The following is a 57,671-nucleotide window of genomic DNA, read 5'->3' as shown; positions in this document are numbered from 1 at the left end:
CTGATCGCAAACTGTTATCTATCGCTTACACGAATATGTCTTGCAATTTACGTTGGTAAAACATAATATTTATGAGGGTAATAAAAAATATTATAGGGTAAATCTGTCGAAAATTGACGAACCGGAGATTAAGAGGAGATGGGCACTGTGATCAGTCAACTGTCATGGAAAATTGGCGGCCAGCAAGGGGAAGGCGTGGAAAGTACCGACCGTATTTTCTCTACCGCGCTGAACCGTCTGGGCTACTACCTGTACGGGTACCGACACTTTTCCTCGCGGATTAAAGGCGGACACACGAATAACAAAATCCGCATCAGCACGAAGCCGATTCGCGCGATTTCCGATGACCTGGACATTCTAGTCGCTTTTGACCAGGAGAGCATCGATCTAAACGCTGGAGAGCTTCGTCCGGGCGGAGTCGTCGTCGCCGACGCGAAATTCTCGCCGACGATCCCAGAAGGCGTGCAAGCTCGGTTATTCGCTGTTCCGATTACGGCAATTGCAGAAGAACTTGGCACTTCCCTCATGAAAAATATGGTGGCTTCCGGAGCTTCCTGGGGTCTGCTTGGACTGCCTATGGAAGTCTTCAATAAAGCGGTAGAAGAAGAGTTCGGCCGCAAAGGCGCGGCGATCGTGGAGAAGAACGTGGAAGCGGTACGCCGCGGTGCGGAATTCGTCCTGGAGCAAGCCGGCGGTCCGCTCGACGAATTTAAGCTCGAGGACGCGGACGGCAAACAGAAGCTGTTCATGATCGGCAACGAAGCGATGGCGCTCGGTTGCGTTGCAGCGGGCTGCAGACTGATGTCTGCTTATCCGATCACTCCGGCCTCCGAGATCATGGAATACTTAATTAAGAAGCTTCCTAAGTTCGGCGGTACGGTCGTTCAAACGGAAGATGAAATAGCCGCGGTAACGATGGCAATAGGCGCGAACTACGCGGGCGTGCGCACGATGACGGCTTCCGCGGGTCCTGGACTCGCATTAATGATGGAAGCGATCGGTCTTTCCGGCATGACGGAAACTCCGCTACTTATCGTCGATACGCAGCGCGGCGGTCCGTCGACGGGCTTGCCGACCAAACAAGAGCAATCCGACATCAACGCGCTTATCTACGGTACGCACGGAGAGATTCCTAAGCTGGTCGTCGCTCCGAGCACGATCGAAGAGTGCTTCTACGATATTATCGAAGGATTTAACATCGCGGAACAATATCAAATTCCGGTTATCATTGCGACGGATCTGCAATTGTCTCTCGGCAAACAGACGTCCGAAGCGCTCGATTACGACAAAATCGTGATCAACCGCGGGAAGCTGGTAACCGAAGAATTGCCTCCTAGCGAAGATAATCGCTTGTTCAAGCGTTATGAATTTACGGAAGACGGCGTATCGCCGCGCGTTCTTCCGGGCGCTAAGCACGGCATCCATCACGTAACGGGCGTAGAGCACGATCAGGAAGGAAGACCTTCCGAGAACGCGTTGAACCGTGAAAAAATGATGGACAAACGCTTAGGCAAGATCAGTCATCTTCGCGTGACGGACGCGGTGAAAGCCGACGCTTCCCATGAGACGCCGGATCTGCTCATCATCGCAATGGGTTCGACGGGCGGAACGATTGAAGAAGCTCGCGGCCGCTTGACGGCGGATGGAATCACGACGAATCAGATTATGGTTCGCCAAATGCATCCGTTCCCGAACGAGCTGCTGTTGCCTCATCTGGAAGCGGCTAAGCAGGTCGTCGTGCTGGAGAATAACGCGACGGGTCAATTGTCCAACCTAATCAAGCAGAACATCGGTTATCACCACAAAATCCGCAACCTGCTTAAATACGACGGAACGCCGTTCCTGCCTTCGGAAATTCATAAAGCTTGTAAGGAGCTGGTCTGAGATGGCAACATTTAAAGAGTTTCGTAATAATGTGAAGCCGAACTGGTGTCCTGGTTGCGGGGATTTCTCCGTGCAAGCTGCGATCCAACGCGCGGCAGCTAACGTAGGTTTAGAGCCCGAGCAATTAGCGGTCATCTCGGGAATCGGCTGTTCGGGCCGGATTTCCGGTTACATTAACGCTTACGGCTTACACGGGATTCACGGGCGTTCGCTTCCGATCGCGCAAGGCGTTAAGCTTGCGAATCGCGAACTTACCGTTATCGCGTCGGGCGGAGACGGAGACGGCTTCGCGATTGGGATGGGCCATACGGTTCATGCGATTCGCCGGAACTTGGATATTACGTATATCGTTATGGACAACCAAATTTACGGACTGACCAAAGGACAAACGTCCCCGCGAAGCGCGGAAGGGTTCAAAACCAAATCGACGCCGGAAGGCTCGATCGAGACGACTTTGTCGCCGCTTGAGATCGCGTTGTCCGCAGGCGCGACTTTCGTCGCGCAATCGTTCTCCAGCGATCTGAAGCAATTGACTTCTTTAATCGAGCAAGGCTTGAATCACAAAGGGTTTTCGCTAATTAACGTGTTCAGCCCTTGCGTGACTTTCAATAAGATCAATACGTACGACTGGTTCAAGGAAAATATCGTAAACTTGGAGCAATTCCCGGAATACGATCCATCCAACCGGATCGCGGCCATGACGAAGATTATGGAAACGAACGGAATGTTGACGGGCTTGATCTACCAGAATAAGGAACGTAAGTCGTACGAGCAACTGGCAGTCGGTTTCAAAGACGAAGCGCTCGCGAAGCAGGATATGAAATTGTCCCGTGAAGACTTTGACAAACTGTTGACAGAGTTCAAATAAGCATCTTATAGAAGAGGCGCACGGGTTTGTCCCGTGCGCCTCTTGCGTTATACTGGAGGTAGGAAATCAAAGGAAAGGTTGGGTTGTCTATGTCTTCATCCGAAAAGAAGAAAGTACCGGTAGGCGTATCGGCTCGTCACATTCATTTGGCGCAGGAGCATGTCGAGATTCTGTTCGGCGCCGGAGCGACTTTAACGGAATTTAAGCCGCTCTCTCAACCCGGCCAATTCGCCGCCAATGAAACCGTAGCCGTATATGGACCGAAAGGTTCTTTTCCTAAAGTTCGTATTTTGGGTCCTGCCCGTAAAGCAACGCAATTAGAAGTGTCCCGCACGGATGCCTTCTCGCTAGGCTTGCAAGCGCCGTTGCGCGAATCCGGCAGCATAGAAGGTACGCCGGGAATCCGCATCGTCGGTCCCGCGGGCGAAGTTACCGTTGAGAAAGGCGTTATCGTTGCCGCGCGCCACATTCATTTTCATACCTCGGATGCCGAGCGTTGGGGGATAGCGGACAAGCAGTTGCTTAAAGTACGCGTAGGCGGCGACCGTGGCGTCGTGTTCGAGCAGGTAATAGCACGCGTCTCGGAACAATTCGCGCTAGACATGCACATCGACACCGACGAAGGCAACGCGGCCGGCGTAAGCACCGGCGACTTCGGGGAAATCGTGGAGTAGGTCGCAGTATTGGATCAGGAGACCAGCTTAGGCGTATGGCGAGAGGGGGGCGAGGCTTCAAACGGGGTACGGAGAAAAAGGGGTGGTACGGAGAGTTTACGTCCGCCTTTAAAATCGAGTTGTTACCGCATAGTACGTTCAGAGACAACTCTATTTTAACTAGCGGCGGGAGTGCCACCGCTCTTTTCGCAGTACGATCCCGTTTGAAGCCACTCCCCCCAATAGCAAATGCCTGCTGGTTCATGATATAATACGAAGGATTGACTAGTAGCGGGAATCTCGTAGGAGAGGAACCGGTTTACTTAGGGGGATAGAGGAAATGGCCAAAGAAACGAAGGATTTTAGCAAATATTTCGATTTCTCAGGTGCCAAAGTCATTTCCGAGGACCAAAGCGGCAAAACGATCCGTCTGAACGGACGGGATATCCATATCGTCTCCGAGCCGGACTACCGGCAGGAGAAGCAACGGGGCAAAGAAGAAATTCAAGTCCACTATGAGAATGCCGTTCCGGACGAGCTGAAGCACCTTGGCGTTGGGAAAAAGTATTTAATACAGACTTACGGTTGCCAGATGAACGAGCACGATACCGAGGTTATGCGGGGTTTGTTCGAAGAAATGGGTTACGAGCAGACGGACGTCCGCGTTGAAGCGGATGTTATTCTGCTGAATACGTGCGCCGTGCGAGAGAATGCGGAAGATAAAGTATTCGGAGAGCTCGGCCATCTGAAAGTGCTGAAGCAGCAACGTCCGGAGCTAATTCTCGGCGTATGCGGGTGCATGTCCCAGGAAGCTTCCGTCGTTACCCGGATCATGCAGAAGCATGCTCACGTGGATATGATCTTCGGTACGCACAACATCCATCGTCTGCCTATGCTGCTGCAGGAAGCCCATTTCGGCAAAGAAATGGTCATCGACGTGTGGTCCAAAGAAGGCGACATTATCGAAAACCTTCCGAAGAAGCGCACCGAAGGGCTGCGAGCTTGGGTGAATATCATGTACGGCTGCGATAAATTTTGCACGTATTGCATCGTTCCGTATACGAGAGGCAAGGAACGAAGCCGGTTACCGGAAGACGTGATCGCGGAAGTGCGCGATCTCGCTCGCCAAGGCTTCAAGGAGATAACGTTGCTCGGACAGAACGTGAACGCTTACGGGAAAGATTTCACGGATCGATCCTACCGCTTCGGGGATTTGATGGACGATATTCGCAAGGTGGACATTCCTCGCGTCCGATTTACGACTTCCCATCCGAGAGATTTCGACGATCATCTGATCGAGGTCATGGCCAAGGGCGGAAATCTTGTGGAGCATATTCACTTGCCCGTTCAATCGGGCAGCACGGAAATTCTGAAACGGATGAGCCGCAAGTATTCCCGGGAGCGTTATCTGGAGCTCGCGCAGCGAATTCGCAAGGAAATTCCGAATGCGGTACTTACGACGGACGTTATCGTCGGATTTCCCGGCGAGACGGAAGAGCAATTCGAGGATACGATGAGCTTGATGCGGGAAGCGGGAATCACATCCGCCTATACGTATATTTATTCTCCGCGGGAAGGTACGCCTGCGTTCGATATGGCCGATGACGTTCCGCTTGAAGTGAAGCAGAAGAGACTGGCCCGATTAAACGAATTAATCGGACATTTGTCGCTCGAGCATCACCAAGGGTTAGTCGGACAAGTGATCGAGGTGCTCGTCGAAGGGGAAAGCAAAAATAAGGCCAACGTATTGTCCGGTCGCAGCCGCTCGAACAAACTCATTCATTTCGAAGGCGACAAGGAATGGATCGGGAAGTTCCTGCAAGTAAAAGTAACGGCGGCGCAATCGTGGTACGTTAAAGCCGAAGCCGTCAGCGAGCCGGTAGCGGCTGTGAGCTACGCGGGATAAAAGCGAAATCGTAGATGAACCCATCGGGAGGAAATATATCATGTCAGCACATGCACACGATCACGACCATGATCACCAGCACGGAGAGGGATGCTCGGACGGCTGTTCGATCCCATCGTTCGATAACCGGGAATTGATCGTTCGCGAGGATATTCTGGCAAGAGCGAAAGAATTGGCGCATCTGATCACGACAACCGAAGAGGTGGACATGTACCAACGTTCGGAGAAGTTGATCCAATCTCATGAGCGGGTTCAAGGGTTGATTACGACGATCAAGAAGAAGCAGAAGGAGCTTGTCGCGTTCCAGAACACGTTCAAGAATCCGGCGATGGTCGAGAAAATCGAAGCGGAAATTAACGAGATTCAAGACGAGCTCGATAATATCCCGATCGTTCAACAGTTCCAACAAAGCCAAGTGGACGTGAACTATTTGTTGCAATCCATCGTATCGGTCATTCGTGATTCGGTTGCCGAGAAAATCGACGTTGAAGCGGCGAAACCGGCTGAAGATCCGGAAGAGTGCGATTAAGCAATCCGTATCGTTAATAGATTAGGCGTCCAAATAAGACGAAGGACCACGCGGGTAGCGTGGTCCTTCGTCTATGTGCCGCTCTCGATTGGCGAATCTATCGATTCGCAGGCGTTGAGGGACTTAGACTTAAAGTGAAATTCCGTTGATCGAATTGGAGCTGATGGAGATGGTTCGCTTCCAGCTTCCATTTATTCAACCAAAAGGTGGACATCCGCAGCCGATCGTCGGAAAAATTCGAAGGCACGTGCAGCCGTAAACGGGTTACGTTCCTGCCGTATCTCACCTTAATGATCGTTCCTTGCCGTTCTGGAATTCCTAACCGGGATAAGAGTTCAAAACCGACGGAGAGAATACCGGAGCCAGAGGCCGATGAAGTTAACAAAGCGCTCGTCTCGCTAAGCGGCGCGGGTTTGATGGTCAGTGATTGATCGCTGGGATTGTAGGTTAGCAAATATCGTCGCAATGCGGTAAGTTGAAATTGGCGAGCTAAAGCGTAATTCATCTCGATGAAGTCGGCAAAGCACTCCCGTCCTTCCAGAAATTGAAGCTGAACGGATTGCTTGATCGAGCCTCTCTTGAGAGTAATCGGCGTATTCCGAGGAATGGCAAGCAGCTCCGATGCAGAATCGGAGCAATTAAGCGTAAGCACGATAGTATGGACGGGAAGCTTGGCAATGAACAAATCTAGTCGACCGCTTGCCATAGAATAGAAACACACTCCTTCAAAGCAGAAGAAACTCAAGAATCCTTCTACCTTATGCGAGGAGCGAGAAGCTGGTTTGTACCATCGTCCTGACTATTGAAAAAGGACTCCCCAGCTAGTAGGGAGCCCTAAGCATTATTTTCTTCTTGAAGGACGAATGGCTGGCAACACGGGCCTTAGAGCGAGGATGACAAGCGTTGCGGCTACGGCTTTAATGGCGTCGCCCGGGAGATAAGGGTACATTCCCGCCCTAAGCGCTCCTGCGAACGTATCGTATTTTTCGTTATCAACGACGTGCGCAAGCCAAGGCACGCCGGATACGTATAAGAGTAAAGATCCGAGCACAAAGATGGCTAACAGTAATCCGATTTGCCGTGGGCGATCAAGCTTCTTCCGGTTGGAGAACAAGCGATCCGTAACCCAACCGATCAGGAAAGCGGACACGGGGAACATCCAGATAAAGCCGCCCGTAGGACCGGTTATCTGAGCGATCCCGCCCGAGCCGTTCATTAGAGGAAGCCCGATGGCCGTCAAGGCAACGACGATGAAGATGCTCCAGAAGCCGTACGCGGCTCCGAGAAGCCCTCCGGCAAGCATGACCGCAAAGGCTTGCAAAGAGATCGGTACGGGGGTAAATCCAAGATTGATTTTGATGAAACTTCCAGCAATGAAGAGTGCGCCGAATAGAGCAGTGTAAACCATGCCTTTAATCCATTGATTGTTTTGTCTTGCGGATTGCGTAGTCGCGGAAGTCGCGGATGATGCAGATTTGGTCATTGTCAAAAGCCTCCCTAAATGTTAACCTTGTTTCGTGAGGTTGGTTAACAATTGAGATTGTAGCACGAGTAAGAGAGATTGAAAAGAGGGATTTTGGGCGATGGAGAGGCGAGAGGCGGAAAAGCCCATCGTGCTGGGGAATGTTACGGTATACGGAATAGACGACTTAGAGGGAACGACTTCTAGGTTAAATCTATCGCGTTTGACATTGGCGGCGGGCGAATGGTTAACCGTTGTCGGCGTTAACGGGAGCGGGAAATCGACGCTGGCACGGTTACTAGCCGGAATCGAGCCGGAGCGAATGATAGGCACTCTTGAACGCGGGTTTGCCGGAGAAAATAGTTGTCCGATCGTGCTGCAGCAGCCGAAGGCGCAACTGTTCGGCGAAACTCCGAGGGAGGAAGTCATGTTCGCATTAGAATGGCGCGGTATTTCGGCTGAACATATCCTTGAGAAGGTAGATCAAGCTTTACATAGAGTCGGATTAACCGCTCTTGCGGATGAGCCGTGGGATCGACTGTCGGGAGGTCAGCAGCAGCTTGCGGCGGTGTCGGCGGCAACGGAGTGCGACGCGCCTCTTCTCGTGCTGGACGAAGCGACTTCGATGCTCGACGAACAAAATCGGGATACCGTCTTGCGGACGGCGCGGGAATTCCATGCGAGAGGTTCGGCGGTCGTGTGGGTGACGCAGCGTCTGGATGAGCTGGAGCCGGATTCCCGGGTCGTTGCCGTTGGGGAGGGCAGTATTATTTTCGATGGAACAGGTCGGGAATTCATGTATGGCTCGGCGGGTGACGAACAAGGAGAAGACGGGCCGATATCCCCTTGCCTCAGGGCAGGGCTGCGCTTGCCGTATTTGGCGGAGTTCGCGATCGAGCTTAGGCGTCAAGGGAAAATAGCGGATCCGTTGCCGATGACGGACCGGGAGTGGCGAAAGGTGTGGGAGAGCGGTGGAATCGGGGAAACGACAAAATGAACGACAAACGCAACGAGATAAACCGTCCTCCCATCCGCTTCGGATCGATGGCCTTCCTTGGCGCCTAGGAGAAGAGACCGAAGAGGCTTACCGCACTGCAGGTTTGACGTTAGAGCCGGGCACGATTACGCTGCTGATGGGTCCGAACGGAGCGGGTAAATCGACGCTCTTGGAGAAGCTTGCCGGGATTCGCCCACCGGAAGAAATTCGTGCGACATACGGCAATGACGCGTTATGGAAACAGAAGCGGTCGGGCGGAATCAAATTAAACGAAAGAGCTCTCTTGCATTATAGTTATGCCTGTCAGTCTCCGGAGGAAGGATTGTTCGCGAGAAGCGTAAGCGAAGAGATCGACTATTCTTTAAGACCCTATCGCGTAACGGAAGAGGAACGGGAGAGGCGTAAAGCAGCGGCGCTGGAGTCGGTAGATTGGGACTCGGAATGGCTGGAACGGGATCCTTATCGGATGAGCGGAGGAGAACGACGCCGGGCGGCGCTTGCCGCGGTATTCGCTACGCCGGCTGCTTGGCTTCTCTTGGATGAGCCGACAGCGGGATTAGACGGAGCGGGTCATGAAACGGTGGCACGGGAGCTGCGAGCTTTAACATCGGCGGGCAAAGGCATTCTACTTGTCTCGCATGATTCCGATTGGGCGCTCCCCTTGGCGGACCAGGTTCTGTTACTCAGTGCCGAGGGGACGGTGAGGCTGTGCGGCGCGGATCAGCTCATTCAACATCCCGAATGGCTCGAGGAGACCGGGATGAAGGTGCCGGGCTGGCTTCGGATGGTTCAACTTGTTGGACGCAGCGGCGTTCCGACCACTCGATTGTGGAATCCGAAGGCTGCGGCTGCCGCTTGGCACCCTGCCGAAGGTTCGGAGGGGGACCGCGAGGCGAAACTCGGAACGATCCCGAAGGCCGAGAAGCGGAGGCATTCGGGGAATGGAAGAGTTAAATATCGCTTGTCAGGCTTTGATCCCCGTTCGGTATGGCTCGCGTACATTCTCGTTTCCGTAGGTCTGTTCCAGTCGAAGGACTGGTTCGGGGCGCTGCTTGGAGCGGTTGTCGTCACAGCGTTATTAACGGCAGGCAGAGTATCTCTCCGGAGATGGCGCGGCTTGATCGTAAACTATTCGCTGTTCTCGGTGATTACTTCGGCGATCTTCGCTTGGGGGGCGAGCAGCGAAAGCTTCATCGAGTGGGGGGCTTTCTCGGATACGATCTTTACGTTCGCGAGGACGATGTTGATCATGCTGCTCGGATTAACGATTCCACTAGTCATGTCGCCTCTTTCGTTAAGAAGATCGTTAGAGCAAATGACATCGATAAACGGAAAAACGCCGGCGTGGGCGCAAAGAGGAATATTAACGGTCGCGCTCATCATGAGATTCGTGCCGGTGCTGCTGGAGTTGTGGGAAAGGTTCATGAAAATTTTCCGCGCGCGGGGGAAATCCATCTCGCGGAATCCGGTGGCTATGGGCAGAAGATTGCGCGACGTATCCATTCCGTTCCTGTTGGCATTGTTTCGGCTCGGAGATGAAGTCGCTCTTGCGCTGGAAAGCAGGGGAGTGGGGGGGCGAACGACTCCTACCAGAGCGTTGCGGCTGAAGTGGCGACTCCGGGATTACGGGTTAGCGGCCGGAGCGTTAGCGCTAGCGATAGGCTTGTGGGGTTTCTCCAACCGCTAGCTGCTCCTCTCATGGGGGTAATTAGCGATATTTTAATTTTGAGAACCACCTTCGTTCCACGACCGGACTCCGATGTTATCTTAAGACCGTAGCTAGCGTCTTGGGAATAAAATCGGAGTCTTTCGTGTACGTTGGATGCGGATCGTTCCTTTTTAATTCATGATATAATCTGGTAACGGAGTAACAATTAGCCGAAAAAGGGGGGCGAGCTTGGTGATATCAAAAGGACAAAAAGTAGAGCTAACAAAAGGTAGAACCTTAAAAGTGATCTCGATTGAATTAAACTGGAAAACGACGGACCCGGAGATCGATATCAACGCTTCCGCATTCCTCTTAGGCGTTAACGGAATTTGCGCACGGGATGAGGACTTTATTTTCTACGGTCAACAGGAGAGCCGGAAAAGAGCCGTCGTTCATTCTCAACAGTCGGGCAGCGTTCGGGAGGAGATTCGGATTACCGTATCCGATATTCCGAACGATATTGAGAGGATTGCCATCACATTAACGATTCACGACGGCGAGATCATCTCGAAGTCTTTTGGTCAAGTCTCTCATGCGGTGTGTACGATTGCCGATCATGGCAGCGGCGAAGAGATAGGCCGATTCAATTTCGGGGAAGGGCTCCATCAGGAGACTGCGATCGTGGTCGGCGAATTGTATTTACATAAAGGCGAGTGGAAATTTAATGCCGTTGGAAGCGGATTTATCGGCGGCCTGCCAAAATTGGTGACGAACTTCGGTCTCGAACTCGACGATGATGAGGCAGCCGCCACCGCGGAAATCGTTGAAGAATCGGTCGAAGGACCTGTCTCGATACCGGTCGAGAAACCAAGTGTGAAACCAGACTCGGAATCACTGGTAGCTAAGCCTGCGGAGACTCTGTCCCAAACACCAGTGGAGAAAATTCCCTCCGTGCAGTTGAGCAAGGTGAATTTAGAGAAAAAAGGAAGCGTGAATATTAAGAAGTCGGGGAAAGTGACGGCGAGACTGGAATGGGAATCCTCGAAGGATTTAGATCTCTATTGTTTCTACGTGACTAAGAACAATGAATTAGGGAAAATCTACTATCGTAATCTGGGATCGCCTCAAAAATCTCCGTTCATTCAGCTAGACGGGGATTCTAAAGGCAAGGGACAGGAAACGATTACGATCCATCGTACTGAAGAACTGAAGTATGTTTTATTTGCGGCTTACAGCGCTATTAGCAATGGGATCGGGAGTTTCTATTCCATGAAGGCGCGCGCGGTAGTCGATAATCATCAGGGTCAGCAAGTCGTGTCGTCCTTATACGAGAAAAATAACTACGCGTATTGGGTGGCCATTGCGCATATCGATTTCACCTCTGCATCGGAAATGAAGGTCAGCCATGTTGAGCAATATTCCAAGCGATTCACCGAGAAAAGCCCTCTTCTCTACGCAGACGGATCTTTCAAAATGAATGTTGGCAAGGCAGAGTTTAAGGGGTTCAGTTGATTCGAAGTACGGGTATTCAGATGAAATAGAAGAGACCGTCAGGGGAGCCTGATGGTCTCTTTACGATAAACAAGTTAAGTTTCAAGTCTTTTGTTCGATAAGACGATGGCAATAGCGATCAGACCGAGGGAGGACCCGAAGAGAAAGCCGGCTTTTAGGCCGCCGAACGCGTTTAATCCTCCAGCGATGTAGGGTCCGAGGAACATGCCCAGCGAGTAAACCGATTGATACAATCCCATCGCCGTCGCCCGTTCTTCCGGCACGAAATGCCGAATGGCCAAGCTGAGCAGAAGCGGGAAGTACATCGCTTGGGCAATGCCGTTCAGCGCTTGAGTCGCTGCCAGCCAGCCGAGGTTGGGGCTGAACGGAATCGCCGCGGTGAAGATTGCGGCCAGCAAGAAGCCGACGATGACGACCCGGCGCGTGCCGAAGCGGGGAGCGAGATATCGCCCCGTCCATAGCGAGACGAGCGCGTGCGGGACCATGAAGGCGACGACGATGCCGGTGAGCTGGGCTTCGCTGGCGCCAAGCTCGACCGCTTGAAGCGGCGTGAATCCGAACATCGTGATGAACAGGATTCCGTGCGCTAGGACGGAGAGGACGGATACCGTCCAGAGCAAGGGTGAGCGAAGAACGCGGGAGACGATGGCCCGATCGACTCGTCGTATGTGTTTCTGCTCCGGAGGAGTGGTCGCTTGGTCTGTCGTCGGTTTCGGCCGCTGATCCGGCTCGAACACAAAAAAAGCGACGAGCGTTCCGAGCGCGGCAACGAATATGCCGCAAGTAAAAGCGTAGTTCCAGCCGCCGACCGAAGCCAGCCAGCCGCTCGCGCTCATGCCGATCAATTGGCCGGACACGGTGAGGAAACTCAGCGTTCCCATCGCTTGATGAGTTTGGTTCGTTGGGTAATAAGAGGCATACAATACCGAAAATGGCACCCAGGCCGCGGCGCATATCCCCGCCATTAAACGCCCGGCAAGCGGTCCGCCCCACGTTCCAGGCAGCATGAAGAAGACGCAGCTGATCAGTCCCGCCAGCATTCCCGCGATGAGGAACGGCTTGCGTTTGGACATGACGTCCGAATACATGCCTAGAGGCAACCGGGTAATGACCTGAGTGAGGCCGTAGCTGCCAAGTATAAATCCGATCCAGCCCATCGAGAGTCCGCGGTCCTGCAGATAAGGGCTCAGGATTGGTACGTAAATATATAACGTCGTCCAATACAAGATCGTCGCCGCGGCGAAGATCAAGTGCCGTGTTCGGACGGACGGTTCGGTTTGTCGCCGCGCATGGGCATGTCGCAACTCGGGTGTCGGATGGTGCATCGTCGTAGAAGTCCTCCTGGATAAGCCGTTATTTTCACGTTGTGTGAGTAGTCAGGTGATGAGAAGTTTCTACTATACTGTAACGGATCGGGAGGGGATTGGGAAGATAGATCGTGGGAGCAGGCAGGGCGGGGGTTTATTTTATTTTCCAGAAGTTAGAATGTTTTGGTAAAATGGGAGGGTGCGAAGGGGAGCGGGAAGGCACGGCTTAATCGGGAATGAGGAAGTGGACCGAATTGAAAAAGCGAATGCGAAAAGGGTTAATTGGATGGATGATCGTTTCATTAATATTGTCGTCATGCAATTCTCAATCTAAATCTGAACCGACGAAACTTGAATCCTCTCACTCTGACTTGTCTTACGGCGAAGCGACGAATCAAGGTTATGTCGTTGCGGGGCCGGCGGGATTAGCGAATGTGGCTAAATTAGAGGCGTTCTTCGAGGACTATAGGAGTAAGAGAAAAAGTAGCGTTATGATCGTTCGATATACCGATGAGGGGGACCCCATCTACGTGGATTTGGACTTCGACGGGGAAAACATCGAGTACACTTACGATAATTCCTGGGATGGATTCGGCGGACAAGATAAAGGAGTAAGGAAAACCAGTTGCAAAGAAATGGGGCAGAGAATCGGACCTCGAGGAGACATGACGGGCACGGAATATTACCTGAGCTCTTGCGAAGATAATATTGGATATAGCGATGTGGAGAAAAAAGAGTATTTTATATTGTTTGTGAGCAGCGATGCGGAAACATGAATTGATGGCAAATGCTTGAAGGCGGGATGAGGTTAATAAATTGAATGTAACAACTTCGACCTTAACATTCGGTATTGTTCCATTTGTAATTGGGGTTCTTGCGGTTATTGGCCAAAGCAAATTTTATAAGCAATCTGTGGAAAAATTGAAGGAGGAAAATAAGAAGTTTAAGGCAATGTATGAGAGTGAAAATAGGAATGAATGATGGAGGAGAAAATAGTGAAGAGGGGAAATAGTGCGGGAGAAAATTAGTTCTAGGACAAAAGAAAAACCGCCCATTGTATTGAGCGGTCAATCCCGAACTATTGTTCATGCTAACTTATGGTCAAATGTCCGTCGAATGTATGGGTTCACGCGGCTTGATCGGTTGCTTCCCGATTTTCCTGATTTATCTCGCTAGCAGGTTCGTCGTCCGCGATTTTATAGTATTTTTCGTAGATGATAACCGGGACGATCAAACATAAACCCACGAATACTAAGCAGAAGGCGAAGAACCCAGAAATGCTTGATATGTCGATAATCAGCTGATTGCCTTCCGAGGCCAATTTGGCAACACTTTCGCCGGTAGGGGGCAGGTTAGACATCATTTCGATCTTCATTGATGTTTCCTCCAATTTGGGTTGATTTGTTGGGAATCGGAGTCGCCGGATAGAGATAGAATCGCAATAGATTTATGACCTGCAACTCCGCTATTATTCGGTTGCTTTCAACAACAGTGAATGATGTTCTTTCTGATTTCTATATTAAAACGGTAGACGGAGATTGGATGTGATGGAAATCACAAAGTATTAAAATCATATGATTAACAGAACTTGGAGAAGGTTAAAAGTAACAAAGGTTATGCCGGATGATCACTAGACTGTATTATCGTTGGATGATGCTTTCGTGTAGATTGGATAGCCCCGAAGGAGTGAAAATGTACGAATAGTACAGCTTTAAGCTTTCGACTTAGTGAAGGACGATAATACGTAGTAAACTAAAAGAGCTCACGTAATCGCGTGGGCTCTTTTAGTTGAATCGGTAATAGCTCGGTTACTTCGGTTTTCGGACTATTTCGTTCAACGCAAATGAACAACCCCGCTTGCCATGTGGCTGGGCGGGGTTAGATATGATAAAAACTTATAACTTAAATCCTTCAAGTTTACTCATGTTAGCTTTTGAGTTTCCCATTCTAGATGCAGGTTCACCATTTTTCTTTGCTTCATGTTCAAGGTTGCGAAGCCGACTTGAAATATCCATCAAATACTCGACCATCATACCTAATGCATACAATACGATAGCTGTTACAATTCCACTTACCCACCACGAAATTGCTAAGCCCCACCTGAATCCCGATTCGTAATATCTACCCACCAATTCACGCATTACCTCGTCAGCTTGATTCGCTTGAATAATGCCCATAATTATGGCTGCTAGGGCAGTGACGTACGCCAAACCTTTTAAGAGTTTATCCACAAAATCACCGGAAACGATCCTCATCGGTTGAGGGATTTGCTAGAGTTACCAGACGACAATATTATACATGAGAAGCTCTTATTTTGGCGATATGTGGAAGAAAAGATTGGCAGAATGATAAATTCTAAAATGGACTTATTGGAAATTTCTATGAGCAACCGTTTGTAATTATCCGACAAATTTAGCCAAAAATAAACCTATAATCTGGTATAATATTCCTGTGCCTGCGTTTAAAAAATCGGGAGCCGCCCCTCGGTCTGAAGCGGGGCGAGGCATTTCAGCAGCAAAGAAGCAGAGCCAGTCGGACATATCCGCACCACCTAGCCGCATCGCGACCAGTCACTTCGTGACCTTAAGGTGGTGGGAAGTCGTGAACACGGAAACGTTATAGGAAATCAACGCAAAGCCAATAGATCATACAGGGAGTAGTTTCTGTGAAGACAAAATTAATAATAATTGATGGCATACCTGGGTCGGGCAAGTCAACGACCGGAAGCTTTATAAGTGAAAGATTGAATGAGTCAAAGATCCCTAATAGATTTTATCACGAACTAGAAGACAACCATCCATTGAGAATTTACGACAAGCAGTTTAATTCTTTTACTATTCTAGAAGAAGCAGAATGGTTCGCTGCAAAGGTCGAGCAACTCTTTAGTGATTTTATTAATGATAAATTAGATCGAGAAGAAATCACAATTATGGAGAGCTATGTATTTCAAGACACAATTGGATTTGCTTTTAACATGCAAATGGAAGAACAAAGATTGTTGGATCTGACAAAGAAAATACAATCTATTTTAAGTCGGCTTGATCCCGTTCTAATCTATTTTTACCAAGTGAATGTAGAACAAAATTGGAGATGGATTTGTGAGATTCGTGGACCTGAATTCACTCAAGGTGTATGTGGAATTCATACAGATAACGATTTTGTAGAAGCCGGGAAGTTCTGGACTATAAATCAGGATTTTGTATTCAAAATCGTTCAGGAATGGGATATTTCAAAGCTAATAATAAGAAATGAGAATTACAAATGGGATGAATATAAAGACAGAATAATTGATTTTCTGGGGTGAACTCGAAGAAGGCGCTGACATCCTATAACACCATATTCACGCATCGGGGCATTCGCCCCTCGGTCCGGCAGAAGTTGGAGAGGATTCGATGGAAGTGAACTCAAACACAGGGAAGCAGAAGCAGCCGGACACATCCAACTCCCTAACCGCATCGCGGCCGCCCCGTTGGGGCTTAAGGGAGTTGGACGTCGTGAATACAAGAACGTTAGATGAAATGGCTGAAAGTTCTTAAAATACATTAATAATGAGCGTATCAATAATACTTTCATCAAATTCCAATTACATTATTTAGAAGGTAAATGGAATTTTATGTCGAAATTATTTCTATCTTGCAATATGGAGGGTTATATTTTTATGATTAAGGGACAGTTTCTTGTTCAACTTAAACAAGATCTTTTGATTAGTATTCCGAATGCCGTAAAGCGTATTAAACTTGATGAGGGAGATAAAGTTTGTTATATCGCACTATATGGTTCTGATGACGAACCCGTCATTGGATTGATACAATTAGGGGTAGAATCCTACCGAAAGCAGATGATTGAAGAAGAAGGTACTGATGACAAGTGGCTTTTATGGAATTTTGGAGAAATGCCAGTTAATTATCAAATCGGTCTAGAGTCGGAAGATCCAAATTTCCCAGAAAAGCAGAATACACTTATTGAAATATTTGGTGGACAAGAAGAATATGAAGAGTGGTGGGAAGTATCACAAAATCTTCGATTCGAAATAGCATATGAATTAAATAACTATGACTGGAGTGGAATAATACCTACTTCAGATGATTTTGTAATTTATTCGTCCTGGGAAGCTATTGATGTAATCAATGGTGATTTGACTCGCAGTATACCAAAAAATAAATACGAATTACTTGAATCAATGGGACTAATATAACTACAAAGTTTATTTGATAAAACCGCAAATTGCGGTTTTAATTTTTTCATTAATGTGTAGTCAGTGAAGTCAGCCACATCATCTAACAGCATATTCGCGCTGCGGGCCATTTGGCCCTTGATCTGCCCGGAGAGATTTCGAGGAAGCCGAGTCAGTCAGATACATCCATTCCCCTAAGATAAGAGCTATCTAAGGGAAATGGACGTCGTGAATACACGAACGTTATGCGCAATTACTGCAGAGCTTAAAGATCAATATGAAAGAAGTGATTCTTATCTGCAATTATTTTTTTGAAATTGCTGATATTTGTAAAAAAATATGTTTAGATCTACGACCAAGCTCTATTATTGATTCTAACAAATTCGAAAATTTGTATTCATTATTTTCAAGATATAAGAATGATCTGTTATCAAATAAATTAGTAAGAGCAGATTTTGTTTGGATTCTTTTTTATACATCAAATTCAATGATTGTTCAATGTAACTACTCAAAACATAATAGGCAATTACTTGAGGAATGGGAAAAGTATAATCAGGCATTATTGAGTTTACAAGAAGAATATAATCCAGAAGAAGTTGATGATAAATGGATTGAATCAAATATTATTTATGAAGACGGACGAGCAATTACAAGTGATTTCTTTACTTTTTTAAGGTATCAATATAGCCTACTAAATCAATCTGAACTGATGACAAATCCTAACAAATTTACTGAAATAGGTTCATTATTTAAGTCAGAAGATAATAATTTAAGAGACTATTGGAAATTATCTAGAAAAGTACAAAATCGTCTTATTTCAAATAAATAGTTAAGTATTTCAAGTAGGCAGTAACAGCGTATAACACAATATTCGCGCTGCGGGCCATTCGGCCCTTGATCTGCCAGGAGAGTTTTCGAGGAAGTGAATTCAGGCAGATACATCCATTCCCCTAAGATGAGCGAAAAATTTAATCAAATCCAGGTGCATAAAATGAAAATCATTATTTGAGGCTGAACACTACAGGATCGGTATGTTTATAAGCTGTCCCTTATGTAGCATAGAAACCGAAGTGACTGTTCATAAGTACAGTCAAAACTCGGGATATGAAATAACATTTAATGATTTAAAGAGAGCATTGAAAATGAAAAAGAAAGATTAGAAATATTACCACTGATTGAAAGGTGGTATAGCAATAAATTAGTATTAGAAGTTAACCAATATGTCTTTTTAAGTAAAAAAGAAAAGGAAAGCATTGAAGAAATACATTTAAGAATAAAGACGAATAAAGAAAATCAATACACTATCTATCAAAAACTAATGAATATATGGAGATGAATGTAGATTCATAGAAGGAGGATCCTTCGTCTAACACCATATTCACGCATCGAGCCATTCGGCTCTCGGTCCGGTAGAAGTTAGAAGTGGATTCTAAGATGCAATTGGCAGTAGCAGAGAAGCGGAATCAGCCGGACACATCCGCACTGTCTAACTGCGCAAGCGCAGCCGGTTCCTGCGGAACCTTAAGCCAGTGGGACGTCGTGAATACGGAAACGTTATCCGAAACCTCCGAGTGACTATTCTGATTGTAGATGCTTGAGGAAAAGATCGGTTACAATCAGCTCATCAAGCACTTGTATTCTTGGTATGTGATACTCATTAATGAAATAAACTTACAATACTTGATTAAGAAATCTACAATCCAATTTTGGAGGGGAGGAACTACGCGAATGGAAACGTTGGGAAGAGGGTGTCTCTGGCTTATTCTTGGTTCCATAGGATTGTTGGGTCTCGCCTTTATCACAGAAAGTACGATCAACATTCCATGGTTCATCTTTATCCCAATTGTGATACTTGTCTTCTGGATGGCATCGAAGAAAAGTAAAAAATGAATAGATGGAATCATAGGTTTGTAAATTAGCTAATTGATTGAAGCGTGTATTACTCGTGACACGATTTCTACAAATCGGACAGAGACAGAATCGTAAACCGTGTATATGTAAATAAGTGATGATAAACGCTCTGATATGGATTACAATTCCATTTAAGGGCTATTTTTATTTAAATGAAAACTCAAAACTCACGAAGATCAAAAACTCGAAGAGATCAAGATAATCATGATGATTTAGGGAGTCATGAAGAGTTCAAAGAATTATATTAAGAACTCATATGTAAGCAAATTCAGGAAGACAGAGGCATCGGATAACATTATATTCACGCATCGGCAGTCAAGCTGCCTCGGTCCGGACTGAAGTAAGAAGTGGAATCGATGTTGTAATTTCAGCAGCAGTAAAGCAGAATCAGCCGGACACATCCGCACCGACTAACCGCATCGCGGCCGGCGACTTCGTCGCCTTAAGTCGGTGTGACGTCGTGAACACACAAACGTTAGCTGAAACCACCCAAGTGCGAATAAACTATATAAGATAAGGTGATCTATGAATAAATTTATTCAAGCTCGCACAGAAGAGATCAAATACCACGAATCTTTTTACCTAGAGAGTACGCTCTTTGAACCTGGAACTTGGTTAGCTAGGCCAGTCAAGATCGTATTGAAAATGCTAGACTTACTGAATAACCCAAATATACGAATACTTGATCTTGGTTGTGGAGTAGGTAGAAATAGCATTCCAATAGCTCAGATAGTAAAGAATCTTAATGGAATGATTACTTGTGTTGATTTGATCCCAACTGCAATAGATTTATTGATTGAAAATTCTAGGAAGTATAATGTTCAAGATCAGATCATTGCGGAAGTTGCTGATGCAGAAGAGTACTTAATAACCCCTAGAGAATTTGATTACATAGTCGCTTGTTCTTGTTTAGAACATGTATCTTCAGTGGAAGCATTAAAGATGGTAGTAAATCGGATGATTACAGGAACAAAAGACAACGGAATAAATGCAATATTAATGAGTACTGAAGTAAAGGAAATAGATATTGAAACTCAAGAAACTGCTGACGGGTTAATAGAACTTAATTTAGAAACAGACAGAACAATATTACTACTAGAGAATCTATATCATGGTTGGGAGATCCTTTATAAGAGCTATCTACCTCAATCTATGAAAGAAAAGAAATATGATAAGGAAATAGAATTCAAAAGCAATTGGATCACGTTTGTAGCTCGAAGAAGGGGTGGCATCAGCTAACACCATATTCACGCATCGGGCCATTCGGCCCTCGGTCCGACAGAAGTTGAAGAGGATTCGATCGGAGTGAACTCAGAACAGGGAAGTGGGAACAGCCGGACACATCCAACTCCCTAACCGCATCCCGGCCGCCCTTCTGGCTTAAGGTAGTTGGACATCGTGAATACAAGAACGTTATCCGAAATTCCTGAGACCATAAAAAGACAAGGATGAGATTCTTTTATGTTGAACTATACGAATACAACCAAAGAATTATCAGAAAGCGGTATTGATACCGCTATTATTTCTGTAGGTGCAACCGAACAATTTGGTCCATATTTGCCCATGCACTTGGATACTGTAATAGCTGAACTCTATGCCGAAGAATATGGCAAGCATTAAATGCTTATGTATTACCCACTTTACCGTTTAATACCTCTGAGGAACATGCGAATTTTAAAGGGACAGTAACAATTAGCCCGAACCAAATAACATTATTATTAGAAGAGATTGTGACTGGACTAATACGACAAGGATTTAAAAAGTTTGTTTTATGTTCAGGACATGGTGGTTCCTATTGGGAAGGATCTTTTATCAAACATATTAACTATAAATATCCAGAAATTATATTGATTCATCCAAATCATAATGGAGATGCTTGGCAGACAGCTATTCAAGCCTCAGGACTGGAAGGGCTAAATGAAATGCACGGCGGGTTATTGTCTGTATGTACAGCAATGTGGTTATGTCCAGATAAAGTGAAGTTACTTTCAATGGGTTCTCAAATTCCTACAGAAAACAGAAAATATGCTGATTTTATGGGCTGGGATAAGCTTACAACAGATGGATGTTGGGGAGTTTTGATCCAGATGGTTATTCGCCGGTAGAATTAGCGCGTAAAGGACAGATTTTTTGGAATACATTCATAACGAAGAAAGCTGAAGGAATTAAAGAAATATTAGAAGATGCATATAAGAGAAAGGTTTCATTTCGGGGTAACTCATAGAGGTCAGGAACTTCGGATAACACCATATTCACGCATCGGGGCATTCGCCCCTCGGTCCGGCAGAAGTTGAAGTGGACTCGATAGGCGTGAACTCAGATACAGGAAGCGGAAGCAGCCGGACACAATAGGCGGAGTTCACTGCATTCCACTCCTTGATAATGGTAACTTGATGATGGTCTGGGATCGAGAAGAGAAAGTACTCACAACAATTGGTGGGAGATTAGAACAGAACGAAACAATAGAAGATGGATTAGATAGAGAAGTGATGGAAGAAGCAGGAATTGAATTAACTGAAATTAGAGTGCCCTTCGCTAGCTGGTTTTGGAAGGAATCTAACGGATACACTATTTATTTCTTAACACTTGTAAAAAGGATTTGTGAAATACCAAAAGGATATGAAAAGACTGGATATGTAATAATGAATTTTGAAACCGCTTTAGATATGATAAAGAATATTGAAGGCAGAGAAGAAAGAATAGAAATTATCAGAAGAGCAGGGATATTGTCGGGCAATCTCAAGGATGAGGGCAACAGCAGATAACACCATATTCACGCTGCGGGCCATGCGGCCCTTGATCTGCCAGGAGTGATTTCGATGAGGTAATTCAGGCAGATACATCCATTCCCCTAAGATAGGAGCTATCTAAGGGGAATGGACGTCGCGAATACATGAACGTTATCGGAAATCCAAGCAATTAGGAGGAAGCAATTCATGGTAGAGAATGTATTTATTCTAGGTGCTGGTGCATCTTTTGAATCTGGAGCACCATTAATGAATAATTTCCTTGATATATCCGAGGAATTGTTAATGACAAATGTACTAAATGAAAAAAGAGAAGCATTTCAAGAAGTTTTCTCTATCATATCTGATTTGCAGATTATTCATTCAAAATCTTATTTAAAATTGGACAATATTGAAACGCTTTTCGGAGCTATTGAAATGGCTCGAATTATCAATAGACTTGGCACGAGGACGGGCAATGAAATTGAAGTTGCTAGAGAATCACTTATCAAATTGATTGTTAAAACCCTTGAAAAAACAATAAAGTTACCAGCATCGGATAAGCATATAAGACCGACAAAATCATATCTAGAATTTGCTAATCTAATAAACGATCTACAAGCTTCAAATTCAAATAACAGTACTTCTTCAATAATTTCATTTAATTATGATGTTGCTTTGGATTTTGCTTTACATTACACGAGTCAGAGTCCAGATTATTGCTTGTCTCACTCTAATGACAGAAGTCGACTCCATTATTTAAAATTGCATGGATCAATTAATTGGGGTAGATGCAAACATTGTAAAGAAGTACTTCCTTATAACTTTAATGATTATTTTAGAAAGTACAATTGGAGTCGGTTATTAGGTGAAGTAAAGAATGTATTACTTACTCCAAGTGAACATTTACACGACTTAAGTCATTGTAACGAATCTGTAGAAAATATTCCTGTAATTGTCCCTCCAACTTGGAACAAAACAGATTATCAAGGCACTCTTACAAATGTCTGGACCCAAGCGGCAGAGGACTTAAGTACTGCTAGAAATATATTTGTAATTGGTTACTCTCTTCCAGAATCCGATGCCTTTTTTAGATATTTATTTGCATTAGGAACAGCTGGCAAGTCGAGAATAAAACGATTTATGGTATTTGATCCGAATAACACAGGGGAAATTAAAGGACGTTATGAAACCTTAATTGGCAGAGGAATATATGATAGGTTTGAATACCGTGAAATGAAATTTTCAGAAGCAACCCCATTTATTAGAAATATTCTAAATGTAAAGGAAAATAAATATTGAGTTTATCAATGAAGGCTGGGACATCCGATAACAATATGTTCACGCATCGGCGGACAAGCCGCCTTGATCCCGGGAGATAAGTCGAAGAAGCAATCGCCGGGACACATCCATTCACCCAACCGCATCGCGGCCGGCCGAGATCGTGCTAGTCGCAGGACTCTTGCAGCTTAAGGTGAATGGACGTCGTGAACACGGAAACGTTATAAGAAATTGGTGCAAGATCGATTTCTACGAGTAACTCGAGATGAAGTATAAAAACACTAAAATCTGGAGCATCCTTATATATTGGCGTATAATAAGAATGATAATTCAAAGGGGGTACAAGTCATGAGTGTCCCAAATGATGAGCTTGAGCAAATTTTAGATCATTTGAATGATAAGAATAAAGTTGTAGCGAAGAGCTTTTTGTCCTGGTTACTGGAAAAACAAATAGATGAAGAAGATGACTATTTAACACCTGAAGATATCCAGGCTATTGAACAAGGACAACTTGATCTTCAAAGCGGCAGGACTAAATCATTGGAGGACTTACAACGTGAGCTCGAAATATAGGGTAATCTTTTCGGGTGAAGCAGAGAAGTCACTAAAGAATCTAGAGAAAGATACTATTAGAAGAATTTTTAATGCACTTCAACAATTGAGTGAGAAGCCATACGAAAACCCACATACTAAGAAGATGAAAGGTAAGGAAGGCAATTATTATAGACTTCGTGTGGGGAGTTACCGAGTTATCTATGAAATCAAAAACAATGAATTAATCATATATGTAGTACGCCTAGGTCCAAGAGGAGACATATATAAATGACAACTAGAGTAAGTCCCTGACATTATAGTTAGGGACATTTTTTATAGTTGTGGAGTATTTCAGAGAAGACGCCAACATCTTATAACACCATATTCACGCTTTGGGCCATTCGGCCCTCGGTCCGGCAGGAGTTAGATGTGGATTCAGAGATGTAATGTCCCTAACCGCGTCGCGGCCGCCCTTCGGGCTTAAGGGAGTTGGACGTCGTGAATACAAGAACAACTATGTGAGCCATGCATGCAGTCAATAGAAGATGAAATAGATATAACAGAAATAGTGTACTAATCGAGAGATTTTAATAGCTTATTCAAGATGGCAGATACTTCTGATAACACCGTATTCACGCATCGGGCCATTCGGCCCTCGGTCCACAGAGGCATTTCGAGGAAGATTATTCAACGGACACACCCGCACCACCCAACCGCGTCGCGGCCAGTCGCTTCGCTCCTTTAGGGTGGTGGGACGTCGTGAATACAAGAACGTTATCTGAAAGAGCGAAGCTTATTTGAAATTCATCAAACCAAAACCCTTATGATATAATGTAGCTGAGGTGATGCTAACATGTTAAAAGATGATGTAAAACAAATGATTGATAAACTTCCTGAGAACTGTTCAATTGAAGACATCCAGTATACATTGTATGTCAGATCCAAAATTGAAAAAGGACAGAAGGACATTGATGAAGGCAATTTACTATCCCATGACGAGGTTAAAGCGAGGATGGATAAATGGCTGAACAAACAATAATATGGACCGTAACGGCGTATAAAGATTTACAAAACATTGTAGAATATATTTCTCAGGATTCCATGTATTATGCCTTAGCATTTTATGATGATGTAATGGATAAAGCACAGACACTAAATGATTTCCCGCATCGAGGACGTGTAGTTCCAGAAATGGACGATCCTGAGGTGCGGGAAATTTTTATACATCGGTATTGATTGATTTATCAAATACATAATGATCGGATAATCATAAAGACCATAATACATGGAGCAAGAAATTGTCTTAATGAATAAAGGCGAATTGTGGGTTTAACAGGAGCTCCTTCAGATAACACCATATTCACGCTTAGGGCCACTCGGCCCTCGGTCCGCCCGAGGCATTTTCATGGGAGCATAATCAGCTGGACACATCCGCACCATCTAACCCCATCGCGACCGGTCACTTCGTGACCTTAAGGTGGTGGGAAGTCGTGAACACGGAAACGTTATAGGAAATCAACGCAAAGCCAATAGATCATACAGGGAGTAGTTTCTGTGAAGACAAAATTAATAATAATTGATGGCATACCTGGGTCGGGCAAGTCAACGACCGGAAGCTTTATAAGTGAAAGATTGAATGAGTCAAAGATCCCTAATAGATTTTATCACGAACTAGAAGACAACCATCCATTGAGAATTTACGACTAGCAGTTTAATTCTTTTACTATTCTAGAAGAAGCAGAATGGAGTTAGAGTGAATAGTAGACACAGATTATACTAGATTCAATAACTGAGCGGAGGACACTGTGTCTATGAAACAGATCAAGCATGATGAAGCGTACAAAAAGCAAACAGTTAAATATATAAAGGAGTGGGAAGTCGGTAGCAGAGATCGGTCGGGAACTTAAGATTAATGCAAATACTTTGTATGGCTGGGAGAAAAGGTATGGCGGTGAGCCAGAAATCGTTGCTATACAAGCGCTAGTCCCAGAAGATCAGAGAATAAAAGAGATGCAAAAATATATTCGTGATCTCCAAGAGGAGAATGAAATCCTAAAAAAGGCGATGCACTTCTTCGCGAAAGACCGTCGGTAAAATATACGTTCATCCACGAACACCGCTCCGAGTACCGACTGGAGAAGATGTGCCGCATAATGGAAGTATCTCGTAGCGGCTATTACAAATGGTTAGGACGCCCTGAGAGTGAACGTGAGCGTCAGCACAAGGAATGGACGGACCAAGTCAAGGAAGTGTACGACCAGAATAGGCAGCTATACGGAAGCCCTAAAATTACCGAACGATTGCATCAACAAGGTGTCAACATCTCTCGTCGTACCTTCACCCGTATCATGAAGGAGAATGGAATCCGTTCCAAGACCGTAAAGAAATACAAGGCAACAACCAACTCCAAGCATTCCCTACCGGTTCAAGAAAACGTAATGAACAGGGAGTTTGCTGCAAGTAAACCGAATGCGAAGTGGGTGACTGATATCACGTATGTCTCCACCGATGAGGGTTGGCTTTATTTGGCGAGCGTAATGGACTTGTACTCGCGTAAGATTGTCGGTTGGCACATGAGTGAACGGATGACGTAAGAGCTTGTGCTACAGGCTCTAAGGCAAGCCCATGGCCGTCAACAGCCAGGCGCAGGATTGCTGCATCACTCGGATCGCGGAAGCCAGTACGCATCCCATGATTACCAGAAGCAACTCAAGATTTATGAGATGACTGGTAGCATGAGTCGCAAGGGAAACTGTTACGACAACGCTTGCATCGAGTCGTTTCACAGCGTATTGAAGAAGGAACTAATTTACCTCAATAAATACCAAACACGCGAAGAAGCGAAAAAGAGTATCTTTGAATACATCGAAGTTTTTTTACAACAATCAACGTATCCATTCTACGATAGGGTACCACACGCCTTCTGATTACGAACGTATGTACCCTGGTCAAGCTGTATAGGAAGAAAATCTGTGTCTACTATCTTGACAGAGGTCCAAATTAAAGAGTCCAACATATTTCGACGATTTTGGAGGAACAGCATATTTTTATAGTGGATTAATAGTAAATTTCATTAATGACAAATATGGGGTGAAAATATTAAACGAAATTATCAGAAAACCTGAAGAATTTGAACAGATATTGAATGAATCTATCGAGGAATTTTATAACGAATGGATTACAACTTTGAAGTGAAATGTGAGTTTTTCAGAGAAGGCGCTGACATCCTATAACACCATATTCACGCTTCGGGACGGCTTTTCCGCCCCCTGGTCTGGACCGATGAAGAAGAGCCGAGGGTAATTCAGCCGGACACACCTGAACCACCTAACCGCATCGCGGCCAGTCGCTTTGCTCCTTTAAGGTGGTGAGGCGTCGTGAATACACGAACGTTATAAGAAACTGGCGCAAATATTAAATTCATGGAGTGCTCAATATGTGTAATAAATGCGAAGATATCTCAACAACAATTGAAATTAATCATCCATACGAATATTTTAATATTGTTTCGCAAATAAAAACGTTTATTCAAGATAGTGTACTTATCTTAGTAGATTCAAATTGTGATCTTGAACAGATACAAAAAGGAAAATCACTCCCAGATGATGTTCTAGTTCACAAGTTTGAATGTACAAACTGTTTAAGATTGTTTGAACTCAGCGTTGAAACATATCATGGAAGTGGTGGGACATGGAAGCCTATAATTTCTAAGTAAAAGGATTGATACATGTGAGTTGGAGCACCTATTTATTTAAGGAAATAGAAAATGATGAAGAGGTAATCTATTACTTCTCTCCTAATAAGAATGACTTGAAAGAAAACATGGGAAAAATAAGACTAGATAAAACAGCCGAGATGATTTCAGAATTAAAACCTTATTCAGGTGATAATGGGCCCTATGGATTTTATATAAAGCAAGCCGGATACTGCCTTGCGAAATGTTTCAAAAATGGTGAGTACCCTGAAACTGTTTCAAGATACATATGATAATGGAATCTGCAGGTATCTCGAGAAGGCGCCAACATCTTATAACACCATATTCACGCATCGGGACGACTCCGTCGTCCCTCGGTCCGGCAGGAGTCTGATGTATTTCGAAGAGGCACTTCAGTATTCGGAGAAGCAGAAACAGCCGGACACATCCGCACCACCTAACCGCATCGCGGCCTCCCCTGGTGGGGCTTAAGGTGGTGGGACGTCGTGAATACAAGAACGTTAGACGAAATTCCTGAGAGCATTACAGAATTCAATCAAACACATTATTTTTCGACTCTTTCTCCGTTTGAGAAGGAGTTTTTTTTCTATATACAGAATTTGTAAAACGTAGGGGTAAAGATTATGGTTTGAATATTAACAATATCCTAGAAGAAGTCGCGAATTCCAGCGACGGAGCGCTTGATAATAAATATTGTGGATTAAACCTTAATAGAGAAGGTGAGATCTTGATGTTCCTTTACATTTTGTTTTTATTTCTAATGATCGTAGGATTAGGGACCATTCATTACACGCTAAAGATACAGGTAAAGAATGATGAAAGAATAATAAATCGATTGGATTTAATCATTAAAGAACTAAGTATTCTCAATAGCAAGGAAAGGGACAAAGAACACTAGTGAGTGTATATCAAGAAGCCAGGAACTTCGTCTAACACCATATTCACACATCGGGGCATTCACCCCTCGGTCCGGACCGAAGTTGGAGAAGATTCGCTAGAAGAAATTTCAGTAGGCAGGGAAGCAGAATCAGCCGGACACATCCAACTCCCTAACCGCATCGCGGCCGCCCTTCGGGCTTAAGGGAGTTGGACGTCGTGAATACAAAACGTTATCCGAAACCTCCGAGTTCGAACCCCAATTTTGAAAGGTGTGATTAAGTTTGAAAAATAATCATTCTAGTTTCGTTTATATTTGGATTGTAATTTTGATCATAGAACTTTTTTGGTTTTTCGGAATAATTAATAGAGTTCATGATCAAGAGGAAGTGCTCTTTATCATGACTGTAGTGTTTGTCACCTTGATAGTTGGAGCAGTATTACTTTTACATTCGGTTCTAACATCAAAAAAGAAATATTAAATTACTCGCTTCACATGCGTGGATTTGGGGGCACCATACGGTGCTGCGGCGCTCTTTTATTTAATTCAGATAAAGAAATAACCGAATGCCAACAGAATGAGAATGGGATACAATTCCAGATAAGAGCTTGATTTAAGAGCTTGATTTAAGGGCTTGATTTAATAGATTTAAGAATGATTTGTGAGTAAAGCGAAGAAGTCGGAGGCATCGGATAACACCATATTCACGCATCGGGCCATTCGGCCCTCGGTCCGGCAGGAGTCAGAAGAGGATTCAATTTTCAGTAGCAAGGAAGCGGAAGCAGCCGGACACATCCTACCACCTAACCGCATCGCGGCCAGTCGCTTCGCTCCTTTAAGGTGGTAGGACGTCGTGAATACAAGAACGTTATGCGAAACTCTTGAAGTGCCACAACATATTGTTTAACTCTTTTTGGAGGATGTATATTATGAGTTCTGCTAAGAAACCTACGATAATTTCAATTTCCTCCGTTTCTGGGGGAGGAAAAACAACCATAACTAATTTGTTGAAAGAGAAATTAGTAAGTGCAACAGCACTTTACTTTGATGATTATGATTTTGAGGAAAGTCCAAATGATATATGTGATTGGGTAGATCGCGGAGCAAATTATAATGAATGGAATCTTAGTCCTTTCACTCGAGATGTCATATCCCTTTTAGAGAATAAAGACTTGAAATATGTATTGCTTGATTATCCTTTTTCTTATCTCAATATAAGCATGCGGGAATATTTAGATTTCACGATATACGTTGATACACCGCTTGATATTGCAATGGCAAGAAGATTAATCAGAGATTTTAAAGACAATCCAAATGACATTCAGAATGACTTAGAACAATATTTAATAAAGGCAAGAACAGCATATTTAGAGATGGTAAGATCAGTGAAACCTGATTCAGATTTTGTTATAGATGGAACACTTACAACATTAGAAATTGTTGAAAGAATAAAAGGACAACTAATAATGAAGAATTTGTAAGTCATTGCAAGGGAGTTAAGAGCTTCGCATAACACAATATTCACGCTTCGGGCCATTCGGCCTCGGTCCGGACAGGAGTTAGAAGTTGATTAGAGGAGGCATGTTCAGCAGCGGGGAAGTAGGATCTGCCGGTCACATCCAACTCCCTAACCGCGTCGCAGCCGTCCTTATGGCTTAAGGGAGTTGGACGTCGTGAATACACGAACTTTATCCGAAATTCCCCAAAAGCATTTAATAACATATTTTATAGAAGGGGTAATCTAATGATTCATAGATGCATTATGATCTTCACTCATTTTACTAATCAAGAAATGATCGAGAAGATTCGAAAAATCTACGATCCCCTATATGGTTATGTTGACCCACATATTACCCTAGTATTTCCTTTCAAAAGTTCAATTGCAACATGTGAACTAGAGGGACATATTAGGAAATCGATAAGACATATAAAGCAATTCAAATTGACGCTTCAAGGAATAACGATAGAAAAAGGAAATTATTTGTTCTTAAATATCACGAAAGGAACGGAGAGTCTGGTAGAACTACATAAACAACTTTATACAGAAATTTTAAGTGATTATTACCCTGATTTCTTGAAGACAACAAATTACAAGCCTCATTTAACTCTCGGAAGAACGAAAGACTTAAACGAATTAGATGAAGCATATAAAAATTGTAAAAGCCTAGTGGAATCTTTTTCTGAGAGAATAACTGAAGTAACAGTTGAAATAATAGATGAGAATGAAAAATCAGAAATTGAAATGACAATAGAACTGTGTAAGTAATTCGAGAAGAGGGGAACATCCGATAACACCATATTCACGCATCGGGCCATTCGGCCCTCGGTCCGACAGAAGTTGAAGAGGATTCGATCGGAGTGAACTCAGAACAGGGAAGTGGGAACAGCCGGACACATCCAACTCCCTAACCGCATCTCGGCCGCCCTTCGGGCTTAAGGGAGCTGGACGTCGTGAATACAAGAACGTTATGTGAAATCCCAGCAAGTTTATTAAAAACTAGTGGAAAGAAGTGTTTGCTCTGAACATTAGAACTGCGGCTCGAGCTGTAATAATCAAAGACGAAGAGTTACTCGTTTTGAGAAGAACTGGTGTTCAAGGAGCATTTTATGTTCTTCCAGGTGGAGGACAGAATCATGGGGAAAGCATTATTGAAACCCTGAAAAGAGAAGTAAAAGAAGAAGTTGATTTAGAAGTCATTTGGAATGAACTCATATTTATTAATGAATTTATAGCTAGAAGGGACTCGAAATTTTTTGAATTGGAACCACAAATACACCAAATAGATTTTACATTTCACTGCACGGTAAACCACGATCGAATTGCTTTAGTAGGTCAGACTCCAGATTTACATCAAGTAGGAATTGCATGGATACCAATAAATGAAATTATCGATTATGTAGTGCATCCAAAAGATGATCTTAATTTTATAATGGGAGCTCCGACTAGAGATGCTTTAACAGAATGGATAATGAATAGAAGTATATATAAAACGCCTAGATTAATTGAAGGTTAAGCTTCGAAGGCTGGGACATCACATAACACCATATTCACGCTTCGGGGCATTCGCCTCTCGGTCCGGCCGTAGTTAGAAGTGGATTCGGGGAGGCGATTGGCAGCAGCAGGGAAGCAGAATCAGCCGGACACATCCAACTCCCTAACCGCATCGCGGCCGCCCTCTGGGCTTAAGGGAGTTGGACGTCGCGAATACATGAACGTTATCGGAAATCAATGCAATATAGAGTAATCCAAATGGATTAATTCTTATAATACAAAGTCTTCAGTATTTTATTAAAAACGTAAAAATACAAAATGACAAATGGGTGGTAATAAAAATGGTCAAAATATCTTTGATACGTTTAACCAATCTAGCTTCCGTAGATTATGCTTATGCTTCATGTATTCCTTCGGGTATGGATATATTTTTTATGGCAGGAGCTTGCCCGCTTAATAAAGAAGGAATTGTATTGGGCATTAATAATTATGAGTTTCAAGCAAAACTCTGTGTGGAAAACTTAGTTGAAGCATTAAGGGGATTTGGCGCCTCGCTCAAAGACATTACGTATACCAGAGTCCTTGTTGCGTCCTCCAGTCGAGCTGACTTAGTATCCGCATGGAGAGCGATAAGAGAGGAATTTGGCGAAAATGATGTTCCAAGTACGCTATTAGGAGTTACAGTGTTAGGGTATGAAAAACAGCTTGTGGAAATCGAAGCAGTTGTAGCATTAGAGAAAAAGTAATAATTATTTAATACGCAACAAATGGGGGGCATTGATTTCCGATAACATCGTATTCATGCATCGCAGCCTGATGGCTGCTCGGTCCGCCCGGGGCATTTCGAGGGAGTGGATATAGGCGGACAACCCTGCGAGGCTAAGTGGCGAAGCCACCCGGCGACTTCGTCGCCTTAAGCCTCTCGGGTTCGTGAATACATAAGACGTTATTCGACAAGCTCAAAAAGAAAAGAGCGTTAAAAGCTCTTAAATTCGAGACATATGTAGTTCTTCGAATAGACATATGGCATCCTTGAAACCTTGTAGATATATTTTACTTTCGAGTAATGTTTGTTTGGAGCTTAGTAGAGGAAAAGGGCATGTTGGAGGTTGTCGGGTAGGGATTCTCGGATTATGTTATAGTTTTGTATAGATTCATTTGAAAATAGTATAAAATCAGAATCTGTAGTTGTAAGGTCGCCGTGTAATAGTTTTAAACGAGTACGAACTAGCGGATCAATTATTATCTCTAATGAATTTCGCAAGATTTAGACCTTGTATGATTTATATTTACAAAGTAAATATTTTTGAGTAAATAAAGATTGTTCAATATAATTAAAGAAACATTTAACTACTTTATGAGGAGTTCGCGATGATCAGTTATAAACCATTACTAAAATTGCTGATAGATAGGGAAATAAAGAAGCAGGATTTATTGAAAATGACTGGGATTTCTTCTGCAACAATGGCAAAGTTAAACACAAATGAATATGTTTCTTTAGAAGTAATTGATAAAATTTGTTCAGCACTAAATTGTCAACCTGGTGATTTGTTGGAGTATATTCCTGAACGAATGAAGGAAGAAAGAACCTAAAAGAAAGTAAAGATGTGTGGGGAAATTCAAAGAAGGACCCGTCGGCCTACGGGATGTTTAGTGAATAATTTATTTGAAAGTTTAATGAACACCACATATGGCGCATCGATGGAGACACTATTTTGGACGATTCTTGCCAGATCTTCAGCAATTTGTTCAGGGCTTGAATCTATTTGCGAAGAATCATACGGAAGTTGCAATTCAAGTAAAGCGGGCTTTCATTCGATCTCGAGTGAAGGCCCGTATTTTATGCCGCCCCGATTGACAATAAAAAATCGCCATTTTATGATGAGGTTAATTTCACGTTCCATGTGCAAGAGTATGCTGTAGCCAAAAAAAGATCGGGGGGCGCAGGATATGATCCATTTTGACGGCAAGAAATTTCATTACGACACTAGGTACTGGGATCATCCACAGCAGTATACCTCTATCAGTCTTTACCAAATCGGGGACTTGAGCTGTCTCGGCGGATTTGAAGTCGGCAACCATATTCAGCCTTGTTACGAGATCAGTTATATTTTGTCCGGTAAAGGCGACTTTTACGTAGATGGTAAGCGCTTCCCCGTCGAGAAGGGCGATCTCTTCCTCTGCCTGCCGGATCAGTGCCACAATTTGATCGCGGATAACGAAGACCCGTTCCGCTACTTGTACTTGGCTTTTTATTTCAATTCAAACCTTGGGATGGACAACCCGTACCCGAACATTCAGAAGACGCTAGATCAGGTGACGTGCCCCCGCGTGAAGGACGCGTTTTCGATCGAGTTGTCTTTTACCGCGCTGCTTAAGGAGCTGCATTACCCAACGGATTTTTCCCAGCAGATGCTGGAAACATATATGACGCAAATTATTATTTTGACGCACCGTAATTTCCAGAAGTCCGATACGGTTATGCGCAAGCCGCATACGACCGACCAATTCGGCAACGAAACGGTGTATTCGGTCCTCTCTTACATTGAAAACCAAATCTACGACATTACAAGTCTGACGGAAATCGCGGATCGGCTCAACTACAGCTACTCCCATCTGTCCTACATTTTCTCGAACGAGATCGGCATGTCGTTGCAGACTTATTATAATCAGAAGCGAATCGATACGGCCGAGCGGCTGCTGCGCGAAACGACGTTGTCTATTAACGATATCGCGTTAAAGCTGCGGTACCAGTCTATTCATTCCTTCAGCAAGGCATTCAAAAAGGTAACAGGAATGGCGCCGAGCCAGTACCGAATGATCGGTTGACAGCACACGCACCGGCCAGCTTCATAAATTTGAACAAATTAATCGAATATAGAAACAAATACAATGAATCTTTCGAATGGTACGATGAAACCCAGATGACGGTTGAACAATTCAGCCGATCATCGGGGTTTTTTTTGTTAGGGGGATGCTTGTGGACAAAATAAAAGTCGGAATAATCGGCGCGGGTACGATCGGGCACTGTCATGTAGCCGCCTATCGGAAACGCGCTGACGTCGATGTCGTTGCGGTATGCGATAGTAATCGCGACAGGGCAGAGCAGTTCGCCCGCCAGTACGAAATTTCCCGCGTTTATGACGATTACCGGACAATGCTCGAGGAAGCCGCTCCGGATGCGGTGTCGGTATGCGTTTGGAACAGCCTTCACGCGTCCGTCTCGATCGATGCGCTGAACGGCGGCGCGCACGTGCTATGCGAGAAGCCGCTGGCCGTAAGCGCCACGCAGGCGGTGGAGATGCAGTTGACAGCAGAGCGGTTCGGCCGCGTGCTGATGCCGGGTTTTTGCACGCGATACGAAGAAGGCGTCAAGCTGCTGAAAAACGCCGTGGACGAAAACAGGCTCGGCCAGCTGTATTATGTGAAAGCGGTTTATTTGCGCCGTCACGGCAACCCCGGCGGATGGTTCGCGGACAACAACCGATCCGGGGGCGGGCCGGTCATCGATCTCGGTGTGCACGTGCTTGATCTCGCCCGATTTATCGCCGGCGGGCAGGCCGTCTCGGTATATGCCGTCACCCACAAAATGCCGGACGAGCAGGTGGCCTCCAACGCGCCGCATATGAGCGCCGACAGCGGGCAAATTCACGATGTCGAAGATTTTGCCTCCGCGCTGATCCGGATGGACAACGGTGTGACGATCCAGTTCGAGACGAGTTGGAATCACCACGTCGAATCGGATGTGTTCCAGCTCGAAGTGTTCGGCAGGAAGGGCGGCGCGACGGCATACCCGAAAGTGCGTATCGCAACGGACGATTTCGGCGTCGCCTGCAATATCCAGCCGCTGCATTCGAACAACGAGCATAATCCCAATTACGATTTCGACGAGGAAATCTCCCACTTTATCCAGGTGATCAAAGGTGCCGAACAGCCGATCGTGACCGCCGAAGATGGCGTGGAGTGTATGCGCATTACGGATGCGATCTACGAATCGGCAAATGAGCAGAGAGAAATCAGGATAACGAGATAGAATGGGAACCTAAAGAAAGGCGGAGGAACCGGAATGAAACTGAGCGTAAGCATGTGGACTTTTCAGGAACTGATATACGGTGGAGCGATGGACTTCGCCGCGTTCGCCGAATACTGCGCCTCGCGCGGTGTTAGGAACGTCGAACTGCTCGATTTTTTTGTGCTCGACAAGTTGGACGAATGTATGGCCGTCATGGATAAGCTAGGGCTTTCACCCGCCGTATGGTCGATTTGCAACGATTTCGTTCAGCCGGACGAAACGAAACGCCTCGAGCAAATCAATTACATGATCCGACAAATCGATATCGCCAAGCAGATCGGCACGCCCGTCATGCGTGTATTTTCCGGGGACGTCAAGGACGAAGTTGCGTTCGAAGACAGCATGGCTTCGATCACAGCTTGTTACGCGCCTTGCATCCGGTACGCGGAACATGCCGGGATCAAGCTTTGTCTGGAAAATCACGGCGTGTTCGCCGCTCGCAGCGGAGAGGTGACCGAGCTGCTGGATTCGTATCGGTCGCCGGCATTCCGGTCGACGTTCGATACCGCCAATTTTCTATTCGTCGACGAAGCGCCTGAGGTAGCGGCAGAGCGGCTGAAAGGCCGGGTAGATCTGCTGCATCTGAAAGACTACCGCCACTCGGCTCAAGAAGGCGAAGGCTGGCCATCGCTGAACAAGGTGTGGTATACGGGCTGTCCGCTCGGTCAAGGCGATATTCCGTTCGATAGCGTCATTCGGACGCTCCGGTCGGGCGGTTTCGACGGAACAGCTTCAATTGAATTGGAATGCGACGATCCGATCGCATCCTGCGACGAGAGTATCGCTTTCCTGAGGAGAGCCGGGTATGCAGAGTAGCTACTTTCGCGTTTTGTGGAAAGATGTGGTCAAGGACAAATGGCTGTATCTATTTCTCGCTCCTAGCATCATCTTGGTATTCGTATTTAGCTATGTTCCGCTCTACGGCATCGTGCTCGCTTTCAAAAACTATAACGGCCTTACTTCCATTATGGAAAGCAAGTGGGTCGGGCTGAAATATTTCGAGCTGATTTTGAAGGATCCTCTTATTCCCCGGGCTTTCATGAATACCGTGAAGCTTGGCGTGTTTTCCCTGCTGTTCTGCTTCCCGGCCCCGATATTGCTGGCGCTTATCTTCAACGAGTTGAAGCAGGGCAAGTTCAAAAAATTCGCGCAGTCCGTTTCTTATTTGCCGTACTTTATTTCCACGGTTATCATCGTCGGGATGATGAAGGAAATTCTTGCGATTGACGGCGTCGTCAACCATTTTCTGCGATCGATCGGCCTGCAAGCGATCAATTTCATGAGCGATGCTTCGAGCTTTCGGACGATCTACATCAGCTCCGAGATTTGGACGGGGATCGGCTGGGGCAGCATCCTGTACCTGGCCGCCATATCTTCCATCCCGGACGAGATGTACGAAGCGGCCACGATGGACGGGGCGAATCGCTTGCAAAAAATTCGCCATATCACTTTCCCGGCGCTACTTCCGGTCATCAGCATCCAGTTCATATTGTCCGTCGGCTTGCTGCTCGGGGCGTCTTTCGAAAAGATTATTTTGATGTACTCCCCGGCAACGTACGAAACGGCGGATATTCTGGCGACCTACGTATATCGAAACGGCTTGCAAAACGCTAACTACAGCTACGGCGTAGCCGTCGGGCTCGTCAATTCGGTCCTATCGTTCCTGTTGGTGTTTTTCGCCAACAAGGTCATGAGAAGATTGACCGGGTATTCTTTCTGGTGACCAGAAGCTTCGGAAAGGAATGGATTTGAAAATGCGGAACTATGCCGAACACCGATCGGATCTCGTGGTAAGGGCGGTTGCTCTGATTGCCTCGCTGCTTATGATTTTCGTCATGCTGTACCCGTTTATTTATATCGTGGCCGTATCTTTCAGCAAAAACGAATACGTCACGATGGGAATGGTCACCTGGCTACCGAAGGGGTTTAATCTGAACGCCTACCGAGTCGCTTTGTCCGACCCGCTAATTATTAGAGGATATATCAACACGATCTTCTATACGTCTGCGGGCACGGTGCTGTCCGTCGGGCTGACGCTCCTCACCGCATACCCGCTGGCGATTAAGCAGTTCAGGGGCAAAAAGCCGTTTTTGATCTTTCTGACGTTTACGATGTACTTTTCAGGGGGCTTGATCCCTTATTACATGCTTGTCCAAAACCTGCACATGAAAGACACGCTTTGGGCATTAATACTGCCCGGCGTCTCCGTCTGGTACATCATTATTTGCCGTACCTTTTTCCAGGCGAACATTCCGATCGAACTGCGAGAATCGGCGCTAATGGACGGAGCGAACGACTTGACGATTCTTACCCGGATTTACACGCCGCTGTCGAAACCGATTTTGGCTACGCTCAGCTTGTGGCTCATCGTCGGGCATTGGAACTCCTGGTTTAACGCCATGCTGTTTATCGAAAATCAAAACTTGTATCCACTGCAGTTGGTCGTGCGAAAGGTATTGATCACTTTCGAGCCCACGAGCCATATGCGCAGCATTATCGCTGCGTATAAACCGGCGGGGGTCAGCGAGCAGACGGTTCGCAGCGCAATTATCGTCGTTACGATACTGCCGATCGTCATGATCTACCCGTTCTTGCAAAAGTATTTCGTCAAAGGGATTATGATCGGCGCGATCAAAGGCTGAAACCGCAGTGCGGCGCCGATCTGACCGCATATTGAACAAGCGAACAGAGAAGGGAAGGGTAAATGTGAAAAAACGGAGTTTCATGTTTCTGATTGCGACCGTGCTGTTATTCGCCACGGTGGGGTGCCAGAGTTCCAAATCCGGATCGAACGCAAGCCCGGCAGCCGGTAAAACGTTCGAACCGCTGAGCTTTCCGCTCAAAGATCCGGTAACGATGAAAGTATTTTCCTGGTATCAAGGGGACTTTAACCCGGAAAACCCGCTCGTCAAGGAGTTTGAGCGTCTGACCAATATCAAGCTTGACTACAACGCGCCCGCCGACGGGTACGCAGAGAAGCAGTCGCTCATTCTGGCGTCCCCATCGGGCGACTGGCCGGATGTTATGCTGCTCGGCGCTTCGGGCGGACGCGAAGTGAACGAGATTAGCCAAATGTACGGTCAGGCAGGAAAGTTCGTGAAAATCAGCGATTATCTCGATAAGCTGCCGAACTTGAAAGCTTATTACGATCAATATCCGGAAGCGAGAACGCTTTTTGAGGACGGAAAAGGAGACACGTACATTTTCCCTTATTTGTATCCGTACAAGACGGTGCCGACCGGATTTTTCTATAACGCGAAAGCGTTCGAAGCCGTCGGACTGGACGCGCCGAAGACGGTGGACGACATCTACGATGCGGCCAAAAAGCTGAAGGAGAAATTCCCGACCTCTTATCCGGTAACTTCATACACCATTCCTGAAACGCTGACCGTCTGGAGCAGAGTATTCAGCACTTCGTCCACGCTGGCTTTTGATCAGGAACAAGGTAAGTATATCTTCGGTCCGTTCACTCCCGAATATCGCCAGATGCTGGAGTTTCTGCACAAGCTGTTTGCGGAGAAATTGTACGATCCGCAGTTTCCGCAGTATACGTTCGCAGGCGACGACTGGCGCCAGACTTTGGCAACCGAGAAAAGCTTCATAACGGAAAGCTACGTGTGGGAAATGCAGTACGAGAATACCGCCAAAAGCGTAAACGTCATCGCCAAAAATATGAACCTGCAAGACAAGGTGCAATTCAAATATATTCCGCCGCTCAGCGCGAACGGGAAGCCGTCCAAATATCGGGGTTTGACGACGGTTAGCCCGTCGTACGGCATGGTCATCAATGCGAATTCGCCGTACGTCAACGAAGCGCTCGCGCTGCTTGACTGGCAGTTGGGCGAAGATTTCTTCCGCTTGCTCGGTTACGGCATCGAAGGGGTCACTTATGAGATGAAAGACGGCCAGCCTGTGTTCATGGATAACATTACGACGACGGACGAACCGGGCAAAACGCCATTGAACGATTCCATGAGCTTTTACGCAGGACTCAACATTTACGAAATCTATCCCGATCCGTACGGTTGGAAAACGAATCTCGAGAAGTTCACCGGTTACACGATGGAAGAGATGGGCGAGTTCGCGGCATGGCCGGACAGCTGGATGGTCCGCTTCGATCAGGAGAAGAAGGATGAGCATGCGCTCGCGTTGACGCCTTCGACGACGTTGGTGGATGAAATGTCTTATAAATTCATTACCGGAAAAGCTTCGTTCGACGATTACGACAAGTTTATCGAAACGTTGAAAGGCTACGGCATCGAGAAAGTCGTCGACGATTACAACAAGTTTTATCAGGAAAACGTGAAAAAATAAGGCCGTTTGCCCAAGCCCGCATCGGTTCGATGCGGGCTTGTACGCCTCAAGAAGGAAGGACGACATGCGAGCGATCGGCATTGATATTGGCGGCACGAAAATTGCCGTGGGATTAGTGGACGACGGAAAAATCGTGAAGCGGCACGTCATCACCAACCGCTTCTTCGGCGAGCCGCAGCGGATGGTCGCGGCGATCGGCAAAGCGATCGCCAGGCTGCGGGCTGCGGACGGCAGTAGTATGGTCGCGGTGGATGACCGCGTGGGCGATGGCGATGGCGATGGAAGTAGTGGGGCGATTGGCGTCGGCGATGCTGGGCACGAGGCTGCCGGCAGCGGCGATATTGCCGGAATTGGCGTTGGATGCCCGGGATGGGTCGTCGACGGCATTGTGTACGATGCGGTTAATCTCGGCATAAGCAAGTTTGCGCTGGAAGATGTGCTAGCCGAAGTTAGCGGTTTGCCGACGCGGGCTGAGAATGATGCCCGGACAGCGCTGCTATGCGAACGAAGATACGGCACGCTGCAAGGGAGCGTAAACGGAGCGACGGTGACGTTTGGCACCGGCATCGGCGGGGCGCTTATGCTGGAGCGCCGCTTGTACCGCGGCAGCTTCGGTTGCGCCGGTGAAATCGGGCATTTGACGTTAAGCGGCAGCGACGAGCCTTGTCCATGCGGGAAAATTGGCTGCTTCGAGCGGACTGCATCCGTGACCGCGCTTGTGCAGCTGGCGAAGAGGCATGGGCTGAAAGCGGAAGACGGGCTGGCGGTATGTGCGCTCGCTAAGGCCGGAGACGAGGTGGCGATCGATGTGCTGGAACGTTATACGGATGCTGCGGCCAAAGGCGTCATCGAGCTTGTCATGCTGCTCGATCTCGATACAGTCGTCATCGGCGGAGCGATATCCCGTCAGCGCAAGTTGTTCGTCGACTCGCTGCGGAAGAAAGTTAATTTGCATCTGCCGCGCTGCCGGGTGACACCCGCCGCATTCGCGAATGACGCTGGCATCATCGGTGCGGTAGAGCTAGTCAGCAAAGGAGATGCAAGGCAACGTGCGAGCGACGAGATTTTATAATGCGACTTTGGTGACAGGGACGGGTGTTTTTCGCAATGCGGCTTTTGTCGTGGCGAACGGCCGGTTTACCGAAATCACCGGGGCTGCCGGGGCAATAGGTGCAGATGACATTGACCGGGATGACCGAGCAAACAAGGATTCCCTCGCATACTGCGATCTCGGCGGGCAGATCGTTGTTCCCGGTTTTATCGACACGCATATTCACGGTGTGAAGGGCTGCGATTTCGAAGATCCCGACTGCGATTTTGCGGCAGGTGCCCGGCTGCTGAGGATGACAGGTACGACCTCGTTTTTTGCGACGATATCGCCATTCACCCCTTTCGGCGCACGCAAGCCGCCTTATCGCACGTTGACTTGCGAGGGGCTGGAGGGATTTCATCTGGAAGGCCCGTATCTTAACCCGGCGAAGCAAGGCGGATTTTACAAAGGGCAAATACGGCCTTACGACGAAGCTGAAGCAGATGACATCATCCGGTCATTCCGGGGTGCGATCCGCATCGTCACTGCCGCGCCGGAATGTGTAGACCTCCCGTCGCTGGCCGCGCTTTCGCATAAGCACGGGTTCGCGTTGTCAGTCGGCCATACGGATGCGGATTACGATACCGCGCTTGAGGCGTTTGGCGCCGGCTTCTCTCGCGCGACCCATCTGTTTAACGCTATGCGCACCTTCGATCACCGCGAGCCAGGCGTACTGGACGCCGCGTTGCTGGATGATCGGGTGCACTGCGAACTTATCGCGGATTTGCGCCATCTTTCCCCGCAAGCGCTTAAGCTTGCGCTCCGGCTGAAGCCGATCGGTACGCTGACGGCGATTACCGACAGCGTATGCCCGGATGCCCCCGGCATTACGGTGCGCGGTTCGGTTGCCTACAAGGGGGACACGGTGTACGGCTCGCAAAGCACGATGTACGAGCTGTTCCGGCACTTGACTGGGCCGCTGCTTGCAGTGCCGCTTGCAGACGCCGTTAGGCTGACTTCGGTTAACGCCGGCAAAGCGCTTGATCTAGACGTCGGCGACATCGTCCCGGGCATGCGGGCGAACTTCATCGTGATGGACAGCGATTACCGGATTGAAACCGTTTATACGGCTTCCGATTTCGGCACGAATTAATAAAACCTGTCAGGGACGGCCCTGACGGGTTTTTGATACCTGACCGATGCGAATAGCGGACATATTGAAAGTTTGGCTCGTTTTGTTATGGGAGAATGGTTCATGAAGTCTGAAGAAGAAGGAGCGTGCATCTTTTGTTCAAGATATTGACTCTCATCTTCGTCATTCAGATCGTGTATGTGTCGGCCTTCACCTTGCGCATGATTCTGACGATCAAGGGGCAGAAGTATATCGCTGCGCTCATCAGCACGGCTGAAGTGACGATCTACGTGCTGGGACTGAATATGGTGTTGTCTCATCTGGATCAAGCCGCCAGTCTGGCGGTTTATGCGATCGGCTATGCTCTGGGCGTGCTGGCCGGTTCGTGGATCGAGCAGAAGCTGGCGCTCGGCTACGTCACCCTGAAGGTAATCAGCAATAATCCGGAACCAAGGCTTGCGATGGTTCTTCGCGACGCTGGTTACGGCGTGACGACATGGCTCGGTTCCGGTAGGGACGGCGACCGTCTTGTGATGGAGATTTTGACCAGGCGCAAAAACCAGAAGCAACTGCACGACCGTATTATCGAGCTAGACCCCAAGGCGTTCGTTATTTTTCACGAGCCTAGTTTGATTCGCGGCGGCTTCTGGGCAGGGGCGGTCAAGTAATGACCGACGTCCGCAAACGTCAATTTTGTCGGAGGAAAATACGAGCTAACCTAGCCCGATAGAATCGTAAGTGACCACGACGCGTAACTACTCAGGTCCCATAAAAAAAATCCGTGGAGGCGATATCCTTTGAAATAATTCCTATGCTTATTGTCGAACTCTAAATAGAGAGAGACGACGAGGTCGGAACGGATGAAACCCAGTACGGAACATATCTAGTAAAATACGTAAAACTCGAAACGGGTCGTCGTGCATTCAATTGTGAAAAGAGATTTGATTCGGCTTAAAAGAACATACTCAAACAAGCCTACCTCAAGACAGAAGCTTTATGGTAAAATGTTCCTTATGTGACGAGCTTATTCCTTATAAAATGGCGTCCGACTTTTCAACACACCGTAAATAATGCGCAAAAGCTTGTTGGAAGTGGCGACAATGGCAACTTTGGCTAGCTTGTTTTGAGAACGTTTTAACTGATAATATTTCGATAGAATCTCATTTCGTGGAAAGTTCACTTGCTTCGAAATACCGGCAACGGTAGCTTGATAGAGAGCGGTAAGGAGGCATGAAGAGCCCCTCTTCGAAATGTGATTTTGACTGGTCTTAAAGGTTCCCAACTCGTAAACAGATGAATCCAGCCCGGTAAAAGCGGTCAACTGTTTAGCGGTAGGGAACCTTTTTATATCCCCAATTTCCGCAAGGATAGTCGCTGCAGACTCCCTAACCGCATCGCGACCGCCCTTCGGGCTTAAGGGAGTTGGACGTCGTGAATACAAGAATGTTATGCGAAATCTTTGTAAATCAGTGGTTCAAAGAAGGGGCCAACTTCAGCTAAACCATATTCACGCTTCGGCCATCCGGCCCTAAGTCCGGCAGAAGTTAGAAGTTAAATCGGAGAGGAATTTCAGTCTAGAGGAAGCATTTTCAGCCGGACAAATCCATTCCCCAAAGATAGGAGCTTTAGGGGAATGGACGTCGCGGCTAAGACAACGTTTTCGGAAATTAATGCAAATCTGAATTCAAAACTATATTGTATGTAGGATTGTATTAAAACGACAAATACATTTCTGGAGAAGGTGTCTTCATGGAAAAGAAGTCTGCAAATAGATCAATCATTATTAACGCTGGCGAAGTTGGCGTCGCCATTTCGGAAGACATGGATAAGAATGTTGTTCATAAGACAAACAGCTTCTATTGGGATACAAAAGGCAATGACTTTTTAAGAGCAATCGTGCTTCCTTACTATGGAGCGTTTATCTCAGAAGAAAATTGCCAGCTTTTTGGCGATATTTCAGGGAAAAAGTTATTGGAGATCGGCTGCGGCAACGGTCAATCCTTGCAATATCAAGCGGAACGCAATGCATCTGAACTATGGGCAGTGGATATATCGGAAAGACAAATCGAAAAGGCAGCGCAGCATTTAGAGTCATTCGGTGTATCGGCAAAATTGATCTGTTCTCCCATGGAAGAAGAATGCGGCATACCTGCGGATTATTTTGACTATGTTTACTCGATTTATGCCATCGGTTGGACAACCGACCTTGAGGGTACCTTTGGCCGGATCGCTTCTTACCTTAAAAGAGACGGTGTATTTATCTTCAGCTGGTCTCACCCCATACACAGATGTGTCACTGAAGATAATGGTAGGTTTGTTTTTAAAAAGAGCTATTTCGATGAATCTTGGTATCCAGTAGCTGTTGAAGGTGAACTACTATTAGCGGACCGTAAGCTATCAACCTATGTGAACGCGTTGGCGAAAGCGGGATTTGTGGTTGAGCAAATGATTGAGCAAACGGATGAAGAGATTATGCAATCGAGAGACGATAACAGCGATATAGCAAAGAGAGCAAAGATACTCCCTGTAACTTTTGTGATTAAGGCAAGGAAACTATAACATCTGGTGTCAAAGCAAATTTTACATAAAGATCATTAGTTGAATCGAGGAAGACATTGATATCCGATAACACCATATTCACGTATAGGGACGGTGCTCCTCGGTCCGGTAGTAGTTAGAAGTGCATTCGAAGTGGCATTTCAGCAGCAGGGAAGCGAGTTCAGCCGGACACATCCGCACCGACTAACCGTATCGCTGTCGGCTCCTCCGGAGCCTTAAGTCGGTGGGACGTCGAGGATATGACAGCGTTATGTGAAATAGATGCAAAGACTAAAGGAGTGAAAAAATATGCAACTCTATGCCGTTAAGTTCGGCGAATCTTTTTTGAACACTAAATATATCTATCGTGATGTATTTTCTGAAGAATTAATTCGTATCTCATGGTCTTACTACATAGCTAAATATAATAATAAAACGATATTATTTGATGTTGGATTTCGTGACCCCGTTATTGCAAAAAATTGGGGAATAGATCTTATTAATGTCGATAAAGAAATTAAGCATATATTTAACTCTAATCATGTTGATGTTGTTTTTATTACTCATAGTCATTTTGATCACATCGATAATATTGATTTGTTTCCTGACTCACAAATAGTTATTGGTTACGATGAGTATCTACATGCCTTAAAAAATGGGAGTCTAACTGTAAAGGAAAGGCTTCTCAAAGAAAATGTAATTACAGTCAAAGATGAAATAATAATTGATAATAAATTTAATTTCAAAGTCATAGGGGGGCATACAATCGGTTCATCAGTAATCTACTTGGAACACAATGAAAAGAATTATGTAATTACTGGAGATGAATGCTACAAGTGCGAAAATCTGATTACGAAAAAACCGATTGGCATCTATTCGAATACAGAAAAAAATGAATCTTTTATTAACGATGCTTTTAATAAGGGATGTATTCCATTGCCCTATCATGACTTAACCATTTTTCAAACTTACAAGGAAATTTCAAGAAATATTGTTCAGATCCTTTAATGAGAATCTCAAGGAAAGCAACTACAGCATCTAACATCATATTCACGCATTGGCCCTCGGTCAGGCCGAAGGATTTCGGTGAATCAGAGTGGCAGGACGTCATGAAATACAAGACGTTATAAGAATTCGGCGAAAGGACTTATGTACAATAATGAATAAGAGCAATTACGTTGATCGAATTAACAATGTATTCGTATTAATTGAAAACAAACTAAATGACAAGTTAACACTCGACTCTATGGCAGAAGCTGCCCATTTTTCGAAGTATCACTTTTCAAGAGTTTTTACGGCAATGGTAGGAATGACACCTTTAGCTTATTTGACTAAAGCAAGGTTAGATAAATCAATACATTATTTGGCTGATGCTCAAAAAACAATACTCGAGATTTCCATTTTGTGCGGCTTTGAATCAGCCTCAAATTTTAATGCTGCTTTTAAAAAGCAATTCAATAAAACGCCAAGTGAAGTTAGAAAAAATCTAAACAAAGATAGCAATATTTCTCTATTTCTTGGCAATATGCAAGAAGATGAATCAAATTCTTCTCGTTATGATGAAAGTATTAAAAACAACTTTCTGAGGAGGATTTGGCAAATGAATGTTTCAATTAAAGAACTACCTGAGTATGAGATTGCATTCGTAAGACATATTGGTAGCTACTTGGATACTTATAAGGCATGGCAGAAATTAGGCGAATGGACAAGTAAGCATCTGTTGTACCCTCCGGAACAATATTTCATTGGAATTTCTTTAGACAATCCCAATGTAACGGAAGAAAACGAATGCCGTTATGACGCATGTGTGACATTACCATACTCGTTCATCAAAGATAATAATTCCGATGTTCAAATCAGGAAACTGCCAGGCGGACTTTATGGATTGTATAACTTTTATGACACCATCGATAAGCTAGGTATTGTATATCAAAGCATTTTCGGTCAATGGCTACCGAATAGCGAGTTTGATCCAGATGATAGAGATTGCCTTGAATTCTGTATGAATAATCCATTTGAGGATCCGGAAGGGAAAGCGAAAGTCGATTTATACATACCTATTAAAGCGAGAGATTAAATGAAAGCATTAAAAGTTGCCGGCATCTTATAAAACCATATTCACGTATCGGGCCATTCGACGCTCGATCCGGACCGGAGTTAGGCGGGTTCAATGCCCATTATGCAATATGATAATTAAAAATAAACGAGTCAGGCATATAGGATCATGCCTGACTCGTTTATTTTTGCAAAGCATCTAAATTGTAATAAAACTAGCACACACACTAAGTTGACAATAAAAATCTAATGCCATTATATTATAGACAGGCAGTCGGTCAGTAAATTAAGGATGTGTAAAATGAGAGTTGTAAAAGAAGCCGAGGAACGTAGGAATGAAATACTTGATGCTGCGGACGAGCTATTCGGTTCGAAAGGCTTTGACGGCACAAGTACAACAGATATTCTCGAAAAGGTCGGAATTGCGCGGGGAACGCTGTATTATCACTTCAAGTCGAAGGAGGTAATTATGGACGGACTGATTGAGCGGTATAATGTCCGCTTGCTAAGTGCGGCGCAGGAAATTGCTGCAGATCAGAGCATACCCGTAGTCGAGCGCATTATCCGCGTTGTTATGGCACTGAACCTAAGTGGCGGTAGCAGCAAGGAAATTATGGAGCATATACACAAGCCGCAGAACGCGCTTATGCATCAGAAAATACAAAGGGTCATAATCAACGGCGTTACGCCGATACTGACGGGAATAATCCGCGAGGGCATTCAGTTGGGACTGTTCAGCACCCCGTTCGCGTATGAAACCATGGAAATGATTGTGATTTATGCGAATACCATTTTTGATGATGATATGGTTACAATGACGGACGAGGAGCGTGTTTCACGCATACAGGCATTTGTTTTCAACGCAGAAAGGCTGCTTGGTGCCGAAACGGGAAGTCTTATGTACGTAATGCAGATGTTCGGCAGCGGAAATCAAGGCAGCAATGAATAGTTCGGGGAATCCTTCGGTAATTCTGTCTAACTAAAAATCAGTCAAAATGCTTGCGATAAGAGGTGGCTTATGTATACCAGATTAATCCGCAATGACATTCTAAAGAGCAAAATGATAACGCTGACGACCATGATATTTGTCGCTGCCGCATCAATGCTTGTTTCACTCGCGGCGATACTCGTCGTCAATCTTACGGGTGCGCTGGATACGCTAATGACGCAAGCGAAAACTCCGCATTTTATGCAGATGCATGCTGGTGACATTGATACTGCGCGGCTTACAGCTTTTGCAGAGCAGAACAGCAATGTCGATGAATTTCAAGTGGTTGAATTTCTGAACATTGACGGGGCTCAATTTACATTTGGTGATAAGTCGCTTGCGAACAGCGTTCAAGACAACGGTTTAAGCGTACAGAGCGAAAAATTCGATTATCTTCTTGATCTTGACGGAAACGTCATCAAAGTATCAGACGGCGATATTCATGTTCCGGTAAGTTATATGAAGGATAACACTGCAAAGATCGGTGACAAGGCCGTAATAAGCGGAAAAGAATTTACCGTTGCGGGTTTTCTCCGCGATTCAACAATGAATTCTTCGCTTTCCGCCTCAAAGCGATTTCTAGTCAGCAGCAGTGACTATGCGGAAATAAAAAACCTTGGAAGCCCAGAGTATCTGATTGAGTTCAGATTAAAAGATTTGTCGGCGATAGGCTCATTTGAAACCGCTTATGCCTCCGCAGGTCTTGAGGCGAACGGACCATCGGTTACATATTCGCTTTTTAGAATGATGAATGCAATTTCCGACGGGATGATGATTGGGGTTATCCTTCTGGTAAGCCTGCTTGTCGTTACCATCGCGTTCATGTGCATACGTTTTACGCTCCTTGCGAAAATCGAAGACGATTATCGCGAAATTGGTGTTATGAAAGCTATAGGGCTGCGCATCTCCGACATCAAGAAGATTTATTTAGCGAAATACGCGGCAATTGCGGCTGCAGGCTCTATTCTCGGTTTTGCTCTTTCGTTTGTAATTAAAGGCATGCTTCTTGAAAATATACGGCTTTATATGGGCGAAAGCAAAAATTCTTCATTTGCCGCGGTTTTAGGAATCATCGGCATATTGCTTGTATTCCTTGCCATCATTGCCTATGTAAACGGAGTGTTGAAACGCTTTCGGAAAATATCCGCCGCAGAAGCCATACGTTTTGGGAATTCGCAGGAAAAGACAGCCGGCACAAAACGTTTTACCCTAAGCGGAAACAGGATATTTAACACGAATATTTTTCTCGGTATTAAAGATGTTCTTTCAAGAAAACGGCTTTACGCCACAATGCTTGCTGTTCTGGTGATTTCGGCATTTATCATGATTGTTCCGCAGAACCTGTACAGCACGATTTCCTCAAAAAGCTTCATCGGCTATATGGGAATTGGAAACTACGATCTGCGCATACAGGTCGGCAATATCGATAATATCTCTGAAAAAGTCGCTGATATCGTAGAGACGATGAGAAGCGATCAAGACATTTCAAAGGTTGTCGTCCTTACAACAAAAACATTCAAAGCAAAGATGGAAAACGGATCGGAGGAAAATATCAAAATTGAACTCGGCGACCATTCGATATTTCCTATCGAATATTCCAAGGGCAAAGCACCTGCCACAGATGACGAAATTGCGCTTTCGACTATATACGCCGATGAAATGAGCAAAAAGGTCGGCGATGTCATTACGCTGGTTATTGAGGGGAAGGAGATAGATCTCATAGTTAGCGGAATCTATTCCGACATTACCAACGGCGGCAAAACCGCCAAGGCCGTATTCACCGACAAATCGGTCGGTAATATGTGGAACATTGTCAGCGCCGAACTTTCGGATAAATCCCTTGTTGAAGCGAAGGTTGCGGAATATGCAGACAAGTTTGATTTTGCAAAGACTTCAGATGTTGATGAATTCGTTACGCAGACCCTCGGCTCGACAATAAGTTCCGTCCAAACGGCCTCCTACTCCGCAATTGCAGTTGCACTGGTTATAACGGTGCTTGTTACGCTGTTATTTATGAAAATGCTTGTCGCAAAGGATAGATATTCCATTGCAGTCATGAAAGCGTTTGGTTTTACAAACTCGGATATTAAGAAGCAGTTTGTTTCGCGTTCGATATTCGTTCTGATTGTCGGAATTGTTCTTGGTACGATTCTAGCTAACACTCTCGGAGAGATGCTGGCGAGTCTAGTTATCTCTACGTTTGGAGCCTCGAAGTTTAACTTTGCGGTTAATCCGCTTTCGGCGTATTTGCTTAGTCCGCTGATGATGATTATCGCGGTACTTCTCGCAACAACGATCGGCACATCGCGCGCGGGACAAATAAAAATATCCGAACATATAAAGGAGTAGTCGCATGAAAAAAATAATTATCGGTGACAGAATCGTAAAATCTTTCGGCGAGGGCGATGAAAAGCGCAATGTTCTTGACGGAGTGTCCGTTGAGATTAACGATGGAGAGTTCGTTGCGGTCATGGGACCTTCGGGCTCCGGTAAATCAACGCTGATGTTTGCGCTGAGCGGAACAGATAACGTTAATGGCGGGAAGGTCGTATTTGACGGTAAGGATCTATCGGCTGCCTCTGAGAATGAGCTATCGGATATACGCAGAACATCAATGGGATTTGTTTTCCAGCAGCCGACGATGCTCAAAAATCTGAATATCCTCGATAACATCATTCTTCCGTCCATGCGCGACAATCGAAAAAACGTCGCGGAAATTTCGGGAAAAGCTAGATCACTTATGAAAAGAGTAGGCATTGCAGAGCTTGAAAATCGCGACATTACACAGGTTTCGGGAGGTCAGCTTCAGCGTACGGGAATATGCCGAGCGCTTATGAACAGCCCGAAAATCATTTTCGGTGACGAACCTACGGGTGCGCTCAACTCAAAATCCGCGCAGGAGATTATGGACATATTTTCCGAAATCAACGCGGACGGAACTTCGGTTATGTTTGTAACTCACGACGCAAAGGTTGCGGCACGGACGGAGCGTATTATGTTTATGCGTGACGGAAAAATCGTGTGCGAGTTGAAGCTTCCGAAGTTTGACGGGACGGATATGGATGGCAGGGTCGAGAAAGTAACGGTGAAAATGTTGGAAATAGGTGTATAATTTGTTTCACAGTCAATACCGATGTATAGGATTTCACTACATAACGGGAGGAATCCTATTTTGATTACTATAAGAGCGATTAATAAGAGTAATTGGGAAGAATGCATTCAATTGAAACCTAGCCAAGATCAAGAAAGTTATATTGTCTCTAATCTATATTCCATTGCGGAAGCACAATTTTTGTCTGGATTTATCACAAAAGCAATTTATTTTGAAGAGAATCTTGTTGGATTTTCAATGTATGGATTAGACTCTGACGATGGTAACTACTGGATTTATAGATTTATGATTGATGGTCGTTTTCAAGGACGTGGATATGGCGAACAGGCTATGAAGTTGATTATTAATGATATTCAAACTAAAGAAGATCGAACAGATGTTATTTTACTAGGGTATAAGTCAGATAATGCGTCCGCTAGGAAACTTTATTCTAAAGTGGGTTTTGAAGAACAAGGAATGGCTCCTTGGGGAGAAGTGCTAGCGAAGTATAGTTTTTAGTAAGTTAATCAACTTCGTTCCTTTAAGGTGGTGGGACGTAAAAAGGAGTTCTCATATTTGCGGTGATTGAAGCCACTGAGAAAGAAATTAGAATTTATTTCAGAACAGGAATTGCCGATATGATTTTCAACGATCTTAAGCTTCCTATAGCTGCAGGTACACCGGATCCAGATCATTTGATCCTACTCGTGGACAGTGATGATAATGTGCTAGAGAAAAGCGGAATTTGGAGTAACCTCAAGGCGATGAAGGCAGGAAATGTCTATCGAATGACAAGCAGACAAAATTATAACGAAGCATTTTTTGCAATCGGCAAGCAATCGGTCTTGGAGCAGATTTCGGGTGATATCCTGAAACATACGAAAAAATAGATTGAGTCGGTATAAAAGAACATACTCAAATAAACCTATCTCAAGATAGAAGTTTTATGGTAAAATGTTCCTTATGTGACGAGCTTAATCCATACAAAAAGGCGTTCGACTGTTCCGAATCCCATAGATCACGCGTAAAAGCTTGTTGGCAGATGTGACAATGGTAACTTTGCCCGGCTTGCCTTGAGAACGTTTTAACTGATTGGCCTTAAAGGTTCCCGACTCGTAAACAGATGAATCCAGCCCTGCAAAAGCGGTCAACTGTTTAACGGAAGGGAACCTTTTTATATCCCCAATTTCTGCATAAGTGAATTTATTGGAGGACTTCAGAGAAATGGTTAAAAAGATCCTGGCAGTCACTATCATTTTATTGGCTATTATTTTTATAGTAGTAATTCTTTCAAACTCTTATGAAGAACCTTTGGAGCACGTGATGGTTGATAGCTATGGTCAGCCAATGATTGATTTTGAATTGAATAATACAGACTCAAAATTATATTCAGTAACTAGTGATTCAGGAAAACCAAAACTATTAAATTTTTGGACTTCTTGGTGTCAGTATTGTAAAGAAGAAGCTGAGCACTTGAATGAAATATACTCAAATTACAAAGATGATCTTGAAATAGTTTCGATTAATCTCACTTCGAGTGACAACAAAGAAGAAGCCATGGATTTTATTAAAAAATACAATTTTGAATTTCCAATTCTCTTGGATTATGAAGGCACTATAGCGTCACAATATCGAATTACGGCAATTCCAACGAATTATTTCGTAAATAGCGATGGAACAATTAAAGCTATCACATATAATTTGACAACAAGCAATTCGAAAAATTTAATAGAAGAGCTAATACGAAAGTAATGTTTCGAAGGAAGATACTTCGTATAACACCTTAAACTTATCATAGGAGGTTATTTGCAAAGTCCAATTGCCAACAGGGTAGATACAATTTTCATTCATGTAAGAGATTTAGAAAAATCTGTTCAATGGTATAGCAAACTTCTTGGAATAGAAGTGAAACATAAGATCCAAGGACCTATTTATACATTCGATATGGGCCCTGGACGTCCAGGACTAACACTTGATAATCATTGTTTTGATGAAGTGTACGAACTCAAACCGTTGAATCAACCATTATATAATCTGAGTACAGTTGATATTAATGAAGCATATCAATTCGTTAAAGAAATGGATGCAGAGATTGTAACAGAAATTCAATCGTATCCTGATTTATCGGATTTCACCTTTAAGGATCCTGATGGAAATATTTTAATGATATGTACTTGTTTCAGTTAAGGTTTAGATAGAAGAGCGGAAGATACTATGAAATCATCATTATTTTCAATCCGTGGGACTCGATTATTTGTTGAACAATACAACGAAGAATGTGAATGGGGCGTATTACGCTCTGATCCAATTTTAACTGATGAGCCATTTGGACTTAATGAAATTATTAAAGATCTTGAGGAACTAAGAATTCAATTAGTAATTAGCAAATGGAAGCTATTAGTGCATTCATTTGGTGGGTATTAAGCTGAAAAGTATGCGCTTGATTATCCGAAATCGATTAAGAAGATTATTTTTGAAGCCCCTATTACCTATGCTGTCAGAATTAACACAACCAATTCTACTTTTTACGGGGGTTCACGATCCTGTTTGTTGTAATGTGCAGCAACTTGCATATTCACAAAAGATAACAGATGGGTCACTCGTCTTGTTCGAAAATAGTGCACATTTTCCAAGGTTTGAAGAACCGGAGAAATATACTAATGAAGTACTGAAATTTTTATGCAGCTAATCTTGATTCAAAGGCAGGGGCATCAACTAACATTGTATAAATCAATTGCATGGAGGCATAGATGAACAATAAATCAATCACTTATAATTTTGACAATGTAAAATTTCAATTAAAGGAAAGTCTCGATTTTAGTTGGTTACAAGAGTTGGGTTATGTATTTGCAGTATTCGATCAACAAGATTCAGGGAATATTTGTTTTGGAGTGGAGAAAGCCGGACAGAAGAAGTTCGTTAAATACGCTGGTGCCAAAACCATGAAATACGAAGGAGATCCTGCCGATTCGATGTCGAGGTTAAAGGGTGCAATTCCGATTTATTATGAACTCAAGCATCCGAGTTTAATAGAAATTGAAGACCATTTTGAGATCAATTCGGGTTATGTTGCAGTATTCAAGTGGTTCAATGGAGAATGTCTTCATTCCCATTGGTCATACCCGCCTCCGGCAAAGTATATAGATCCCAATTCCCCATTTTATAAATATAAACGCCTTCCAATCAATCAGAGACTTGAGTCAATAGATAAAATTTTTAATTTTCATGTTTTGGTAGAAGAGAAAAATTATGTTGCAATTGATTTCTATGATGGGAGTATTCTCTACGATTTTATTAATAATGAAACTAAAATATGTGATATTGATTTTTATCAGAAAAAACCGTATTTCAATGACATGGGAAGACTATGGGGATCCTCTAGATTTATGTCTCCTGAAGAATTCGTGCTCGGATCAGAGATAGATAGCCGAACAAACGTGTACACAATGGGTGCGATTGTTTTTGGATTGTTGGGTGGAGAGGTTGATCGTTCTTTAGAGAAGTGGGGAGCGAGTAAAGAACTATACAATGTCGCTAGCAATGCAGTTGAAAATGATAAGTTGAAAAGATATCGTACAGTTAATGAGTTCTATAAAGCGTGGAATTATGCGGTTAATAAGAAGTGAAGAGGATTTAAGTGGGGTAATTTTTAATGGGAAGTGCTATTGTATTCGAGTTATTCAAGAGGTGTAAATATGACGATTACGTTTGAGTTTTTGAATGAGAAACACTTACAGCAAATTACTGAATGGCATAAAGAGCCTGAGACGCTCTACAGGGTGTCGATTGAGGATACAGATACCTGGTTCAAATCAGTTAGTAGCAATTTAGATTATTTCGTATGGGTTGCCATAGAAGATAATGAACTAGTAGGAGAAGTTATTGTTGAACTTATTGATTATAAGAAAGCTGTAATTGCTTTTATCGTGAATCCTAAATTAAGAAAACAAGGCTATGGAAAGAAGTTAATTAGATGTTTGCTAGACTATCGTTACCTGAAAGAGATTAATGAATTTGAAGCCTGGGTCGATGATGATAATGTAGGAAGTATTAAATGTGTTGAGGCGGTTGGATTCTTAAAAGCGACATTTCAAATTGATGATGATCAAATAAAGTATGTGTACAAGAGAAGAAAACAGGATTGAAAGTAATTCTGGAATAACAATTACCTTATAGATAATGCTATTAAGTACAAAGATGAGGAGGAGTTCCATGAAGCTTGAGGAAAAACTAATAGATATATTATCAACGCGTAGATCTCTTATGAGAGATCTGGGGACGGTCGAATCTTTAGGTTTACCAGATTGGTGTATAGCGGCCGGATATGTAAGGAATTTTGTATGGGACCATATACATAATCATACCGAGATAACTCCGTTGAACGATGTTGATGTTCTTTATTATGATTTATCCGATCAAACAGAAGAAACTGAGAAACACTATGAAGACCTACTGAGGATGAATCAACCGGAATATAATTGGTCAGTAAAAAATCAGGCTAGAATGCATCAAAGAAATAATGACGATCAATATGAATCCGTTGAGGACGCAATGAAGCGATGGCCGGAAACTGTAACAGCAATTGGAATAACGCTTGATGGTGACAACAAGTTAAGAATTATTGCTCCCCACGGACTTCAAGATCTTTTTACTTTAACAATTAGACGAAGTCCGTTTTTCTATGATTATGATTATTATAGAGCCAGAGTGAAAAGTAAAAATTGGTTAAGTATATGGCCAAGACTCAATTTAATAGATGAATAAGAAAATCGTGAGAGTAGTTCAATGATCCTTCACCTCAAAGGAAGAGATTCAAAATGAATTGTTATTTTCATGATGAAGAGGAAATCGAAACAAGCTGTAGCTTATGCAAAAAGTTCTTATGCCATCAATGCATCAATCCAGTGGATGGTTACTGCTGGTCATGTTCGCACGACATTAATTCAGGAGTGTATCAACCAAAAAATGATCATAAGATTGCAATAAAGCGAATTAAAGAATATTTATGTTGTTTTTTATTTTATGAAAGCAGTTATTTACTCATATCTTTAATGTTTGGGAGACTAAGTCCATTTGTTTTTGTTGTTGAAGCTCCTTTCATATTATTAGTAGGAATACCCGTTTCAATAGTAATCGAATGGATCGTTGAGACAAAAGCTAGTAAATTGGATTATAGATTGAAGTATGTAATGGGTTTGGCATTTTATTTACTTTCTGCATTGTTCTGTACAATTTCTATTTTCGGTATAGAAGACTTTGAATTTACCTCGGTATTAACAAGCTCTGTTGCGCTATCGATCTTTTTCATTTTAAGAATATTAAGAAGCAATAGAAAACGATCGGTAATATTAGTTTCAAGCATAGGTTATCTGATATTAATAATTGTAACCTTCGTAACGATAAATTCTAATAACTGGTTATAAACGGAATAGAGATTAGTATGAAAAGAATGCAAGAAGCCCTAAAGAAGAATTTGTAAAGCAAGAGAACTGATAAAGAGAAGTGTAAGAAAGCGGGATGTCATGACTTATACTCTTTATCACTATTATGAATCAGGACTGGGTCCATTTCGAAATCTTTCTAGTCTATCGGTAGAGGAAGCAAGTAAGATATCTGAACAAATACGACGGGAAGGCAAGTCTTTTGCCAGTCAAAGATCTAAGGATTACATCATAATAAGAAGAGAATTGGAAGAAATGGCACGAGATCAGTTTATCAATAAAGGCGGGAAGCCAAGAAATCGATTCCCTCACTACATGACTTTAGGGGAATGTGAATGGCTTGAATCGTGGTATAGGGAACCGAAAATGATTGCTATTGACTGGAATGAATTTTCAGAAGAATCAATTAGCTTTACGTATGGTGATCTGTTTCCGACAATGAGATATCAAGATAATAAACCCTATCGAAAGAAGATATTCACTAAAAATGAAATCATTAAATTAATAGAACAATATGGTTTGCCGCAGGATTGGAACAAGAATGGGGATAAAGGACCTGAAAGATATATTGAAGTTCAGATCTGGGATGAAGAAGTGATCAAACAGAGACCATTTTAATTTTAGTTTCTTAAGGAGCCAATCCTATGAATATTATTCGGCAAAATCAAATATTTTTACCGGTCATAAATCTTGGAGAAACTAAAAACTGGTACATCGAACATTTTAATTTGCACTCTATTATTATACTTAAGAGGTGTGCAGCTCTCAGCCATTTCAACTTAGGGAAACAAACGAAAATTCAGTTTTTACGATTTGGATGGGAATGAAATAGAAATCATTCAGGATGAGTTGTGAAAGTGGTGACATAGAAATCGTGGAAACGATATTGTATTTTGTCAGACATGCAGAGTCTGTTTATGTAGAAGGTAAAGAAAGAACTAGAGGTTTATCTGAACAAGGAATGAAAGATTCGCTAAAGATTAAAGATATTTTGAGATCTGAATACATAGACGTATTTGTCTCAAGTCCTTATGAGAGATCAATCGAGACGATCCGTTTATTAGCGAATGAGCAATGTAAAGAGATACATATTGAAGAGGATTTACGGGAAAGAGACATTGGTGACTTTACTCCAGCGACTTTTCTAAAGGCAAAACGTGATGTGATGGTAGACTTTAATAAGTCTTTCCCAGGTGGAGAATCGAGTATAGTTGCACAGAAGAGAGCGATAGAAGTCATTAATAGATTTATTGGAACAGGCAAGAAGATTGGAATTGGAACACATGGAGATATCATGACACTGATGTTGAATTACTTTGATAAACAGTATGAATTTACTTTTTGGGAATCGACTACAATGCCTGATATTTACAAAGTAAGATTTGAAGGAAATAAACTCATTGAGGTAACGAGAATGTGGGAGTAGCTGAGTGTAGGCTAATTTGAGCGTATTTCGTACACATTGATCCCCCTAAGCTATGAGCTATATAAGGTTAATCTACGTCTTGAATACAAGAACATTAGGAGAAATCTGGAACAGGATCTAAAGTAAAAAATCATATTTCCGTTTCGTATGAAGAACTCTGCGTATTTCTACAAAATCACTTTGTACAACATAAAATACAAGGTAACTCTGAACGACTAACATTCTATAATTAAGAAGTTGAAGTCTGTAATCATTTGGAACGGGCCCACTTAAAGGGAAGTAAGCAAGAATTGAAATAGCTTCGTCGAATTGATTAAGGAGATTAAGTGCAGCAGGAGGATTATCCAAGGAGACATAATCAATAATATCCGTAATATCTTGCTCAGCGGATGGCAGATATCTAATCGGAAATTTGTTCTCCATGGATACGGCTCCTTAATTTACTCATAAGATCAGAATGATCAACTCTTTGTAACAAGGGATCAGAACTTTCCTTCTCGGCAACTGCCAATTTTTGATACAATTCAATTACAGCCTGTTGCTTTTCATAAAGAGCATGACTCATGACAACTAAATCTTCACGACCATTTTTGGTAATGAATACAGGT

The 57,671-nt window shown here is 44.3% G+C and carries 60 protein-coding genes and 2 pseudogenes (1 of these 62 only partly in view); 53 read left to right on the top strand and 9 right to left on the bottom strand.

Annotation, left to right across the window (positions count from 1 at the left end; genetic code table 11):
- Positions 1 to 147: 147 nt before the first annotated feature.
- The 5 genes from HH215_RS09020 (at position 148) to HH215_RS09000 (ending at position 5,840) form a co-directional block, all read left to right on the top strand.
- Positions 148 to 1,884 (top strand): 2-oxoacid:acceptor oxidoreductase subunit alpha, encoded by a 1,737-nt coding sequence (locus HH215_RS09020; RefSeq protein ID WP_169279596.1) that lies wholly within the window; start codon positions 148 to 150, stop codon positions 1,882 to 1,884.
- A 1-nt stretch (position 1,885) separates the two neighbouring features.
- Positions 1,886 to 2,752, top strand: coding sequence for a 2-oxoacid:ferredoxin oxidoreductase subunit beta (locus HH215_RS09015; protein WP_169279595.1), 867 nt, complete (start codon positions 1,886 to 1,888; stop codon positions 2,750 to 2,752).
- Between the two features lie 89 nt (positions 2,753 to 2,841).
- Entirely contained in the window at positions 2,842 to 3,426 is a 585-nt protein-coding gene (gene pduL, locus HH215_RS09010; protein ID WP_169279594.1) for a phosphate propanoyltransferase, read from the top strand.
- A 319-nt stretch (positions 3,427 to 3,745) separates the two neighbouring features.
- Positions 3,746 to 5,311 (top strand): tRNA (N6-isopentenyl adenosine(37)-C2)-methylthiotransferase MiaB, encoded by a 1,566-nt coding sequence (miaB, locus tag HH215_RS09005; RefSeq protein ID WP_169279593.1) that lies wholly within the window; start codon positions 3,746 to 3,748, stop codon positions 5,309 to 5,311.
- A 40-nt stretch (positions 5,312 to 5,351) separates the two neighbouring features.
- Positions 5,352 to 5,840, top strand: a complete 489-nt coding sequence (locus HH215_RS09000) for a YlbF/YmcA family competence regulator (RefSeq protein WP_169279592.1) — start codon at positions 5,352 to 5,354, stop codon at positions 5,838 to 5,840.
- 97 nt (positions 5,841 to 5,937) lie between these two features.
- Here HH215_RS09000 and HH215_RS08995 read toward each other — a convergent pair whose 3' ends face one another.
- On the bottom strand, positions 5,938 to 6,546 hold the full coding sequence (locus HH215_RS08995; protein ID WP_169279591.1) for a hypothetical protein: 609 nt from the start codon (positions 6,544 to 6,546) through the stop codon (positions 5,938 to 5,940).
- Positions 6,547 to 6,681: 135 nt separating this feature from the next.
- Complete coding sequence (locus tag HH215_RS08990) at positions 6,682 to 7,323, bottom strand: biotin transporter BioY (protein WP_169279590.1); 642 nt, start codon at positions 7,321 to 7,323, stop codon at positions 6,682 to 6,684.
- Positions 7,324 to 7,423: 100 nt separating this feature from the next.
- Here HH215_RS08990 and HH215_RS08985 point away from each other — a divergent pair, with 100 nt between their 5' ends.
- The 3 genes from HH215_RS08985 (at position 7,424) to HH215_RS08975 (ending at position 11,459) form a co-directional block, all read left to right on the top strand.
- The gene (locus tag HH215_RS08985) at positions 7,424 to 8,299 is read left to right on the top strand and encodes an energy-coupling factor ABC transporter ATP-binding protein (RefSeq protein ID WP_169279589.1); all 876 of its coding nucleotides are present in this window, start codon (positions 7,424 to 7,426) and stop codon (positions 8,297 to 8,299) included.
- Positions 8,274 to 9,986 (top strand): ATP-binding cassette domain-containing protein, encoded by a 1,713-nt coding sequence (locus HH215_RS08980; RefSeq protein WP_169279588.1) that lies wholly within the window; start codon positions 8,274 to 8,276, stop codon positions 9,984 to 9,986. The genes HH215_RS08985 and HH215_RS08980 overlap by 26 nt, the downstream gene beginning before the upstream one ends.
- Before the next feature lie 210 nt (positions 9,987 to 10,196).
- Positions 10,197 to 11,459 carry a TerD family protein gene (locus HH215_RS08975; protein ID WP_169279587.1) on the top strand — a complete coding sequence of 421 codons (1,263 nt, stop codon included), beginning with the start codon at positions 10,197 to 10,199 and terminating at the stop codon, positions 11,457 to 11,459.
- A 74-nt stretch (positions 11,460 to 11,533) separates the two neighbouring features.
- On the opposite strand, the gene HH215_RS08970 is transcribed toward HH215_RS08975, so the two are convergent.
- Complete coding sequence (locus HH215_RS08970) at positions 11,534 to 12,784, bottom strand: MFS transporter (RefSeq protein ID WP_169279586.1); 1,251 nt, start codon at positions 12,782 to 12,784, stop codon at positions 11,534 to 11,536.
- 236 nt (positions 12,785 to 13,020) lie between these two features.
- Here HH215_RS08970 and HH215_RS08965 point away from each other — a divergent pair, with 236 nt between their 5' ends.
- A complete protein-coding gene (locus HH215_RS08965; protein WP_169279585.1) occupies positions 13,021 to 13,542 on the top strand; it encodes a DUF4362 domain-containing protein in 522 nt (173 codons plus the stop codon).
- 350 nt (positions 13,543 to 13,892) lie between these two features.
- Here the strand turns inward: HH215_RS08965 and HH215_RS08960 are convergent, their stop codons facing one another.
- A complete protein-coding gene (locus tag HH215_RS08960; protein ID WP_169279584.1) occupies positions 13,893 to 14,141 on the bottom strand; it encodes a hypothetical protein in 249 nt (82 codons plus the stop codon).
- Positions 14,142 to 14,661: 520 nt separating this feature from the next.
- On the bottom strand, positions 14,662 to 14,943 hold the full coding sequence (locus HH215_RS08955) for a hypothetical protein (RefSeq protein ID WP_169279583.1): 282 nt from the start codon (positions 14,941 to 14,943) through the stop codon (positions 14,662 to 14,664).
- Between the two features lie 488 nt (positions 14,944 to 15,431).
- On the opposite strand from HH215_RS08955, the gene HH215_RS08950 reads away from it, so the two are divergent.
- The 28 genes and pseudogenes from HH215_RS08950 (at position 15,432) to HH215_RS08815 (ending at position 42,192) form a co-directional block, all read left to right on the top strand.
- Positions 15,432 to 16,070, top strand: a complete 639-nt coding sequence (locus HH215_RS08950) for a P-loop NTPase family protein (RefSeq protein ID WP_169279582.1) — start codon at positions 15,432 to 15,434, stop codon at positions 16,068 to 16,070.
- Positions 16,071 to 16,424: 354 nt separating this feature from the next.
- Positions 16,425 to 16,961 (top strand): hypothetical protein, encoded by a 537-nt coding sequence (locus HH215_RS08945; protein WP_169279581.1) that lies wholly within the window; start codon positions 16,425 to 16,427, stop codon positions 16,959 to 16,961.
- Between the two features lie 256 nt (positions 16,962 to 17,217).
- A complete protein-coding gene (locus HH215_RS08940) occupies positions 17,218 to 17,769 on the top strand; it encodes a hypothetical protein (RefSeq protein WP_169279580.1) in 552 nt (183 codons plus the stop codon).
- 605 nt (positions 17,770 to 18,374) lie between these two features.
- Positions 18,375 to 18,515: a hypothetical protein gene (locus tag HH215_RS08935; protein ID WP_169279579.1), complete on the top strand. Its 141-nt coding sequence runs from the start codon at positions 18,375 to 18,377 to the stop codon at positions 18,513 to 18,515.
- 861 nt (positions 18,516 to 19,376) lie between these two features.
- Positions 19,377 to 20,090 (top strand): class I SAM-dependent methyltransferase, encoded by a 714-nt coding sequence (locus tag HH215_RS08930; RefSeq protein ID WP_169279578.1) that lies wholly within the window; start codon positions 19,377 to 19,379, stop codon positions 20,088 to 20,090.
- A 222-nt stretch (positions 20,091 to 20,312) separates the two neighbouring features.
- Positions 20,313 to 20,956 (top strand): annotated as a pseudogene (locus HH215_RS08925) (creatininase family protein).
- 243 nt (positions 20,957 to 21,199) lie between these two features.
- Positions 21,200 to 21,616 (top strand): NUDIX hydrolase, encoded by a 417-nt coding sequence (locus tag HH215_RS08920; protein ID WP_256376736.1) that lies wholly within the window; start codon positions 21,200 to 21,202, stop codon positions 21,614 to 21,616.
- A gap of 171 nt (positions 21,617 to 21,787) precedes the next feature.
- Entirely contained in the window at positions 21,788 to 22,879 is a 1,092-nt protein-coding gene (locus tag HH215_RS08915; RefSeq protein WP_169279576.1) for a hypothetical protein, read from the top strand.
- Between the two features lie 327 nt (positions 22,880 to 23,206).
- Positions 23,207 to 23,431: a hypothetical protein gene (locus HH215_RS08910; RefSeq protein ID WP_169279575.1), complete on the top strand. Its 225-nt coding sequence runs from the start codon at positions 23,207 to 23,209 to the stop codon at positions 23,429 to 23,431.
- The gene (locus HH215_RS08905) at positions 23,415 to 23,684 is read left to right on the top strand and encodes a type II toxin-antitoxin system RelE family toxin (RefSeq protein WP_169279574.1); all 270 of its coding nucleotides are present in this window, start codon (positions 23,415 to 23,417) and stop codon (positions 23,682 to 23,684) included. The genes HH215_RS08910 and HH215_RS08905 overlap by 17 nt, the downstream gene beginning before the upstream one ends.
- Positions 23,685 to 24,245: 561 nt before the next feature.
- Entirely contained in the window at positions 24,246 to 24,431 is a 186-nt protein-coding gene (locus HH215_RS08900) for a hypothetical protein (protein ID WP_169279573.1), read from the top strand.
- The gene (locus HH215_RS08895; RefSeq protein WP_169279572.1) at positions 24,413 to 24,628 is read left to right on the top strand and encodes a type II toxin-antitoxin system RelE/ParE family toxin; all 216 of its coding nucleotides are present in this window, start codon (positions 24,413 to 24,415) and stop codon (positions 24,626 to 24,628) included. The genes HH215_RS08900 and HH215_RS08895 overlap by 19 nt, the downstream gene beginning before the upstream one ends.
- A gap of 575 nt (positions 24,629 to 25,203) precedes the next feature.
- Positions 25,204 to 26,353: pseudogene (locus HH215_RS08890) on the top strand (IS3 family transposase).
- 768 nt (positions 26,354 to 27,121) lie between these two features.
- Positions 27,122 to 27,379: a hypothetical protein gene (locus tag HH215_RS08885; RefSeq protein ID WP_169279571.1), complete on the top strand. Its 258-nt coding sequence runs from the start codon at positions 27,122 to 27,124 to the stop codon at positions 27,377 to 27,379.
- A gap of 1,534 nt (positions 27,380 to 28,913) precedes the next feature.
- Positions 28,914 to 29,465, top strand: a complete 552-nt coding sequence (locus HH215_RS08880; protein WP_375140494.1) for a nucleoside/nucleotide kinase family protein — start codon at positions 28,914 to 28,916, stop codon at positions 29,463 to 29,465.
- 263 nt (positions 29,466 to 29,728) lie between these two features.
- Positions 29,729 to 30,250, top strand: coding sequence for a 2'-5' RNA ligase family protein (locus HH215_RS08875; RefSeq protein ID WP_169279569.1), 522 nt, complete (start codon positions 29,729 to 29,731; stop codon positions 30,248 to 30,250).
- Between the two features lie 244 nt (positions 30,251 to 30,494).
- Positions 30,495 to 30,998, top strand: a complete 504-nt coding sequence (locus HH215_RS08870; protein WP_169279568.1) for an NUDIX domain-containing protein — start codon at positions 30,495 to 30,497, stop codon at positions 30,996 to 30,998.
- A 319-nt stretch (positions 30,999 to 31,317) separates the two neighbouring features.
- Positions 31,318 to 31,722 carry a RidA family protein gene (locus tag HH215_RS08865; RefSeq protein WP_169279567.1) on the top strand — a complete coding sequence of 135 codons (405 nt, stop codon included), beginning with the start codon at positions 31,318 to 31,320 and terminating at the stop codon, positions 31,720 to 31,722.
- Positions 31,723 to 32,347: 625 nt separating this feature from the next.
- The gene (locus HH215_RS08860; RefSeq protein WP_169279566.1) at positions 32,348 to 32,569 is read left to right on the top strand and encodes a helix-turn-helix domain-containing protein; all 222 of its coding nucleotides are present in this window, start codon (positions 32,348 to 32,350) and stop codon (positions 32,567 to 32,569) included.
- 357 nt (positions 32,570 to 32,926) lie between these two features.
- Positions 32,927 to 33,805, top strand: a complete 879-nt coding sequence (locus HH215_RS08855) for an AraC family transcriptional regulator (RefSeq protein WP_169279565.1) — start codon at positions 32,927 to 32,929, stop codon at positions 33,803 to 33,805.
- 151 nt (positions 33,806 to 33,956) lie between these two features.
- Positions 33,957 to 35,009: a Gfo/Idh/MocA family protein gene (locus HH215_RS08850; protein WP_169279564.1), complete on the top strand. Its 1,053-nt coding sequence runs from the start codon at positions 33,957 to 33,959 to the stop codon at positions 35,007 to 35,009.
- 33 nt (positions 35,010 to 35,042) lie between these two features.
- Positions 35,043 to 35,864, top strand: coding sequence for a sugar phosphate isomerase/epimerase family protein (locus HH215_RS08845; RefSeq protein ID WP_169279563.1), 822 nt, complete (start codon positions 35,043 to 35,045; stop codon positions 35,862 to 35,864).
- On the top strand, positions 35,854 to 36,771 hold the full coding sequence (locus HH215_RS08840) for an ABC transporter permease (protein WP_169279562.1): 918 nt from the start codon (positions 35,854 to 35,856) through the stop codon (positions 36,769 to 36,771). Before HH215_RS08845 ends, HH215_RS08840 begins: the two co-directional genes overlap by 11 nt.
- Before the next feature lie 19 nt (positions 36,772 to 36,790).
- On the top strand, positions 36,791 to 37,690 hold the full coding sequence (locus tag HH215_RS08835; protein WP_254450422.1) for a carbohydrate ABC transporter permease: 900 nt from the start codon (positions 36,791 to 36,793) through the stop codon (positions 37,688 to 37,690).
- Positions 37,691 to 37,754: 64 nt separating this feature from the next.
- Positions 37,755 to 39,362, top strand: a complete 1,608-nt coding sequence (locus tag HH215_RS08830; RefSeq protein ID WP_169279561.1) for an extracellular solute-binding protein — start codon at positions 37,755 to 37,757, stop codon at positions 39,360 to 39,362.
- A 64-nt stretch (positions 39,363 to 39,426) separates the two neighbouring features.
- Complete coding sequence (locus tag HH215_RS08825) at positions 39,427 to 40,434, top strand: ROK family protein (protein ID WP_169279560.1); 1,008 nt, start codon at positions 39,427 to 39,429, stop codon at positions 40,432 to 40,434.
- Positions 40,412 to 41,545: an N-acetylglucosamine-6-phosphate deacetylase gene (locus HH215_RS08820; RefSeq protein ID WP_169279559.1), complete on the top strand. Its 1,134-nt coding sequence runs from the start codon at positions 40,412 to 40,414 to the stop codon at positions 41,543 to 41,545. Before HH215_RS08825 ends, HH215_RS08820 begins: the two co-directional genes overlap by 23 nt.
- A 134-nt stretch (positions 41,546 to 41,679) precedes the next feature.
- On the top strand, positions 41,680 to 42,192 hold the full coding sequence (locus HH215_RS08815; RefSeq protein WP_169279558.1) for a DUF2179 domain-containing protein: 513 nt from the start codon (positions 41,680 to 41,682) through the stop codon (positions 42,190 to 42,192).
- A 356-nt stretch (positions 42,193 to 42,548) separates the two neighbouring features.
- Here HH215_RS08815 and HH215_RS08810 read toward each other — a convergent pair whose 3' ends face one another.
- A complete protein-coding gene (locus HH215_RS08810; protein WP_256376712.1) occupies positions 42,549 to 42,965 on the bottom strand; it encodes a transposase in 417 nt (138 codons plus the stop codon).
- Between the two features lie 308 nt (positions 42,966 to 43,273).
- Here HH215_RS08810 and HH215_RS08805 point away from each other — a divergent pair, with 308 nt between their 5' ends.
- From HH215_RS08805 to HH215_RS08770, 8 genes are all read left to right on the top strand, one after another.
- The gene (locus HH215_RS08805) at positions 43,274 to 44,083 is read left to right on the top strand and encodes a class I SAM-dependent methyltransferase (protein ID WP_169279557.1); all 810 of its coding nucleotides are present in this window, start codon (positions 43,274 to 43,276) and stop codon (positions 44,081 to 44,083) included.
- Positions 44,084 to 44,371: 288 nt separating this feature from the next.
- A complete protein-coding gene (locus tag HH215_RS08800; RefSeq protein ID WP_169279556.1) occupies positions 44,372 to 45,070 on the top strand; it encodes an MBL fold metallo-hydrolase in 699 nt (232 codons plus the stop codon).
- Between the two features lie 151 nt (positions 45,071 to 45,221).
- A complete protein-coding gene (locus HH215_RS08795; RefSeq protein ID WP_169279555.1) occupies positions 45,222 to 46,139 on the top strand; it encodes an AraC family transcriptional regulator in 918 nt (305 codons plus the stop codon).
- A gap of 279 nt (positions 46,140 to 46,418) precedes the next feature.
- Positions 46,419 to 47,066: a TetR/AcrR family transcriptional regulator gene (locus HH215_RS08790; RefSeq protein ID WP_169279554.1), complete on the top strand. Its 648-nt coding sequence runs from the start codon at positions 46,419 to 46,421 to the stop codon at positions 47,064 to 47,066.
- A gap of 69 nt (positions 47,067 to 47,135) precedes the next feature.
- Positions 47,136 to 49,454, top strand: a complete 2,319-nt coding sequence (locus HH215_RS08785; protein WP_169279553.1) for an ABC transporter permease — start codon at positions 47,136 to 47,138, stop codon at positions 49,452 to 49,454.
- A gap of 4 nt (positions 49,455 to 49,458) precedes the next feature.
- Positions 49,459 to 50,217: an ABC transporter ATP-binding protein gene (locus HH215_RS08780; RefSeq protein WP_169279552.1), complete on the top strand. Its 759-nt coding sequence runs from the start codon at positions 49,459 to 49,461 to the stop codon at positions 50,215 to 50,217.
- 60 nt (positions 50,218 to 50,277) lie between these two features.
- Positions 50,278 to 50,715: a GNAT family N-acetyltransferase gene (locus HH215_RS08775; RefSeq protein ID WP_169279551.1), complete on the top strand. Its 438-nt coding sequence runs from the start codon at positions 50,278 to 50,280 to the stop codon at positions 50,713 to 50,715.
- A gap of 62 nt (positions 50,716 to 50,777) precedes the next feature.
- A complete protein-coding gene (locus tag HH215_RS08770) occupies positions 50,778 to 51,086 on the top strand; it encodes a hypothetical protein (RefSeq protein WP_174887609.1) in 309 nt (102 codons plus the stop codon).
- Between the two features lie 84 nt (positions 51,087 to 51,170).
- Here HH215_RS08770 and HH215_RS08765 read toward each other — a convergent pair whose 3' ends face one another.
- The gene (locus tag HH215_RS08765; protein ID WP_375140493.1) at positions 51,171 to 51,452 is read right to left on the bottom strand and encodes a transposase; all 282 of its coding nucleotides are present in this window, start codon (positions 51,450 to 51,452) and stop codon (positions 51,171 to 51,173) included.
- Between HH215_RS08765 and HH215_RS08760 the strand changes: the two genes are divergently transcribed.
- The 8 genes from HH215_RS08760 to HH215_RS08725 all read left to right on the top strand — a co-directional run bounded on the left by HH215_RS08760 (position 51,421) and on the right by HH215_RS08725 (position 57,063).
- Positions 51,421 to 51,948, top strand: a complete 528-nt coding sequence (locus HH215_RS08760) for a TlpA disulfide reductase family protein (protein WP_169279550.1) — start codon at positions 51,421 to 51,423, stop codon at positions 51,946 to 51,948. The two genes, HH215_RS08765 and HH215_RS08760, sit on opposite strands and share 32 nt — an antisense overlap.
- 54 nt (positions 51,949 to 52,002) lie before the next feature.
- Positions 52,003 to 52,383 (top strand): VOC family protein, encoded by a 381-nt coding sequence (locus HH215_RS08755; protein WP_169279549.1) that lies wholly within the window; start codon positions 52,003 to 52,005, stop codon positions 52,381 to 52,383.
- A gap of 27 nt (positions 52,384 to 52,410) precedes the next feature.
- Entirely contained in the window at positions 52,411 to 52,620 is a 210-nt protein-coding gene (locus HH215_RS08750; RefSeq protein WP_169279548.1) for a hypothetical protein, read from the top strand.
- Between the two features lie 326 nt (positions 52,621 to 52,946).
- Positions 52,947 to 53,822, top strand: a complete 876-nt coding sequence (locus tag HH215_RS08745; protein ID WP_169279547.1) for a serine/threonine protein kinase — start codon at positions 52,947 to 52,949, stop codon at positions 53,820 to 53,822.
- A gap of 69 nt (positions 53,823 to 53,891) precedes the next feature.
- Positions 53,892 to 54,341 carry a GNAT family N-acetyltransferase gene (locus HH215_RS08740; protein WP_169279546.1) on the top strand — a complete coding sequence of 150 codons (450 nt, stop codon included), beginning with the start codon at positions 53,892 to 53,894 and terminating at the stop codon, positions 54,339 to 54,341.
- A gap of 67 nt (positions 54,342 to 54,408) precedes the next feature.
- Positions 54,409 to 54,960 carry a nucleotidyltransferase family protein gene (locus HH215_RS08735; RefSeq protein ID WP_169279545.1) on the top strand — a complete coding sequence of 184 codons (552 nt, stop codon included), beginning with the start codon at positions 54,409 to 54,411 and terminating at the stop codon, positions 54,958 to 54,960.
- A 758-nt stretch (positions 54,961 to 55,718) separates the two neighbouring features.
- Positions 55,719 to 56,255, top strand: coding sequence for a hypothetical protein (locus tag HH215_RS08730; RefSeq protein ID WP_169279544.1), 537 nt, complete (start codon positions 55,719 to 55,721; stop codon positions 56,253 to 56,255).
- 256 nt (positions 56,256 to 56,511) lie between these two features.
- Positions 56,512 to 57,063 (top strand): histidine phosphatase family protein, encoded by a 552-nt coding sequence (locus HH215_RS08725; RefSeq protein WP_254450421.1) that lies wholly within the window; start codon positions 56,512 to 56,514, stop codon positions 57,061 to 57,063.
- A 117-nt stretch (positions 57,064 to 57,180) separates the two neighbouring features.
- Here the strand turns inward: HH215_RS08725 and HH215_RS08720 are convergent, their stop codons facing one another.
- Complete coding sequence (locus tag HH215_RS08720; protein ID WP_169279542.1) at positions 57,181 to 57,486, bottom strand: type II toxin-antitoxin system RelE/ParE family toxin; 306 nt, start codon at positions 57,484 to 57,486, stop codon at positions 57,181 to 57,183.
- Positions 57,464 to 57,671 carry the 3' portion of a type II toxin-antitoxin system prevent-host-death family antitoxin gene (locus HH215_RS08715; RefSeq protein ID WP_169279541.1) on the bottom strand. The gene runs 77 nt beyond the window's last position, so only the last 208 of its 285 coding nucleotides appear in the window; the start codon falls outside the window, past its right edge; the stop codon is at positions 57,464 to 57,466. Before HH215_RS08715 ends, HH215_RS08720 begins: the two co-directional genes overlap by 23 nt.

The sequence above is a fragment of the Cohnella herbarum genome, from assembly GCF_012849095.1.
In the GTDB taxonomy this organism is placed as follows: domain Bacteria; phylum Bacillota; class Bacilli; order Paenibacillales; family Paenibacillaceae; genus Cohnella; species Cohnella herbarum.
The sequence above is the reverse complement of the archived record's forward strand: the minus strand, read 5'-3'. Positions and strand labels throughout refer to the sequence as shown.

What these genes read in the sequence shown, in the direction of transcription:
- HH215_RS08720 (WP_169279542.1), bottom strand. Translation starts at nt 57,486, where the DNA reads ATGGAGAACAAATTTCCGATTAGATATCTGCCATCCGCTGAGCAAGAT.
- HH215_RS09000 (WP_169279592.1), top strand. Translation starts at nt 5,352, where the DNA reads ATGTCAGCACATGCACACGATCACGACCATGATCACCAGCACGGAGAG.
- HH215_RS08915 (WP_169279576.1), top strand. Translation starts at nt 21,788, where the DNA reads ATGGTAGAGAATGTATTTATTCTAGGTGCTGGTGCATCTTTTGAATCT.
- HH215_RS08900 (WP_169279573.1), top strand. Translation starts at nt 24,246, where the DNA reads ATGTTAAAAGATGATGTAAAACAAATGATTGATAAACTTCCTGAGAAC.
- HH215_RS08895 (WP_169279572.1), top strand. Translation starts at nt 24,413, where the DNA reads ATGGCTGAACAAACAATAATATGGACCGTAACGGCGTATAAAGATTTA.
- HH215_RS08960 (WP_169279584.1), bottom strand. Translation starts at nt 14,141, where the DNA reads ATGAAGATCGAAATGATGTCTAACCTGCCCCCTACCGGCGAAAGTGTT.
- HH215_RS08945 (WP_169279581.1), top strand. Translation starts at nt 16,425, where the DNA reads ATGATTAAGGGACAGTTTCTTGTTCAACTTAAACAAGATCTTTTGATT.
- HH215_RS08785 (WP_169279553.1), top strand. Translation starts at nt 47,136, where the DNA reads ATGTATACCAGATTAATCCGCAATGACATTCTAAAGAGCAAAATGATA.
- HH215_RS08875 (WP_169279569.1), top strand. Translation starts at nt 29,729, where the DNA reads ATGATTCATAGATGCATTATGATCTTCACTCATTTTACTAATCAAGAA.
- HH215_RS08860 (WP_169279566.1), top strand. Translation starts at nt 32,348, where the DNA reads ATGATCAGTTATAAACCATTACTAAAATTGCTGATAGATAGGGAAATA.
- HH215_RS08880 (WP_375140494.1), top strand. Translation starts at nt 28,914, where the DNA reads ATGAGTTCTGCTAAGAAACCTACGATAATTTCAATTTCCTCCGTTTCT.
- HH215_RS08735 (WP_169279545.1), top strand. Translation starts at nt 54,409, where the DNA reads ATGAAGCTTGAGGAAAAACTAATAGATATATTATCAACGCGTAGATCT.
- HH215_RS08795 (WP_169279555.1), top strand. Translation starts at nt 45,222, where the DNA reads ATGAATAAGAGCAATTACGTTGATCGAATTAACAATGTATTCGTATTA.
- HH215_RS08765 (WP_375140493.1), bottom strand. Translation starts at nt 51,452, where the DNA reads ATGATAGTGACTGCCAGGATCTTTTTAACCATTTCTCTGAAGTCCTCC.
- miaB (WP_169279593.1), top strand. Translation starts at nt 3,746, where the DNA reads ATGGCCAAAGAAACGAAGGATTTTAGCAAATATTTCGATTTCTCAGGT.
- HH215_RS08855 (WP_169279565.1), top strand. Translation starts at nt 32,927, where the DNA reads ATGATCCATTTTGACGGCAAGAAATTTCATTACGACACTAGGTACTGG.
- HH215_RS08995 (WP_169279591.1), bottom strand. Translation starts at nt 6,546, where the DNA reads ATGGCAAGCGGTCGACTAGATTTGTTCATTGCCAAGCTTCCCGTCCAT.
- HH215_RS08845 (WP_169279563.1), top strand. Translation starts at nt 35,043, where the DNA reads ATGAAACTGAGCGTAAGCATGTGGACTTTTCAGGAACTGATATACGGT.
- HH215_RS08930 (WP_169279578.1), top strand. Translation starts at nt 19,377, where the DNA reads ATGAATAAATTTATTCAAGCTCGCACAGAAGAGATCAAATACCACGAA.
- HH215_RS08955 (WP_169279583.1), bottom strand. Translation starts at nt 14,943, where the DNA reads ATGGGCATTATTCAAGCGAATCAAGCTGACGAGGTAATGCGTGAATTG.
- HH215_RS08970 (WP_169279586.1), bottom strand. Translation starts at nt 12,784, where the DNA reads ATGCACCATCCGACACCCGAGTTGCGACATGCCCATGCGCGGCGACAA.
- HH215_RS09015 (WP_169279595.1), top strand. Translation starts at nt 1,886, where the DNA reads ATGGCAACATTTAAAGAGTTTCGTAATAATGTGAAGCCGAACTGGTGT.
- HH215_RS08750 (WP_169279548.1), top strand. Translation starts at nt 52,411, where the DNA reads ATGAAATCATCATTATTTTCAATCCGTGGGACTCGATTATTTGTTGAA.
- HH215_RS08745 (WP_169279547.1), top strand. Translation starts at nt 52,947, where the DNA reads ATGAACAATAAATCAATCACTTATAATTTTGACAATGTAAAATTTCAA.
- HH215_RS08985 (WP_169279589.1), top strand. Translation starts at nt 7,424, where the DNA reads ATGGAGAGGCGAGAGGCGGAAAAGCCCATCGTGCTGGGGAATGTTACG.
- HH215_RS08780 (WP_169279552.1), top strand. Translation starts at nt 49,459, where the DNA reads ATGAAAAAAATAATTATCGGTGACAGAATCGTAAAATCTTTCGGCGAG.
- HH215_RS08865 (WP_169279567.1), top strand. Translation starts at nt 31,318, where the DNA reads ATGGTCAAAATATCTTTGATACGTTTAACCAATCTAGCTTCCGTAGAT.
- HH215_RS08760 (WP_169279550.1), top strand. Translation starts at nt 51,421, where the DNA reads ATGGTTAAAAAGATCCTGGCAGTCACTATCATTTTATTGGCTATTATT.
- pduL (WP_169279594.1), top strand. Translation starts at nt 2,842, where the DNA reads ATGTCTTCATCCGAAAAGAAGAAAGTACCGGTAGGCGTATCGGCTCGT.
- HH215_RS08825 (WP_169279560.1), top strand. Translation starts at nt 39,427, where the DNA reads ATGCGAGCGATCGGCATTGATATTGGCGGCACGAAAATTGCCGTGGGA.
- HH215_RS08910 (WP_169279575.1), top strand. Translation starts at nt 23,207, where the DNA reads ATGAGTGTCCCAAATGATGAGCTTGAGCAAATTTTAGATCATTTGAAT.
- HH215_RS08840 (WP_169279562.1), top strand. Translation starts at nt 35,854, where the DNA reads ATGCAGAGTAGCTACTTTCGCGTTTTGTGGAAAGATGTGGTCAAGGAC.
- HH215_RS08935 (WP_169279579.1), top strand. Translation starts at nt 18,375, where the DNA reads ATGCAATTGGCAGTAGCAGAGAAGCGGAATCAGCCGGACACATCCGCA.
- HH215_RS08835 (WP_254450422.1), top strand. Translation starts at nt 36,791, where the DNA reads ATGGATTTGAAAATGCGGAACTATGCCGAACACCGATCGGATCTCGTG.
- HH215_RS08800 (WP_169279556.1), top strand. Translation starts at nt 44,372, where the DNA reads ATGCAACTCTATGCCGTTAAGTTCGGCGAATCTTTTTTGAACACTAAA.
- HH215_RS08940 (WP_169279580.1), top strand. Translation starts at nt 17,218, where the DNA reads ATGAAAGAAGTGATTCTTATCTGCAATTATTTTTTTGAAATTGCTGAT.
- HH215_RS08740 (WP_169279546.1), top strand. Translation starts at nt 53,892, where the DNA reads ATGACGATTACGTTTGAGTTTTTGAATGAGAAACACTTACAGCAAATT.
- HH215_RS08805 (WP_169279557.1), top strand. Translation starts at nt 43,274, where the DNA reads ATGGAAAAGAAGTCTGCAAATAGATCAATCATTATTAACGCTGGCGAA.
- HH215_RS08790 (WP_169279554.1), top strand. Translation starts at nt 46,419, where the DNA reads ATGAGAGTTGTAAAAGAAGCCGAGGAACGTAGGAATGAAATACTTGAT.
- HH215_RS08730 (WP_169279544.1), top strand. Translation starts at nt 55,719, where the DNA reads ATGACTTATACTCTTTATCACTATTATGAATCAGGACTGGGTCCATTT.
- HH215_RS08990 (WP_169279590.1), bottom strand. Translation starts at nt 7,323, where the DNA reads ATGACCAAATCTGCATCATCCGCGACTTCCGCGACTACGCAATCCGCA.